The organism is Streptomyces sp. NBC_00289, assembly GCF_041435115.1.
Lineage (GTDB): Bacteria > Actinomycetota > Actinomycetes > Streptomycetales > Streptomycetaceae > Streptomyces.
In genome coordinates this window covers 7116436-7174106 of record NZ_CP108046.1, presented here as the reverse complement: position 1 = coordinate 7174106, position 57671 = coordinate 7116436, and the positions used below count along the sequence as shown (strand labels likewise).

Here is a 57671-nt window from a genome sequence, read left to right as displayed (position 1 = left end):
TCTCGCCGTCACCGGTGGTCTACGGCCAGAACGCCCAGGTGAACTGGGGCGCCGACGGCGTGGGCTGCGGCCCGGACGACGCGCTGCGGATCACCGGGCCCGGCTTCGACCCGGCGACCGACCTCTTCCCGGTCGGCGGCGGTTCCCGGCCGGTGTTCATCACGTCCACCGGCACGGTCACCTGGAACCTGACGGTGATTGACCTGTCGTCGGACACCGGCTTCAGCAGGAACCTGGCCTCCGTGACGATCCCGGTCACCGGCGTCACCGTCGTACCGAACGTGCTGGGCGACTCGCAGACCCAGGCGTCCCAGGCACTCTCGGCCGCCGGGTACGTGGTCGGCCAGGTGAACACCGTGGTCGACTGCGACAACGTAGGCCGGGTGAGCCGCCAGTCCCCGAGCGCGGGAACGCCGCTTGTGCACGGCTCCCCGGTCGCGCTCACCATCGGAACCAGGCCGCCACGCCCTCGGGTCTGCCAGTGAAGCTCTGCCGATAGGAATGCTGTTCGCACCTACATGCGCGCCAGGGCCGCGGTATCGCCGGTCCTGGCGGGCGTGTGCGCACTCGGCTGTTGCGCAGTCTCGGCTGTTGCGCAGTCGGCGTCCGCGCCCAAGGCAGAGGAGACGGCGGGCCAACGGCCGACCAGGTCGTAGGGGAGGGCAGAGCCGCGGGTGGGGGCAGACGAGTCGGGCTGTACGCCGGGGACAGACTCAACTCATATCGCGTCGTCTGGTCTGCCGGTGTCCTTCAGAGGTTCAGGTGAGGTCCTCCAGAAGCAGGTCGAGCGCCGCCTCTTCGTGCAGGGCGATGCCCAGGGCGTCCATGGTCGGTGCCAGTTCCTTATCCCATACGGCTTCCACGCGCGGACCGGTGAGGAGAAGCTGCGGGGTGCCGTGTACCTGGGTGCGGGTCGCGAGGTACTCGTAGTCCTTTGCGCTCATGTGCCATGCCTGCGCGCTGTACCGCTCCACGACGCGGTTGGCCAGTGTGATCCCCGGCCAGTCGAAGTCACCGTGGTATGTGAAGGCGCATCCGGCGGCGGCCAGCGCGTCGAGCAGGGTGCGGACGACCGTCGTCGCGCTGCCGGAAGTGCAGATCAGGGTTGCGGTGCAGCCAGCGTCGGCAGCGGCTTCGACCACGCGTGGGTTCTCGCATACGTGGATCTGGGTGCGGGGTGGCATCTCGAGGTGCAGGGTGCGCAGTTCGCGCAGGGTGAGGTGGGTCTCCAGGTTGTGGTCCGCGCGTTCTTGCAGGGTTTTCTCGCCCCAGCTCGCGCCTGTTGGTCGCAGGCCGTAGCTGAGGACTGTGCTGGACACCTCGTCCGGGGTGACCGAGGCCTGGCGCCACAGGGTCCGGCGGCCCGGTGCGTCGGCGGGGACGTGGGTGTCGGATGCCAGGGCGATGCCGCGCAGGACCAGGCGGGAGAGCAGGGTGCCGTCGTCCAGGCCGTGGGCCGAGCCGGTGGTGCGGGTGGCGAGTTCGCCGCGGCCCCAGACGGCCGGGGTGGGTTCCGCGTGCGGGCCGGGGAAGAGCGTGGCCAGGGTTCGGATCGCCTGGTGGAGGATGGTGGTCGCGGTGTGCTGGTCTTGGCGGGCGAGCGTCCCTGCGCGTCGTATCTCCTCCAGCCACCGGGCCGTCCACGGGTGGGGGGCCAGTGGGGTGGCGGCGAGGGCCGCTTCGGCCGCGGACCACAGGCCGGCGCGTTGCGCCGCCGCTGCGTCCCGGGCCGCCCGGCGGTCGGTCAGGGCCGGGCCCAGTGCTGTCAAGGTCTCGGCCAGACCGCGGCCGACCGCGCTGGTGCGCAGGCGGGTGTCCAGGTCCAGCAGATGGATCGTGGCGGTGGAGGTGGTGATTGGTTTCGCAAGGAGCAGGGAGAGGTCCTCGCGTTCCTGTGCGGTTAGACGCTGAAGCCTGATCGTGCCGTTCGGCTGCAGACCGTTGCGTTCGAGACGGGTTCGGGCGGCCGTCCGGAGGCGGGCGAGGCCGGGCCGGGTCAGAAAGGCAAGCGTCTCGGCGTCCAGAGGAGTCGCCGCTTCCCGCGCACGAGGGTCGCTCATACCGACACCAGCCGACGCTGTCGCCCGTTCCAGGTGTAGTGGAGGGTCGCCACTCCCCTGACGTGCGGGTCGCGCAGGCACTCGTAAATGTGCAGCGACGGCACGTCGGGCCAGTTACCGATCAGGCGTTCGCTGGTGAGGACGAAGTCCAGGTCCAAGTCGACCAGGATGCGGCCGAGGCGGGCGTGGGTGGGTTCGTCGACCTTGGCGAAGGCATCGTCGAGCAGGATCAGCCTGGGTGCGTGCGGGGTCGTGTCGGCGAGACTGGTGAAGTGGGCGGCCGCGGCGGCGAACAGGACCAGGTAGGACAGCACGCGCTGCTCGCCCTGGCTCAGGCCGGTGCGGCCGGACAGCTTGCGGCGGCTGGTCGGGGCGGCGTCATTGACCACCCAGGGCGTGAAGGTGAACCAGTCGCGGTAGTCGAGGGCGGTGCGCAGATGGGCCGCGTAGCCCGCGCCCGGATCGGCGCGGCGGGCGTCCTCGATACGGCGCTGGAGCACATCGCGCAGCTGCTCGGACTGGTCGCGGGTGCGCAGGCCGGACGGGCTGCGGAGGAGGTCGACCGCCGCTTTGACATCGGCTTCCACGCCGTCGGCCAGCTTCCAATCGAGTGTGACGCCCAGGCCGTGTGACGTGCGGACCGTGGACAGGGTGCCGTTCAGGGCGGCAACCAGGGCGCCCGCGGCCAGCACCTGGGAGGAGAGGTGGTCGCCGAGTTCGCCCGTCAGGAACCGCTGGAAGACCTCCCGCTCGCGTTCCGTCAGCCGTTCACGCGCCTCGGCCGCCTGGGCGGCGATGCGCTCGCCGACCGTGGCGATGTCCTGCGGTCCGTGGTCGTCGACGAGACGGCAGACCTTGATGCCGTCGTGCTCCTCCAGCGTGGCGTCGTACCCTCCGGAGAGCTGGTCGCGCAGGTCGGTGTGGCGGTTGAGAAGGGCGGTGTCGGAGAGGTCGCGCCGCTCGGCGTCCAGGCGTTCTCGTACGGCCGTCACGAGTCGGCGCAGGGCCTTGGCGCGGTCGTGTACCTCGATTTCCTCGTCGGAGGCAACCGTGGAGGTAGTCTCGGCTGTTTCGGTCACCGGCATGTCGAGGCCCGCGCCTCTGGTCACGCCTGGCAGTGACAGTGCCGCACGCAGTCGCCCGCCGCTTTCGACCGCCGCGCTCTCCTGCTGGGCCAGCGCCTCCCGCCGTACCCGCTCGTCCTCCTCCGCGCGCACGCGTTCGTCGTGTACGGCATTCACGTCCCGCTCTGCTCGGGGAAGTTGACGCCCCACCGCGTCCAGCCGCCGCTTCGCCGCGTCCTCGCGGGCGAGGATCTCTTGTTCCGGCGCGTCCAGTGCCTCCTCCAGGCCCCGGACCGTGCGACGGGCGGCCTCCAGGCGGGCGAGCGGTCCGGCATAGTCGGACTCCGCTTCCCGGGTGGACGTCAGGGCGCGCTCATAGCCTTCGCGATTCTGGCGGTGAGCGTCGGCAGAGGAGACCACCGCGCGCAGTCGCCCGCGCAGCCGCTCGGTGCCTGTGTCAAGACGGTCCAGGCACAGGCGTACAGAGTCGAGGGCCGTCGGGTCGACGGGGAGGTCGTGCGCGCCCGCGGTCGCCTCGGCCTCCCGCCGGGCGGCGACCGCGCGGGCACGTGCCTGCTCGGCCTCGCGGGCGGCCGTGGACGCCTTGCCGGCCAGGACCTGTGCAGCGCGCTCGGCCTCGGTGGTGCGTGCCCATGCGTCGGTCAGCGTGCGTCCCGTGGGAGGGTGGCTCAGGGTGTCGGCCGCCTGCGTGCGGTGTGCCGTGAGGATGTGCAGCTGCCGTTGCTGATCGTCCAGCTCCTGCTGTTTACCGGCGAGTTGGAGGTCAAGTTCGGCCAGTGCCCGGCGGCGGGTCTCGGCGCGCACCTCCGCGCCGACGTACTCGGCGGTCTGCTTGATGTGACGGCCCCGGGCGACGCCGAGTTTCCAGAAGCCGTCCATGCCGAGCGCGGATTCCGCAGTCCCAGCCGCGGCCGCGTCCGTGACCAGCGCCACCGCGCGGAGCACGCGCTCGACCTGTCCTGCCGTCACCCCGCTGTCCGGCGCCACCACCGGATGTAGCACTTCAGCGAGCGTGGGTCCGGCGGGTGGAGCGCCAGGGGCGAGGAGGATGTCCCTGGTGGCCCCCTCCAGGACGGTGCCGTCGGCGCACACCCAGGCGTCGAGCAGCCCGCTCGCTTCGAGGGCCGCCTCCAGGTTCGCCTGGTCCGGCGGCTCCAGACCGTCGGCGAAGTCCACGAGCCGGTACAGGGGTGCTCCGGTGTCGGGTGCGCGAGGTGCCGAGCGGTGGGGCGGAGGCGTGGGCTCGGGGTCGGTGCGGACCTCCCAATCGTCGCGCTGGTTCCGCAGGCGGTCGCGTTCGGCGGTCAGTTCGCGGATTGCCACGGCCCGCGCGTCACGCTGCTCGGCCAGTTCCGCCAGCCATGACTCGACGACCGACCGGGCGGTGTCGGCCACCTCGTCGGGGGCATGGGCGGGCAACGGGCCCTCCGCCGGGTCGTGGGCGGTCAGGGCGTCTATGGCGTCGAGGGCCACGCCGGTGAGACTGTGAAGCCGCTCGGTCCAGGTCCGTACAGCGTCCGCGTACGCCACCCCTGCGCGTGCCGTCTCCGCCCGTCGGCGCCCGGCCCGCTCATGCGCGTCGTCCGCCTGTTCCTCCAGTCGTTCCCGGGCGGCATCGGCCTGCTGCGCCTCTCGTTGGGCCCGGTGCGTCGTGTGGATAAGGGCGGTCAGTTCGGTCACGGTCCGGGTGCGGTTCCTGATCACTGGCCCGGCGGCGCCTAGTTGGGCCTCCCAGGTGTGTAGTGCCTCGGCGCAGGCCCGCGTGTCGAGGGAGAGTACTTCGCTGTGCCGCACGAGGTGCAAGTCGCCTTCTGGGGAGGTCAGTTGGGCTGCCGCCGCCTCCGTGACCGGGATGGCGGTGGCCTGCGCGGGCTCGCCCAGGTGGGCGGGGTCGAGCCCGGCGCGCTCGGCCTCGCGCAGCATCTCGCCGTGTGCCGTACTGAGGTCGACCAGGTCCGCGCCGAGCCTGTCGGCTTCCTCGGTCAGCCGCCGTCCTGTCTCCTCCTGACTGCCGTGGGCCTGGCGCAGGGCTTTGAAGGCGGTCGCCGCGGCACTGTGCAGAGCGGTCACCGTGGCTCGTTTGTCGCCGAGTTCCCGCAGGCTGCGATAGGCGGCGCTGGCATACAGGGCGGCCAGGTCCGTCTCAGCTGCCTCCTCCTCCGCCTTGAGGGCGTCGAGGCGGGCTGCGAGTTCCTCCTCGTGGGCGCGAAGCCGCGCCGCACTCTTCACCGCCTCGCCGGCCGAACGCCGGTGCTCCGCCAGCTGTTCCAGTTCGTCATGCACCTCTTGGGCCCGGCGGCGCAAAGCGCCGTGCAGGTAGCCGCGGTAACCGGTCAGGAAGGTCCGCAGCGCCTCGTCGGTCCGCTCCAGGCGTCCGAGGTCGGTCCGTACGGCGTCCAGGTCGTCGAGGCCCCGGGCCACCTTCTCCACGACCTCGTCGTCGAGCGCGGGCAACGTCTCCGCGAGGACGGACACCAGGCCACCGGAGTCGATGCGGTCGCCGATGGTGGGGCGGCGCAGCCGGTGCAGCAGGTGGAGCAGGTTGCGGTAGCGGGCCGGGTCGCCGAGGCCGAACAAACGGCGGGCGGCCCTGGCCCGGTGCTCCACGGCACGTTCGGTGACGTTTTCTGGGCCGACGAGCGACTTGAGCCGGTCGACGGGCAGGGGCTGGCCGGCGGGGGCCAGGTCCAGGTCGTGTCCCACCCGTAGCGGGGTGACGAAGAAGAACGGCTTGGCCGTCCGGGTCGACTGGGAGGCACGGATGGCCACGCCGAGGGTGAGGTGCTGCTCGCTGCCTTCCTCGTCGGTGCGCGCGAACTCCACCCACAGATAGCCCAGCCGGTTGGTCTGCTCGAAGCCGTCGAGCATCAGCCACAAGAGCGTGGTCCGGCCGGTGCCGGTGGCGTCCAGAGCTCGGGCGTCCCCGTCGAGGAGGTAGGGCAGCAGCATTTCCAGCGCCTTGGACTTGCCCGCGCCGTTCTTGCCGCGCAGCAGCAGGCGACCGTCGCCGAAGGAGAACTCCTGCTCGTCGTACTGCCAGACGTTGCGGATGCCGGCGCGGTGCAGGCGGTAACGGTGCGGCGAAGGGGAGCGGTTCACCGGGTCGGCTCCTGGGGCTGCTGGGAGGTGTCGTTCACAGAGGACGGTTGGGTACGGGAGGCGACGGCCACGGTGGTGGCGAAGCGGGCGGCCGCGGCGAGCAGCACCCAGCCACCCGGACCGTGCCGGCTACGCGCACCCGAGACGTCCGTGACGGACCGGCCGTCCAGCGCCGCGTCCTCATATCCCTCGGGCAGATTGTGGCCGTCGGCACGCACCGGTCCGGCGGGCGCCATCAGGCGCATGCGGACCAGCAGGTCGAGAACGGCGGCGAGCAACGCGTCCCGGTCCTCCACCAGGCCACGCTGCCAGTTGCTGCGCCCGCCGTACTCCTCGACGAGTTCATCGAGCAGTTGGGGCAGCAGTCTGTCCGGGACGGGTACGCCGATGACCAGCCGCCCGCCCACCGCCGGGTGGCCGGGGCCCTCGGGGCGTAGCCGATCGACGAGCCGTCCCACGAGCAGCAGCGCCGCTTGAGCGACAGTGCCGGTGCCAGGGAGATGCAGGTCGGTCAGATCACCGTCCGGGTCGACGAGGGCGATGCCCTCGGCGCGGATCTCGGCTTCCAGGCCCAGCAGTTCGGAGAAAGCCTGGGACTCACGTCGCTGTCGGGTCCGCAGCCATTCGCGCTCTGCGCTGGTGAGGTCGTCGAGGTGGACGGCAGGTGTCTCGACGAGACGTCTGCGGACGTACGTACGCGGACCCCCGAAGCCGGGGTCGGCGGCCCGGCGTACGAGATCCGCTCCGTCGCGGCTCTGTGTTAGCGGTCCGGCGACGATCGCGCGGGCGATCTCACGGTCCACGGTCAGCAGGGCCTCGCCACCCCGCTCCTCGGCGAGGGCCGCGACCTGGCCCTCGGTCTCCACCAGCACGCCCCAGTCGACGAGTTGGCGCAGCGCGGCGGCGAGCGTACGCCGCTCCGCCTGCCGACCGATGTCGCCGACCTCGATCCCGGCGTCCACGGCGGCAGCCCTGAGGTCGGCGACGAGCTGGGAGAGCAGCAGCTGCTCCGGTGCGGTGACTAGGACCGAGAGGGTGAGGGTCAGGTAGGCGTACGTCCGTGGCGTGAACGGCGTTCCGGTGGACGGCCGCTCCAGACGGTGGCCGGAGCCGGGTCCCAGGCCCGCCTTGAACAGACGGGCGTACGACGCCTCGACGAGGAGCCGGTAGCCGAACACCTGCTGGAAACGCTGGGCGAGCCAGTCGGCATGGCGTCGGATCAGTGGGAAGGTGTCGCTGTGTGGCCCGTTGCTCGTGACCAGCGGGTGGGCCAGCAACAGACGGGCGGCGGCACGGCGTTCGGCGGCCAGTGCCACGTCGTGGGCGGAGGGCAAAGGCATCAGGCGCTCGCCTCCTCGGCGGCGGTTGGTGTGGAGGCGCTCTCGACCGCCAGGGTGAGATCGTCCACCAGCAGCTCGCCGTCGACGGATCGCAGGAGTGTGTGCCGACCCGGGGTACGCCACGCCACCAGCCTGATGCCCAGATCCGCATCGCCCGCTTGCGCGCCGTCGAGCCGGAAATCACCCTCCTCCTTGCGTAGTTGGCTGTTGCCGAGAGCGGCAGCGAGGAGTTCCAGCAGCAGTCTCAGCGCCGCGGAGCCCAACCTCACCTGGTCGAATCTGCCTGACGCGCTGCGCAGTTCTGCGGCCGCCGCCTGTCGGGCGGCGGCCTGTTCGCGCGCTTGCTCCATGAGACGGCGTTTCTGCTCGCTGTGGTCCTCGACCATCGCGGCCCGTCCGCGCGGGGCGCGGCTCCCGCGCTCCCGCAGTGCCACGGGCACGTCCACGACCGGCCCGGTCCACCAGCTCACGTATGCCGGCACGGACGCGTCGGGATCGGGCGCCACCCCCAGATGCCGTGCTCCGTACAGCCCGAAGGCTGCGACCGCGATGTCGTGGGCCTCGTCGGGCTGCGCCGCGTCGAACCAGGCGGCGAGCCTGAGCAGGTCCTTGCGCCGGGACATCTCCCCGGACGCCGAACGCAGCATCCGCTTGGCGTTGGCGAGCAGTGACTGCAGGGCGCGCAGGGTGGCGTCCCGCAGCTGGTCTACCTGGCTGCCGTGCCCGTCGGTGTCGGCGAACCAGTCACGCAGCCCCTCCCAGTCGGCGAGTTGCCGCCCCCGGCTGCGCTGTACCCGCGTCTCTGGCAGCGCCTCGGAGAGGGCTCCGAGACCCGCCGCGTGTGCGTCGATACTGCTCAGCAGGGCAGGCAAGTGGGGCCAGATCTTCTGCAGATGCGCGGCGATACGGGGCGCGCGGAAGGACACGTCCTCGGTGATCGCCTGCACGTAGTCGAGCAGCAGTTCCTTGAATCCCTGGTACTCGGCTCCGTCGAGGTCGTAGCGGGCGAGCACCTGACCCAGATACGCGTAGAAATCCCTCACGGACTCGGCGAACTCGGCGAACTGCACGAAGAGTGTGCTGATCTTCTCCAGTGCCTGCCGCGGGTCTGCACCGCCTGGTGCGGCGACCATGACGGCGATGTCGCCCAGCCCCCGGTCGACGAGCGTGAGCAGTTCACTGCTGACCTCGCGCGCGGCATCCGCATCGGCGAGCACCTCGTCCGCGTCACGTTGCACCCGCTCGCCCAGCTTGGAGAGCTGATAGCGCGACCGGGAGCGCTGGTACTCGGCAATGCTGGTGGCCGTGACGGTGTGCGTACTGCGCAGCAGATTGCCCCACCGCACGAGCTGCTCCAGCCTGGCAGTCAGTGTCTCCGCTTCCAGCACCGCCCCCGGCCCGCCGGTCTGCGCCAGCTTCGCCAACACATCCGGTGCGGCGAGATCTGCGAGCAACGTGCCGCAGAACAGCCGCATCACGGCGACGTACTCCAGCCGCTCGGGTGCGCTCAGATAGGCATACGCACTCAGCCGCTGCCAGGCTTCGCTGCCACTTTCTCGACTGTCCCGACCTGTTTCTTCATCGCTCGGCGACCCGTGTAGTTCGTCCCCCTCCATGCCATCGAGCGTACGGACCGCCACTGACACTCCGGCGAATGTCGGCAAAATCAGCCTCGTTTCGGCTGTTACCTGCCGTCCCGTTCCTCGTCCGCGCAGCTTCTTGCGGCGCGGACGAGCGCGGAGGCGACCGCCGACGCGCAACATGAGAAGCACCCGGCCCGATCCCCCGGCGGCACGCGCCCACCCGTTCGCCCGCCGTCCCCTTCACTTCTTTTCTGTTCGGGGCGAGCGTGGGGGTGTGCAGAGGGGGATGTCGGGCTGCCGACCATGCCGACGCGGGCGTGGTGACCTGCGTATATGCCAGTTGCGGCCCGGGAGGGGTCGGGCAGTTGTCGGCGGGGATATCAGGCGGGATATCAGCCCGGTTGAGAGCAGTGTTGTCGCATCGTGACCGTGGTCGGGGCGTCGTGGTCGCGGGTGTGGTCGCAGTCGGCTGTTGGTGTGGCCGGTACGCGTGGCGCCGGGCAGACGACGCCACCTGTTCCCGGGAAGGGGGTCCGGCGATGACGGACTTGGATGGCGGCCGTGGCGACCGGCTTGCGCTGGCAGTACTGGTGCAGTATCGAATGGCCACCACCGACCAGATGCACCGGGTGATCGCTCCCGAGGCACGCATCGAGCAGACTCGGCGCCGTATGGCCAAGCTGCGCGCGGAGGGGCTGGTGGATCGCATCACCCTGCCCCAGGCCGGGCGGCTACGGGTGTGGTTTCCCACCTCCTATGGTGTGCGGATCGCTTGCGAGTGGCCGGAGTTGCGCGGGCGACGGCCGCCGAATTCAATCGCCGATCCGACTGCGGCGCGGCTGCGGGCGGGACACACGCTGGCGGTGACAGAGACCGCGCTCGTCTTCCTCGAGGAGGCCCGCCGCCGCGGCGAGCTGTGCCGCCCCCTGGACTGGATCCCGGAGGTATATCACCCCGTCGGGGGCGGCGAGGGCGTCATCCCCGACGCCCTGATGTACTACAAGAGAGGTCGTGAGGGCGAGGTTGGGGCGATGCTGCGGGCGTTCGTCGAGGTCGACCGGGCCACGATGGGGCCGGAGCGTCTGGCCGCGAAGCTCACCTCCTACGGTCGCCTGCACGCTTACGTGCCGATGCCTGTGGGGCGCCGGCGCCGCTATGCGACCACCCAGCAGCAACCGGTGCAGGAAGAATGGCGGCGGCACTATCCGCTCTTCCCACGGCTGTTGTTTGTCCTGGACGGCACCGGTCCCGCCGGCGTCACCACCCGCATCGAAGCCCTGAACGCGGCTGCTACGACTACTCCGACGCTGGCCGGTTTCCTGCGCGAGGTGCCCGTCCTGGCAGCTGCGCTGACGGACCTGCGCAGCAAGGGCCCTACCGAGCGCGTGTGGCACCCCGTACAAGACCCCGACAGGATGGTCGCGTGGAGTCAGTAGCGGCCTGGCTAGACGGGCTGCGCAGCCGCTGCGCAGTGCGCTGTGGGGTGGCTGCGCAAGTCCGACCACAGGCGGCCGACCATAGCTGCGCAAGCCCAACCATGAGGCCGACCGCGTTTGCGCATCCCCAACCAGGAGCCTGACCAAGGCTGCGCAACCCCCGACCACGAGCCCGACCAAGGCTGCGCAGCGAACTACGCAGGGATCAGGCTGCGGCTGCGCATACGGATGGACCCGGTTGCCGACCCGTGGCCCATCGGCGCCTGCTGAGCCGCAGGGCGGCTGTGTATGCGCAAGCCTCCCGCGATTGCGCATACACAGCGATGCGCGCTCCGCCCTGCGCGACGGGCGATCCGCATTGTTGCGCACGAGACGTCCGTCTGGAAGGAACAGTTCGTGCCGACAGCCTCATCCACTGGGCTATGCAGTTATCTCGCCCCGCTGCTCCAGAAGCTCGTCCAGGTCGACGACGCGGAAGGGGCTCAGTGGCGGACGAGTCGGGAGGCGAGCGTCGTGGACAGGTTGGGCTGCCGGAATGGTGCGCGGACGTGAGGCTTCAACGGTCCTTGGCCAGGGCGACGAGTTCTGCGAACAGTCCTCCGGCGTTTACAAGGTCCTCGTACGTCCCATGTTCGATAACTCGGCCCTTGTCCATGACGAGGATGCGGTCGGCGAGCCGTGTGTTCTCGAGTTGGTGGGTGACGACGATCGTCATGCGCTCGGCGGCGATCCGTTTGATCTCCAGGAAGATGGCGTGCTCACCGCGGGCGTCCATCTGTGAGGTCGGCTCATCCAAGATCAGCAGTGGCGTTTGCCTGTAAAGCGCGCGGCCGCACACGAGTCGCTGCCACTGCCCTCCGGACAGCTCGGCGCCGCCAAACAGCTCCTTGGCTAGGAGGGTGTCGAGCTGGTGGCGCAGCTTTTCGATCGCTTCCCGCATACCGACGGCGTCGACGACGTCCCACACCGGCCCGTCGTCGTACGTTTTGGGCTGACCGAGGGTGATGTTCTCGCGGGCGCGTAGGGGCCAGCATGCGAACCCCTGGGGGACGAGCGCGGTGCGTTTCCACACGGAGTCGGGGGTGGCCTGGGCAAGGTTGATGCTGTCCCACAGGACGCGCCCCTTGTCGGCGAGGAGGATGCCGGTGAGGAGCTTGGCCAGGGTTGACTTGCCCGAGCCGTTCTCGCCGACGATGGCCAGGATCTCGCCGCGGCGGAGCGTGAGTGAGACCCCCGCGACGGCCGGCTCCTCTTTGCCGGGGTACTGGTACACGACCTCGTCGAGGCGGATCTCGTCCACGCGTTGCGGGATAATCAATTCCCCGCGCTTGGGGGCGCGTTCGGTGGCCATGTCGAGGAAGGACCTCATGTCGGCCAGGTAGAGCGAGGTGTGGAACATCGCGGCGCCGTGGATGACGAACTGGGAGAGCGAGGCCAGTGTGGTCTGGACGGCGACCAGGGCGGTGGCAGCGATGGGCAGGGCGACCCGGCCGGTGGTGGCCAGCCAGGCGAGGGTGGCCCAGGTACCCAGCTGGAAGATCCCGCCCAGGGCGCTGGTGGCCAGGACGATGCGGAGCATCCGCGGGGCTGCGGTCACGGTGCGCTGGTCGATCCGGTCGGACAGGGCGCGGTACCAGTAGATGAGGTAGTCGGTCATGCCGTTGGCGCGGACCTCGTCGCCGTAGCGGGAGTAGGTGGCCCACCAGCGCATCATGGAGCGCACGTTGCGGTCGCCGACGTTGAGGTAGTGGGTCTCGTAGTCAACGCGCGCGGACAGCACTGCGCCGGCGCCGGCCGGGAGCACGGCCAGCAGGAGCAGAGGCAGCATCAGCGGGTGCAGCGCGGTGATGACCCCGCTCGCGGCGATCATGCGGATCAGGGCGGACATGAACCGCTGGGCATCCTGGACCATCATCCGGGTCCGGGTGACGCCGACTTCGGCGGCCTCCTGCCGGTCGGCGAATCCGTCCTCGCCGTACGCGGCTGCCTCCACGCGGCATACGGCGGCGACGAGGGCAACGTCCGCCTCGGTCATCAGCAGAGGTGTGATCCGTCCGTCGGCGTACGAGGAGAGGGCTCCGCTGATGCGGCCGATGCCCGCAGCTGTCGTCACCACTACCAGAGCGGGCAGTGCGGCGTGCAGACGTCCGGAAACGGTCCCGGTGGCGAGGAGGTGGGTCATCGCCTGGGCGGTGAAGGCGAGGACGACGGCGGCCGCGATGCCGGTGAACAACTGGCAGACCAGGAGCAGCACGACGCCGGTCCTGTCGACGGCCCACGCCATCCGCGCGGTGTGCCCGAGCACGGAGGGAAGGCGTCGGCACATCGCTCCGAAACTGGCATCTGCCAGCGGGTTCTTGCCGTACTTGCCCTCGAAGGTGATGCTGGCCGGGGGTGGAGGGGGCGGCGTCTCCTCGTTTGCAGTCGAGGCGTCAGTCACAGTCACCTGTATCCCTTCTTGGGGGGGGTGCCGCACCTGGATGGCTCGGCGTGCACGGCATAACGACATGCGGCGGGATTCGAACGCGCTCGCTTTCGGACGTGCAGGGGCCCTTGTACCGCAAGGGGTGAACCTGTGACCGCCGTGCCGGGGCGGCCCGGGGCCGGTGCAGATATGACCGAATCGCCGATGCCTGTGACGCATGGGGTTTCGGGCGGTGATCGGCTCGCGATGGCACCAAGGGACTCGGCAAATCGAGATCATTCTTGCCCAATTGGGCAAGAATGATCTCGTTGGGTAACGCTTTCCCGGATTGTGTGATCGCTGGTACGCACCGCATGGTCCAGTTGGTCACGCAACTCATCGGGGATGGTTCCTGCTCCGAGTGCGCAGGATGTGAGGAGAGTTCGGCATTCCTGTGCCTCTCGATCGGTAGCGAGGGCGGCACACAGGGGGTGTGCCAGGATCTCTCGGGCGGCATAGCCGTCGGAGGTCTTGATCGCCCTTCGGTGCAACTCCTCGACCGCGAGGCGTGCTTCAGACCTTTCGGGCAAGGTGAACAGGTCCAGCGTGGCGAGCCCGAGCCGCGTGTTGAACATGGTCAGGTCGTCCCCGTTTAGAGCCCCGAGGTGCTTGGTCACCAGGTTCTGCAGGGTGTGTTGCCAAGGCAGTCCTGCGGTTCGGTGGCACACGATGCTCAGGCAGTCGGTCACGGCGACCTCCCAAGGTTCACCAGGCTTCGTGTCGGCCAGCAGGCTGTTGGCGCGGACGGTGTCTCCGACGGTGAGAGCGGCGAGGACGGCGACCTGGCGGCCGTCGAGCATGCGCTGTCCGACTCCGTGGTGTGCTTCGACGTGGGCGAGTGCTTCAGTCCAGCGGCCGGCAGTGGTCAGGGCGCGCGTTCCGTCAGCGAGTAGAACTCGCCATAGCCAGGCGCGGACCTCTTGGCGGTCTCTGGCTGTTGAGGTGAGGCCGGATGGCACGGCCACATCCTCGAACAAGGTGGTAGGGGTGTTAGTGCTGACCGCATCGAACAGCTGGAGGAGCGTGCTGCGGCCGTCGTCGTATTGCCCGGCGCGGATGGCGAGGCGGGCGAGGTTGATGATGGGTTCTAGTAGAGCTTGGTCAGCTTCACTCGTGGGTGGCGTGTCCGCTGGTCCGTGAGGGTCGTTGAGGTGGTGTGACACCTGAGGAGATGGCCTCGGTCCGGGAGGACCTGGAGGCGTTCGCGGCGGAGTTGTTCGACGGGTTCTTCCGTGCGGATCAGCGGCGGTGGGGGCAGGCGTACGTGCGCGGATTGTTGCTGGACGGGCGGCGTAAGTCGGTGGAGCCGATGGCGGCCCGACTGGGTGAGGACGGTAATCGTCAGGCGCTGGCGCATTTCATCACCTCCAGTCCGTGGGATCCGGCGCATGTGCGGGCCCGGCTGGCCTGGCGGATGCACGAGGCGATCGGTCCAGAGGCATTGATCGTCGATGACACCGGCTTTTTGAAGGACGGGGATGCCTCGGCGTGTGTGTCACGGCAGTACACCGGCACCGCGGGCAAGGTCACCAAGTGCCAGGTGGGGGTTTCGCTGCATCTGGCGCGCGAGAGGGCCTCGGCGGCGGTGAACTGGCGGCTGTTCCTGCCCGCGTCCTGGGATCCCGACTCGCCGGAGGCGGACCCGGACAAGGTCGCCCGCCGCAGTCGCTGCGGCATCCCCGACCGGGTGGGGCATGTCGAGAAGTGGCAGCTGGCCCTGGACATGATCGACGAGAGCCGGTCGTGGGGCATCGACATCCCCCTGGTCGTCGCGGACGCCGGATACGGGGACGCCGCCGCCTTCCGCCACGGTCTGGAAGAACGCAACCTGCCCTACGCGGTGGGCATTTCCTCCCGCCACACCGCCCATCCGGCCGACGCCCGGCCCGTCCAGCCCACCTACGCGGGAACCGGCCGGCCACCGCGAATGCAGTATCCCGAGCCTGCGCAGACCGTGAAAGACCTGGTCATCGCGGCCGGGAGGACGGCCACGAGGCCGGTGTCCTGGCGGGAAGGCTCCCGCCCGGGCAAAGGAATCAGCGGCTTCAAACGCATCTACTCGCGGTTCGTGGCTCTGCGCATCCGCCCGGCCGGACGCGGCGTCCGCCAGGCCACCGACGGCCCTGAACTGCCCGAACGCTGGCTGCTGGCCGAATGGCCCGCCACCGAACCCGAACCCGTGCAGTTCTGGCTCTCCAGCCTGCCCTCCGGCATGCCACTGGCGACCCTGGTGCGGCTGGCCAAGCTGCGCTGGCGCATCGAACACGACTACCGCGAGATGAAACAGGCCCTGGGACTGGCCCACTTCGAAGGCCGCACCTGGGGCGGCTGGCACCACCACGTCACCCTCGTCTCCGCCGCCCACGCCTTCTGCACCCTGCAACGACTGGCACGAGACCCAAAAGACGCGGCGCAGGTCTGAGCCTCTACCAAGTCGTCCGAGAACTCCAGACACTTCTCGCCGCCTGGACCGGTGCTTGCCCCACCTGCCACCGCGACATACCCACACCGATACGGACCTGACCAAGCCCTACTAGGGCTCGGATCGCGGCCGTGCCGGGCAAGGGAGCGGCATCTAGGTAGGCGGCTGCGTGCTGGTGGCACAGCGTGTGGGCCATGTCCGGCACACCGGTGTCGGAGGCGATCAGCGCGGCCTGGTTGTAGACCGTGGAGGCCATGCTCGGGTCGCCCGTCTTTGCCGCGCTATCGGCGAGTTCGGCTAGCGCACGAACACGCTGGGGCAGGGGGAGGCAGGCCGGGCGGGGGCGAGCGATGAGGGGGAAGCGCCGGGCCAGGGCGTCAGGGATTATCCACACGGTCCGCGACGCTCCTTTCCGTGGTGGGGTCCGGGCCGAAGACAACGGTTTTCGCGGCGGCGGCGAGGGCGGCCTGGGTGGCGTAGGGCAGGCCGATGCGGTTGAAGGCGAACAGCGCGTGATGGGCGAGCACGTCGCGCAGCCCGCGGTGAAGCAACCCCAGCTCCATGAGGTGGGCCAGATCCCGCCCGGCGTCGCGATAGGCGCGGCCCCAGTCCGCAAGGTGGGCCAGCGGCCCGCCGGTACGCATCAACTCCTCCCCGTTCACGGAGATCAACCGGTGTACGGCAGCTTGGAGTTGCTCGCGGCTCTCCGGTGTGGCACCTGGGGGCGTCTCGCGGTGGGCGCCGACGCGTGCCCAGACGTCGCCTTGTTCGTACCAGTCCAGCCCGGCGGAGCGCATCAGGATGCTGCACAGCATCAGGGACGTCTCGCGCCGGTGCAGGCCGCCCTTGCTCTGAAGGTGTTCGAGCAGACTGCGGCTGTCGTGGTGGAAAAGGCGGTGTGCGCTGGCCATGGCTTCGGTGCCACCGAAGGCATGCTCTTCGGGTTCGTAGACGATCTCTGTCCACGCAGTGATGGCCCCCTCGGCAACCAGCGTGTCGAGGCCCTGGGCTATGTGCTGTGCTCCTCCGGCGGCGGGCAGGTAGCGCATCCGCCAGCACGGGTGCTTGCGGATGATGAACCACCGGGCCAGGGCGCCTTCGTCCTCGCCCACGCGCAGTATGGGGGCGAGTCGGGACACAGCGATGGTCTCGGCGTTCTCCCATTCCGGGAACACGAGATTGGCCTGGCGCCAGGCCGGCAGGGTCATCGGAGGGCCTCCGCGGTGTGTGCAGCGGCCAGAGGCAGTGTCAGCACGCGTTCGAGGCGCACCCGGTAGAAGCGCAGGATCAGCAGGGAGTGGTCGGAGGCTTCTCGGGGGTCGTCGTTGTCGACGACTTCGACGCTGTGCAGAGCGGAGGCGAGGCCGCCTGTCCCGTAGGCGCGGTCGATGCGCTGGGGACCGCCTTGGTCGGGCTTGCATTGTCCGGCGGTGGCGTTGAGGGCCTCGGGCTGGCCGAGGTGGTCGGCGGCATAGCGGGCGAGGTCGAGGTAGCCGGCGTCGGTCAGGGCGGCGTCGGGGCGGGTGTCGCTGCGGCGGTGTCCGTCGGCGTCGAGGTAGGTCCGGTGGACCATGTGTGCTCGATCGGTCACCGTGGCCCAGTCGGGCGGGGCGAGGCGTTCGGGATTGCGCGGGTAGCTGTTGGTGTCCCCGGCGGCGAGAGTGACTGCTCCCGCGTGCATGGCCGTCCAACACGCTTCCGTTAACCGCTGGTTGGCGTCGAAGCAGCACATGTGGAGGGAGATGAGGTTGAGTGGCACCGGACAGGTGCCGAGCCGTGCGACTACGTGGCAGGGGTGCAGCCACCACGGCTTGGCGCGGGGGCGTGCTTCGACGACGTCGAACATCGTGGGGCGGAGGTAGACGGCGGTCGCGATGTCGGCGTCCGCGTATGGGGTGGGCGCGGAGAGGAAGCCTCGCAGGCTCATCCGCTTCTCCGTGGCGTGCAGGAGTTCGCTGCCCCGCTGGCGGCTGAACTTGGCCTCCTGTTGGAGGAAGATGTCTGGCTCGTACTCGGTGAGGACGTCGAGTGCGAGATGCTGGTGTTCGCCGTTGCGGCCGCCGTCACCGTCGATGTTCCACACGGCAGCGGTCACGAGGTCGGTCACTTCAGACCTTTCGGTATCGGTACGGATCGGCGCGGTATCACGCCAGAGCGAGGAAGGTGTCCCAGTGCGGGGCGGGCGCACGGCCCGTGCCCACGGTGTGCAGAGCGAGTGCTGCTCCGGCTTGGCCATCGAGGAGTTCCGGGTTGAGATCGCTCTGCTCGACTGCGGTGATCAGGCGGTCGGTCAGCCGGGGCAGCTGGGCGGTGATCTCGGGGTTGTCCGTTTCGGTGGCCATCCGCCATGCCGCGTGCAGGAGTCCCGCCATGCCGTGGCACAGCCCGGTCTCGGGGAGCGTGTCCAGTTGGAGAGGGTCTTGCAGTGCGGAGAGGATGGCGGTCTCGGCCATCGCGACGCGTGCCGGGTCTCCGAGAGCGAGTCCGGCCAGTTGATGGGCACGGGCGGTGCCGCTGACGCCGTAGCACCAGGACGGCCGGGGTCGAAGCGCGGAATGGACCTGGTTGTCGGTCACCTGCTGGATCGAGAGGTGTCCGGGCCACCAAGGCGCGGTCTCGTCGCCTTGCCGCCACTGGTCCGTCCAGGAGCAGATCCTCGCGATCGCGTCGGCCGTGCCCGGCACGGTCAGTCCGCCGAGCAGGGCCTGTGAGAGGACGGCGAGGGTGGAGCCGATGCCGTGGGCGAGCCCGATGTTGCCGTGCCCTTCTGGGTAGTCGGGGTGAAGGACGCCGCTGGGGGCGACGTCTGTCCACCACGGCGGCAGACCGGCCGGGTCGGGGATGGGCTCGGTCAGGCGTACCAGGTAGGCGATGACGTCCGAGGTGATCTCGTGGTGCGGGTGGCGGCTGAGGTGGTAGGCGCCCAGCCCGGACAGGCCGCGGATCAGGTCGAACTCTTCCATGGAGGGGCGCTCTCCACGGGTGATGCGCTGGTGGGCGGCGGCCAGCCGGTTGCGGGTAAGGGTGAGGGTGGCGGTGTCTAGACAGGCAAGGACTGGCAGGTAGCCGCTCGATGTGCTGGCCGCCCGATGCATCACGTACGCGAGGGCGGGAGCGCCGAAGTACAGGTTCGCGTTGGCTGCGGCGCTGACTTCACCGTGCACGGCCGCCTTCAACCAGGCGTGTGCGGTGGACCAGTCTCCGTGCCCGGTCCGGGCGCGCTCGATGTGCAGCAGGGCGATGCCCGAAGCTCCTCCGGCCAGCGACTGGGGCCAGGACCGGCCACCGTAGGGACGTCCGCCGGGCCACGCGGTGCTCGGGTCGGCCAGCGCGGCGGCCAGACGGTCGACGGTTTCCAGTGCAGTGAGAGCGGGAGCGGTGGTGATCACGGTGTACTCCTTGCGCGGGCCGTCCAGCTGAGGGCAGCGGCTCTGGCCAGGTGAAGGTGGGTGCGTTCCTCGGGCATTCCCGGCCCGCGCATCCGGACGTGGTGGAGGTGCAGCAGGTCCGGCAGCAGTTCGTCCGGACGGAAGGCCGTGTCCGTGAGCGCGCGGCGGTAGTCGGCAAGTGCCCCACGCCGCGCGGACCAGGCAGCGGTGACGTGCTCGCTCAGGCCGGCCGAGGGCATGTTCACCAAGTCGACGGCTTGGCGGTAGACGGTGCGGGGCGGGGCGTCCGGCTCGGTGCGCGTGTGCTCGATCAGCCAATGCATCGCCGCGGTGCTGTCGCCGAGCACGCCCACGGCGATGTCCACCATGCTCGCGGCGGTCACCGCGCGAAGGTCGGGGACCTCCGTTCCGGTCTGGGCAGCGAGCTGGGCTACGGCGGCGGCGGAGTCGGCGGCGAAGTACCGTTCGGCCGCGTCGAGGGCGGTGGGGCCGCCGAATCGGGCGGTCTCCGGGTGGTAGGTCTCCACACCGGCGTGCGTGATCAGACCGCCTTGCCGCAGGCGGCGCGTCCACTCGCCGATCGACTCGAAGACGGCGCCGAGGGTCCCGGGCTGGTAGGTCAGGCGGAGGCGAAGGTGGTCGTCAGGGTCGCGATAGCGGATGAACCACCATGGAGGATCGCCCAGTTCGTCCAGCAGGGCCGCCAGGTGCCGGGTCAGGATGGGGTTCTGCCGGTCGCGATGGCCGTGGAGGTGAAGGGAGATGCGGTTCTCGCATCCGGGCAGGTGACCGTGCTCACGATTGACCGCGCGGCCCGCCACGCGGACGGGGATGATGTTCTGCTCGGTGCTCAGGGGGATGACGACTTCGTGGGCACGGCCTCCGGTCCAGCCCAGGCCCTTCGCACGTGGTGCCGGGCACAGCGTCACAGTGCCGTCGCGGTCCAGGTGGACGCGCAGCAGGGCCCGGTGGGACGGCTCCGCCAGGTCCAGGGCCATGCGCTGGTCGTCCTCGCTCAGGTACACCCGCTCAGGCAGGTGGACCTCGCGGCGCCATCGGGTCAGGGTCTCGTCCCACTGCGGCCATGGTGCGGATGCGGGAGGCAGGTCTTCTCGCGTCAGGAGCCAGCGGGCCGGGGACAGGATCGTCCGGCCGTAGCGCAACGCGGGCAGGAACGGCAGGCTGGACGCGGCCGTCCCCCACCTGAATCCGGTGCAGGGGACGGCCAATGCAGCGGGCGCCTCCGTCAGGAACCGGCACAGCGGGTGGGAGTGGTGGCCCAGGTCCACGGCGTTGAGCAGCAGCGTGTGGACGGGACGGCGGTGGGACAGCGAGACGAGGTGCAGCTGTTCGGCGTCGGCGGTGACTGCGAGGTCTGTGACGGGAACGAGGCGGGTGTCCGGGCTGTGGTAGTCGCCGAGCGAGATCACCCACTCGGTCGCCTGCGGGGCGCGGGCGACGTTCTCGGTTGGCGCCGACAGAGGGGGGGAGCTGATCTGCGCGCTGAGCGCGCCTTGATGCACTGGGGGTAAAGCGCCGTAGGTCTCGGTCATGCGGCGGCGGTCTTCGTCGTCGAGCAGATGCAGAAAGCGTCCGGTGGTCGCTCCGGCCGAGCGCGCCACCCCGACCACGTGCAGTGTGAACTCCTCCTGGTGGAGGGCGGCGACGCTCTCGGCGTCAATACGGACGGTCAGCTCCGTGCTCGGCTGGACGGGACGGCCCGGATCGACGGTGGACAGGTCCTCGATAGCCGCATCGTCGAGCTGGATTTCAAGGCGGCGCTGCATGCCGGCGGTGTGTGCGAGTTTGATGAGGCGGCCGACACGGTCGGGCAGCGGGGAAGCCGTCGGCGCGGTGGTGGCACCGAGGTAGCCGGGCGGATAGCCGAGTACGTCGATCGCGCCCAGGACGGGGACGGCCGCCCGCGGCCCGTACCGGTCCAGGAAGCGGCGATGCCACTCGGCCCAGCCGGTCAAGGACGCTTGTGGTGCGAGGCGGATGAGCGCCTTCGCTGCCGCTGCCGCCTCCTGCACGACGGCCGTAGGTAGGGTCAGGTCCCAGTCCACCCGCAGGTCGCGCGCGGACCTGGGGGTGGACCGGATCTCTGCTGCCTCCGTGGGCGGGAGGTGGGCTGCCTGTTCGACGAGGGCGGTGAGCGGGTCGGTGACCGTCATCGGCGGCCGGAGGCTCGTGAGCAGGACCCGTTGACTGACCAGGTCTGCGATAAGGCGGTCGATCACGGAGGGCGGCGCGCTCGGGAAGCTGGTCGACAACCTCTCAGCGAGGTCGTTCCACAAGACGGGAGTCTGTGCCCCGCCCAGGGCCTCGCGGACCGGTGCGGTCAAGCGGACCTGCACGTGGTCGGGGCGTCGATCGAGGGTTCCGCTCGGGCGGTGCTCGATCACCATGTACCCGTCGCGTTCGACGAGGAGGCTGGAGGCGAGCAGCATCAGGCGGGGCCGCAGCGCCGGGTGCTGCTCGAAGTAGTCGATGAGGGCCGTACTGTGTGCCGCGTCTGCTATGGCGGTGGCGCGGTGATCGGTGCCGACGCGGAGCGCGGGCAGCGTACCTATTCGTACGGCCGCAATGCCGGCGAACAGGCGGAACGGAGTTGCCCGAGTGCGAGCACGCAGCAGATAGCGCAGCACGGCGACAACCGTGCGCCGCACGGCAGGGGCCGGGATCGGCTGGCCGGCGCAGATCTGCTCTACCCGGGTCGCAAGGTCGGGGCTGGCTGCCCTGACGGCGCCCGCGAAGTCGGTGTCGGTCCAGGACTGTTGGAGCCATGCCTGCCAGGACGTCGGGTCCGCGAACGCGCCGGTAAGGTCCGGCCATACTGTCGGGCGGTCGGGATGCCATGCAGATGCCCGGACCAGTGCCGCATCAACGTGGCGATACATACGCCCCTCCTGGGACTGGGCGGTGCCCGGCCGCGCTCGTGGTGCGGCCGGGCACCGCGGTGGACGCGGTCGGTGTTGCTACGGGCAGCTCGTGCACGCGGTCGCGCACGTGGAGTTGCAGCCGTCGTCCGTCATCCTGATGAGCTGGTCCGCGGAGGGACCGCCCTCGACGATGGAGATGTCCAGGGCGAAGTCAGCGAACTCCTTCGCTTCGGCGGCCGGTTGCGTGGATATGGCCGGTCGCTCCAGTTGCACGGTCATGTGTGCCTCCTTGAGGTAATGGGGGATGGTGCAAGGTCCCGGAGCCCTCGCTGGGCCCCGGAGTCTCAGGTCCAGGACGCGGTGACGATCCCGTGCCGCCGCAGTACGGCGTCCTGCGGCAGAGGCGACGGAGCGGGGCCCGGCAGGTACCGGAACGTCGCAGCTCCCCGGCGACGGTGGTGTTCGGCCCAGCGGCGCAGCAGCTCCGCGTACTGGTCGGCGAGGGCTTCGGCCTGCGGACCGTGGGCAATGACGCCGCTCTCGAAGCCGCCGGTGGCCTCGTTGTCGCGGCGGGTGCGGTAGGCGATGCTGTCCTCGCTGACCAGGGCGGGCACCCCGAACTGGACCGCCGGTGCCACCAGCCCCCGCTCGACCACATCCTTGGCCGCGTGCAGCCGCACCGCACGCGGCAGGTTGAGGGTGAGGTACAGGTCCAGCTCGTCTGGCAGGTCCCATGCCGCACCCGACCAGCGCACCAGCTGGGGGGTGTCCAGGGCATGGTTCAGCGCCTGCGCGTTGAGGGGCACCCGCACGTCATCGGTCTGCACGACGACGCCCTCCCGCAGCAGCACCTTGCGTTCCTCGGCGGCGCCCTCGCCCTGCATCGGCACGAAGTGCGCAAGACGGTAGGAGCGGCTGAGCAGGCCCGCACCGTCACGGTCGAAGGCGATCGAGCGGGTTGTGCCGCACACCGTGAGCGGAACGACGAGCCTGCCCTTCTCCGTGAGCCCGTAGATCCACGACGGGGGGATGTCCCACGCCGCCGCGGTGACGATGATCCGGTCGTAGGGCGCTCCGTCGGGGACGCCCCTCTCGCCATCGGCGAGGACCGTCTTCACCTGCCGGTATCCGGCCTCGTCCAGGCACAGGCGGGCACGGTCGACGATGTCGCGGTCGATGTCGACCGTGGTGACCTCACCGTCGCTGCCCACGAGTTCCTGGAGGTAGGCGGCATTGACGCCGCCCGAGCCGATCTCCAGGACCTTCATCCCGGGCGCGATGTCGGCCTGCTCCAGCATCACACCCTGAAGGTGGGCGGCGGACATGACGCTGACGTTCAGGTCGCTCTCGTCTTTCTTGACCGGCACAATCCGGTGGAGATCGTAAACGACCTCCAGGGACGCCTCCGGCGCGAACCGGTGCCGGGGCACGGCGGCGAAGGCCGCAGCAACCGAGTCGGACGTGATCGCGTCCTGGTCACGGAGCGCGCGGACCATCTCCGCACGCCACGCGCCGGGATCGCGATCGGTCGAGTCATCGATAACAGGCATCCGGTTACCTATTTCTGTTGAGGGGTGGGGCTTGCGAAGGCACAGATGGGCTTGGTGGTCAGCGAGGACGCTAACCAGGACGCCGTCGCTGGGGGCGGTTACGCGCCGGTCACTCACGCACGGTCGAACCACCGTTCCCGCTCGACGTCGGTGACTTGTCTCCGGTGTTCGGCGATCTCGGCCTCGGCTGCGATGGCGTAGTGCCGCACTACCTCGGCTCCGAGCGCGCTCGTCGCGAAGTTGCTGCCGTCGAAGTACGCCAGCGCCTCGGCGAGGTCACGCAGAACAGGCACCGCCTGCCGGTCTGCGTAGGCGTCGCCCCGGCAGGGTGCGGGCGGGGTCAGCTTCTCGGTCAGGCCGTGCACGATCGCAGCGATCGAGGCAGCCAGCGCGAGGTACGGGTTGGCGTCGGCGCCAGGTAGGCGGATCTCCAGGTGGGTGCCCTCGCCGTGACCGGTGACCCGGACGGCGCACCCGCGGTTGTCGTGGCCCCAGTTCATGTACTGGGGTGCGAAGGAGTGCGCCGTCGCGTACCGCTTGTAGGAGTTGGGGTTGGGCGCGTACAGCGGGGCGAGGCGCGGCATTCCGGAGAGCAGGCCGGCGATGCTGTGGCGCATCGTCTCGGGCAGCTCCTCGCCGGGGACCGCGTCGAAGGCTGGGGCGCCGTCTTTCCAGAGGGACAGGTGCAGGTGCAGCCCGCTGCCCACGCCGGTGAACGGTGCGCTCATGAACGTGGCCGACAGAGCCTGACGTCTGGCCAGGTGCTGCACGGTCTGCTTGTAGACGGTGTAGGCGTCGCAGGCCTGAAGCGCCGGGCCGTAGGGGAACGTGATCTCCACCTGGCCGGGAGCGCCCTCTGTCTTGGTCGCCTCGATCGGTACGCCGGCCTCGGGCAGAGCGTCTTCCAGGTACCGGAAGAAGTCGCTCAGTGCCGGCGGATGGTCGAGGGCGTAGTCGAGGTTGTGCTGCACCATGGGCTGAAGGCCGTTGCAGAGAACGAACTCACTCTCCAGACCCACGCGCGCCTCGAAGCCGAGCTTGCCCAGCCGATCGAGCTGAGTGCGGAGCATGCGGCGCGGAGCGATCTCCAGGGGCGTCCCGTCAGGTTGGACGGCCTCGCAGTGAACCAGCGCCAGGCCGGGCATGTAGGGCAGGACACGCAGCGTGTTCAGGTCGGCGATCATGCCGAGGTCCTGAAAGCCTTTGTCCCAGCCCGTGAGGTCGAAGCCGCCAAGGGGGTCCATGCCCACGTTGGTGGCCAGGATGTAAGCGCAGGCTTCCGACACGTTGAGCCCGTCGGTGATCCGGTCGAGGAAAACCCGTGCGCTGAGCCGCTTGCCTTTGAGGCGCCCCATCATGTCGGGGACACAAACCATGACGGTGGTGATGTCCTCACGATCCACCGCGGTCCGGAAGTCCTCGGCGGTGATGAGACCGGCGAGCCGGGACATCTCGTAGTTCGGGTCAGTGTGCTGGCTGCTCATCAGACCACGTCCTCCGCCAGGGAGGCATGAGTGGCGGTGTTGCCCAGGGCCGGGATGCGGTAGTTGCGGCGGCCCTGAGTGATCCACAAGATCCAGGCCAGCGTAAGCACGACGATCAGGGCGACGCCCGCGTAGTTGAACGATGAGGCGGTGATCGGGGAGACCTGCGGCAGGCAGAACAGGACGGTGACGACGCCGACCCAAGTCACAGCCGTCCAGCCGATGGGCTTGCTCCACCGGCCAAGATTCCACGGCCCGGGCTTGAAGTGGTCCCCCGCGCGCAGCCGCAGATAGACGGGGATGGCGTAGGCGGGGGTGATGCCGATGACGTTGATGGCCGTGACTGCGGCGTACGCGGTCGGCGAGTACAGCGACGGTGCCGCCAGGAGGAGCGCGACTCCTACCGACAGCCACACGGCGGCAACCGGCGTCTTCGTGCGGGTGCTCACGTGGCGCCAGGTGGCAGCGAACGGAACCGCCCCGTCGCGGGAGAACGCGAACACCATGCGGGAGGCAGCGGCGGTCTCTGCGTTGCCGCAGAACAGCTGGGCCACGATCACGATCAGCAGCAGGGCCTTGGCGCCGGAATGGCCGACGACGTCAAGGAAGATCTGGGCGGGCGGCACGCCGGTGGCGCTGCTCCGCGTGCCCGCGTAGTCCTGGATGGAGAACGTGAGCCCAGCCAGCAGGATGAACCCGGCGATCCATGAGACCCAGATCGAGCGGACGATCCCCCTCGGCGCCGATATCTGGGCCTGCGTGGTCTCCTCGGACAGGTGGGAGGAGGCGTCGTAGCCGCAGAAGGTGTACTGCGCCAGCAGCAGCCCGATTGCGGTCACGTACAGGCCGTTGCTGAAGCCGGTGTCGTTGTTGAACGTGGTGAACACGAAGTTGGCGCTCTGGTGATCGGCCGAAGCGAGGATCAGGACGCCGACGATGACTGCGACGCCGACGAGGTGCCACCACACCGAGACCGAGTTCAGGAGGCTGACCAGGCGGACGCCGGCCACGTTCAGCAGGGCGTGCAGCAGCAAGATCCCGGCGAAGATCATCATGGTCTTCTCGGGTGTCGGCGTGAAGCCCCACTGGAGGTTGGAGAACGCGCCGACGAACGTGGCAGCGCCGTAGTCGATGCCGGCGATGGCACCAAGCAGCCCGAGCAGGTTCAGCCAGCCGGTTACCCAGGCCCAGCGGGGCCCGCCGAGCCGGTGCGCCATGTAGTACAGGCCGCCCGAGGTGGGGTAGGCGGAGGTCACCTCGGCTAACGACATACCGAGCAGCAAGACCATCAGACCGACGCCGACCCAGCCCCACATGATCACGGCCGGTCCGCCAGTGTTCAGGCCGAAGCTGTAGAGAGTCATGCATCCGGACAGGATGCTGATGACGGAAAACGAGATCGCGAAGTTGCCGAACGGGCCCATACGGCGCGCCAGTACGGTCTGGTAGCCGAGCCCGGTCAGGACGGCATCGTCGTCCACCAGCCGGTGGGCGGCACTTCTCGGAGACACCGAAAGAATCCTCTGGGTCGAAAGGGAAACAGGGACGGGGTGGCGCTGGGAACCGCCTCGCGGTTGGGGTGCTCGACTCATCTGCGGTACCGCTCGCGCTTCATCGCGTAGTTGCGCGCCTGCAGGAAGTCGTCCTGCCACCATCGGCTTTCGCTGACGTGCTGCCATGGCGCGGGGGTGGCGAACGGGCCGATCGTTTCGAACACTTCTGCCGCGCCGGGCAGGCCACAGGCAGTCAGCGTGTAGGCCAGATAGTTAAGATCCAGCAGGGAGCAGGTGCTCATGTCGGTGACGTAGGCGAACCATCCGTCTCTCGCCAGCTCGACGTAGTACCGGACCTGGTCGTTGGTCCAGTACCCGAGCGTGCTGGCGACCTGTCCACCTGCCGTTCGTAGCCGGTAGTCCTCGACGTAGGCGTACAAGGGCAGATTCAGCAGTACGGCTCCCGGCTTCGCCTGGGAGGCCACCCAGCGTGTGAAGTCCACGGCTCCATTGCCGCGGGCCTGGAAGCACTGGAGCATCCGGTGATACGCCTCCCTGTTGGACCAGTCCCGCCGGTCTACCTGCCACAGCAGCGGCCACGGCCCCCGCGGCAGCATGGCCTCTGTGGGATTCGCCCAGTGGTCAACGGAGTGCCAGTGCCTGTGGTCGATGTCCAACTGGGCGAGCGCCAGCAGGCACACCCACGGAACGGGGTCAGCCGGCCAGCGGCGTGCGGCGTCCCCGCATGCAGCCCGCGCGGCGCTGACCCTGGGGAGCAGGGTGTGACGGTCTGCCGTGCTGCGGTGAGCGCCCACAACCCGGTGGGTCATGACGCGGGCCCGCATCATCAGGGCGTTCGCGTCTCCGGGTTCCTCTGCGCACCAGGCCGCGATGGCGTCACCTTTGGCGGCGCCGGCCGCCAGGACCTGACTGCGGGACGTGCGCAGCGCCCAACTGCGGGTGTTGGCGAGCAGAGCCTTGGTTGAGAGCCACCGGTCGAGCAGGAGGTCTTCCAGAGCCAGGCGCAAGCCTTCGTCGTATCCCGCAGGATGAGGGGTCAGGGGCATGTCACTGCTCACCATCGGAGCACCCCGCGTTGTGGAGCTGGTGGTGAGCAGGGTGAAGAGCTGGCGTGCCTTGAGCACGTAAGAGGGACATCAACGCCTCGTGTGGGGGTTGGAAGACCGCCGGGCGACAGTCGGGCACAGACCTTGGGGAGGTAGGCGGCTGCGGCCCGGCGGCCGCTCAGGGGCCTCGACGGTCGGGAACGTCGGGCTGTGCTTGCCAGGCCGCATTCGGACCCGGATGGTCTTGCCGCTGCCGGACTCTGCGGGGAACCAGGCGACCTCGCCGCCCAGTTGTCGCACGAGCCACAACCCCGTCCTGTCTCTTCCGGCAAGGGCTTCGTCGAGGCCATCGCGCCCGGGGCACGGGTCTGTCACGTCAAGGAGCAGCACGTCGTCCTCGTCAACGTGCATGGTCAAGGTGACCATGCCTCTGCCGACGTGCTGGACAGCGTTCCGGACGATCTCCGTGATGACCCGTACGGCGGCCTCTTGTGTCCCCGACCAGCCCATCATGCCCAGGCGGGTACGGGCGTGCAGGCGAGCGAGCCGGGGGACGCAAGCCTCCATGGACCAGCTGCGCGTCCAGGTCTGCGGGCGGACAGGAGGGGGCTGCGCGTCGGAACCAACTGCTCGAAGACTCGTCGGCTCGGCGTCGAGGGACGGAGCCTCTATTGTGCGTGCGCCCGCCGGGGGAAAAGCGAGAGCGGCGCTCACCATGTGCGTCACGCGTGAGTCCCGGCCATGCAACATTGCGGCGCCTAACCGGGAGTCCTGACTCTGTCCTGCTGCCATCTGTGTCCTCGACGGTGGTGGTTGCGGTGTCCCTCTACCGTTCCAAACTGGGCAGTTGGCGTCACGGGCGCCCGTGTCCAACTTTTCTGGACACCGGCCGCTGCGCTGACCAGGAGGAACCAGCTTTTATGGACGGTTCGTTGGGCTGCGAATCCCCGGTCATCCAGGTCGCAGTCATCCGGTCGAGCTACGACCGCGGCTACCGTGAGATCACAACACCCGACTGGGAGCACGCCGATGAACGCCCCTTCGAAGCCCGGCACCAAGGCAGACCGGGATGCCCTCCGTCAAGACATGACCGCCGCTGAATGCACCATGGCTAACATCGCCATCGAGATGCGCACCCGCTTCCGGATGCGGCCCAGGGAAGCGTGGCGGCATGCACACGGCTGGACGCTTCAAGAGGCCTCTGATCGGATCACCCAGGCAAGTACCAGGCATCCGGGCGAGTCTGTCGCTGCGGACGCGTCCCTTGTGGGCAAGTGGGAGAAGTGGCCTGGTCCTTCCTCACGCCGTCCCAGCCTCCCGGTCTTGATGGCCATGGCGGAAGCCTTCGCGTGCCGCGTGGAGGACCTGCTGGATCTGGAGGACAGGCGGGCGCTACCCGAGGCAGACCTTCGCCTGCTCATCCATCGTCCGCCAACCAGCGAGCCTCCGTCCCCGCCCGCCACGCCGTCGCCCATGTTCGCTACGCCCGAGCCGACTGGAACCGATTTGGTGCGTGTCGCCGCCGACGAGTCCGCGACGTGGGCGCAATGGGTTGAGGCTTCGAACGTCGGTGACATAGCCCTTGAGCAACTAATGGCCGAGACGCGGGCACTCGCATCGGACTACCTCACTTCAGACCCAGTCACACTCTTTGTCCGCACGCGGGCATTACGCGACCGCGTCTTCGCTCTCCTGGAAGGCCATCAATACCCCGGTCAGTCGGCAGACCTGTACGTCGCGGCCGGCTACCTGTGCGGGCTCCTGGCGTGGATGTCCTCCGACTTGGGGCAGCTGCCCGATGCGGAAACCCAGGGCCGCACAGCATGGCTGTGCGCGGAACTGGCCGGGCACAACGACCTGCGCGCCTGGGTGCTGTCGACTCGTTCCAAGGTGGCCTTCTGGGACGGACGCCTTCGCGACGCGATCAACTTCGCCCGACGCGGCACCAACTACCGCACCACGGGAACGGTCGCGGTGCTACTCGCCTGCCAGGAAGCCGACGCATGGTCCGAACTGGGAGCTCCAAACGAGGCCTTGGCGGCGCTGACCCGGGCCAATGACGCACGCACCGCGATGAGCGGCGAGGACGCTGTCGGGGGCATCTTCGCCTGTCAGCCCGCTCGGCAGGAGAATTACGCGGCGGCAGTGCAGCTGCGTCTCGGCCGCCCTGCCGACGCCTTGCGATCTGCGGATAACGCCCTCACGCTTCTGACTGTGCAGCCGGTCAGGGCATACGGCACGGAAGCTCAGATCCATATCAGCCAGGCCTCAGCACATCTCGCAGCTGGCGAAGCAGAGGGCGCCCTCGAAGCTCTCACGCCCGTCCTGGCGCTTCCACCCGATCAGCGCCTGGCACCCGTCACCCGCCGACTCGGCGAATTGTGCTCCGGCATCACCCGATCTCAAGCTGGCGGCACTGCGGCAATCGGGCTACGGCAAGCCATCGAAGAGTTCTGCGTAGACTCCGTGCCACGACACCTTGCGCTCTCGCCAAGGAACGGCTCCTCCTGATTTGATCCGGACTATGACGACTCAGACCGAGACCATGCGGAACCATTGGTGGTGGCGGCCCGGTTGGAATGTGGGGCGCCGCTTTTATACATGGCATCTGACGTTCGACGGCCAGGACGATGTACACCGGCTTGCTGCCGAGTACCGCTCCGCGCTCGCACCTCTGGGAGATGCCCTCACCCCAATCCCCGACCGATGGCTGCACCTAACCATGCAGGGCATCGGCTTCGTGGGTGAGACCAAGGAGCAGGACCTAAACGCCATCGTGGATGCAGCCCATGCACGACTGGCAGCCATTCCCGCCTTCGACGTCCAGATCGGACCAGAGGTGCTGGACCCCGAGGCGGTGCTCCTGCATGTCCACCCGGATGGCCCTGTTCGGACCGTCCGAAACACCATCCGGGAAGCCATCGGGGACGTTCTTGACGAGGTCCCGGAGAACGCCGAGGGTTTCACCCCGCACGTCTCCGTGGCCTACAGCGCCGCGGACGGTCCAGCCGAGCCGATCGCGCAGGTCCTCGCTGGCCTTGCCCTCACGCCGGCGCGGGCGCGGATTTCCACCGCGGAGCTCATCGTGATCCACCGGGACAACAAGATGTACGAGTGGAAACCCTTCGCGACGGTTACCCTCGGTTGAGCGTCTTCCGCCACCCGGTGTCTCGCCACCGCAGGTTGGAGACACCGCGTGGCCCAACGTTCCATGACGGGCAAGGCTGGCATCCCTGCGACTCGGCGAACTCCAACTGGGCGTTATGGCGATCTGGTCGGCGCGCAAGCGTTGGACCTCCCGGCCAACTAAGGAACAACGGCATCGTCGTCTCTGCCCTGCGCGTCCGCCAGGCCCTGACGACGAGCGGCGCGCGCACCGCTCTCACGGCCCGTGACCTGCGGGAAGAGCTGACGGTTTACCCGCCCCGCCGACCATCACTCCCCGGCGGGACACAGCGGTAGGGTGCCTGGCATGTACCCGGTCCAGCGTTCCAGCCAGCGTCTCGGCCTCCGCGAACTCACCGTCGATGATGTGGACGGAGTCTTCGCGATCTACGGCAATCAGGAAGCGACGGAGCACCTGTTGTTCGAGCCGCGGACCCGCGAGCAGGTTGGCCACATCGTGGCTCGGTCCATCGGTGCCGCAACCGAGGAGCCGCGCGGCGAGTACGCGCTCGCCGTAGTCGCGCGAGACGCGAACGAACTGATCGGGTTCGGCAGGATCGCAACAGACCGCACCAGCAACGCGCAGCCACCATGGGCCTCGCGCTGCGCCCGGATGCCCTGGCGCACCAGGTGCTCGCGGCGCTCCCTCATGTGCACACCTGGCGGGAACGCCGGGGGTGTCCAACGCGTACCGGGTGCTCGCCTCCGAGGGCAGGGTCTCCGAGCGATTCCGCTGGACATCTGAGGACGAGGGCGGTAACGTCCGTTCCCGGCTGACGGCCGACGGCATCCGGTTCACGGTGACCGGATCCGCTGATTCGGTCCAGCGCCTCACCGCCGACGACCTCGCGCTGTTGGTCACTGAGGACGACGACCGTCCTGGACACGGGGTCACTGGACTGGCTACGAGCGGCGCTCGGCGAGCGAAACTCCACCTGACCGACCCCTCCCCCGCCCCCTCCCCGTGATCGACTCGCTCACCTAGGATGGCGAGCAACATCTCAGCGGCCCGACGGGCTTCCTGATCCGCCTACGCGGCGGACAGCACAGGACATGCCCCCACCCGCACGAGTCTTCTTCGTGCTGCATGGGGGCTTTTTCTTGCTGTTCCGTGTCCGCGGCGTCCGTGGCCGCCCGCATCCTCGAAGGGGCGCTGGCGCTGCATCTGACCCAGAACTTCCGTCACCAGCACGGCCGGAGGCCTGCACAAGCGGAGATACGGTCCTGGGAGCGCAGCCTCCCCGCCCTCGTCAACGCGCTCATCGAGGCCGGGCTCGACGAGGTGGAGGTCCTCGTCGAGTACAGCCTGCCCCTGACCAGCAAGCGCGCGGACGCCGTACTCGCCGGTGTGCACCCGACCACCGGCGAGCCGTCGTACGTCGTAGTCGAACTCAAGCAGTGGAGCGCGGCCTACCCGGAGGAGGACGAGCCGCTGCTGTGCCGGATCGACGCGTACGCGCAGCCCGTCCTCAACCCGATCGAGCAGGTACGGGGCTACTGCGAGTATCTCCAGTCGTTCAACGGTGCGCTGGAGCGAATGCCCAACTCCCTGGCTGGCGTGGCGTTCCTGCACAACGCGACCGAGTTCCAAATCGCGGGGCTGAGGAACGTCGAGGAGAACCAGTACGGACGGATGTACACCGGGGAACAGCGCGGCGCCTTCCTCGACTTCCTGCGCTCGCGGCTTGCCGCGAAGCCCGGCGCACACGTGGCCGACGTACTGCTCGACGCCAAGGTACGGCCGTCGAAGCAGCTGATGTCGGTAGCGGCAGCCGAGATCCGCGACCGAGAGCAGTTCGTGCTCATCGCCGAGCAGCGGGTCGCGTACGAGAAGGTGATGTCCGCCGTCCGCAAGGCCAAGCGCGGCAACCACAAGCAGGTGATCCTGGTGACCGGCGGTCCCGGATCCGGCAAGAGCGTCATCGCTCTGTCGGTCCTGGGTGAGCTGTACCGCCGCGGAGTACCCGCGCTACACGCGACTGGATCCGCGTCGTTCACCAAGACGATGCGCAGGGTCGCAGGTCACAAGAAGCGTGAAGTGCAGCAGCTGTTCATGTACTTCAACAGCTTCATGGACGCCGAGCCCAACGACCTCGACGTGCTGATCTGCGACGAGGCCCACCGGCTGCGGAAGACCTCCGCCAACCGCTACACGAAGGCGGCGCTCCGTACTGGACGACCCCAGGTGGCGGAACTGATCGACGCGGCCCGGGTCCCCGTGTTCCTGCTCGACCAGCACCAGGTGGTGCGCCCCGGCGAGATGGGAACCAGGCAGGAGATCGAACGGGCCGCCGCCGCGCAGGGCCTCGACTGCACGGTGGTGGAACTGGACGGCCAGTTCCGGTGCGGCGGCAGCGACGCGTACGAGAAGTGGGTCATCGACCTGCTCGGCCTGGACGACGGCACGCCCAGCTTGTGGGGGCCCGACGGCAAACTGCAACTACTGACCGCCGAGACCCCACAGGAGCTTGAGGACTTCCTCGTCGCCCGCCGGGAGGAGGGCTACGGCGCCCGCATGTCGGCCGGCTACTGCTGGAAATGGACCACGAAGATCACGCCCGACATGACGACACTCCCCGAAGACGTCGTGGTCGGCCAATGGTCCCGCCCCTGGAACCTCTACGGCGACCGATCCGCCCTCGGGGCACCACCTGCGCCCCTCTGGGCCACCGACCCGGCCGGCTTCGGCCAGGTCGGCTGCGTCTACACCGCGCAGGGTTTCGAGTACGACTGGTCGGGCGTGATCATCGGCCCCGATCTGGTCTGGCGAACGGACCGCTGGGTCGTGGACCGCTCGGCGTCGAAGGACCCGTCTTTCACGAAGGCCACTCCGGACGACGACGTCGACCGCCTCATCCGCAACACGTACAAGGTGCTCCTGACCCGGGGAATGGTGGGGACAATCCTCTACTCGACGGACGCGGAGACCCGCGAGAAGCTGCGGTCGCTTATTCATCCGGCATCCCGGGCCGAGGTGCCGGAACTCGTGTAGTTCGGTGGACGCGAAGGTGCTCAGCCGGTGGCGCCGGGATGGCGTGATCACTGGCTGCCCTCTGGGCTGTTTGGTGGCCGCCCCAACCGGGCTGCTACGGCGGGTACTGCTGCTGATTCATGGTCCCCCTTGAGGCAAAGGTCGTGTGATGCGAGGTGTGTGACTCGCTCAGATCTCGCACGGTTTCCTCAAGCGGGGAATTCACCTGATCGTGGTGTGCACTCAGGGCGCCGCGCCGGTGCCGGGGCGATGGGGCCCAGGGGGGCCGTAAGACAAAGCCGCAGCCATCAGCAGAACCCTCATCGTCGTGAGCAGTTCGCGCGCCACGACACCGCGTTGAGCACGGGCGAGTTCATACAGGCCGCCGTGCTAGGGATGCAACGTCATGTCCGTGTGCATCCCCGCACTGAGCCACAACCGCCCCTACCTCAGCCGAGATCCTCCAAGAGCAGGTCGAGTGCCGCCTCCTCGTGCAGGGCGATTCCCAATGCCTCCATGGTCGGGGCCAGTTCCGCGTCCAACACCGCCTCCGCACGCGGTCCGCTGAGCAGTAACTGCGGCGTGCCGTGGGCCTGGCCCCACGCGGCAAGCGGAAGGTGTTCAGCACGGGTTATCCACAACCCGAGTTATCCACCAAGATCAATACGCCGTATCGAAGGGATGTTTCGCTATGCGCATGACAGAAAGCTCGCAACACCTCTGAGAAAACGATCCACTGTCCGCCGTCCCTAACCGCCGCCTTCGGGGGCCCATAATGCAACGGACGCCGCTTCCCACCTCACGCCACCATCGCAGAGACCCACACCAAGATCGACGGAACTATGATCTGGCCCAGGTCAGAGGTGTCCCCCGCGTCTCTGCGCCAGGGACTTTCAGCCCTGTCTGAGGGACTTCCAAGGGACTTTCCTCCGCGTAACGCAGCAAGCCCCCAAAAGATCGGAAAGGCCCTTCGACGTAGGTCAGAGACTCTTTCCAAGGCGAAGCCGCAGGCAGCGGCAGACGAGTCGGGCTGTACGCCGGGTTCTGTCGCCCGGTCGCCTCGCGGCGGCCGGGGAGACGGCCATCCATCTAGGGCCGGCGTTGCCGCCGGCCTCGTGCGGTCTACCCGCGGACTCGGGCGGGCAGCCCTCGAACGTCCGCGCAGAGCACCTTTTGCAGCGCTCCTTTTGACCTTGCTCCGGGTGGGGTTTACCTAGCTGCCCAGGTCACCCTGGGCACTGGTGGTCTCTTACACCACCGTTTCACCCTTACCGAGGACCGAGGTCTCCGGCGGTCTGTTTTCTGTGGCACTGTCCCGCGGGTCACCCCGGGTGGCCGTTAGCCACCACCCTGCCCTGTGGAGCCCGGACGTTCCTCGGGAAGCCCCTGGGGGCTCCACGCGGCCGTCCGCCCGGCTCGTCTGCCGTGTCGGCCATGTTACCCGGCGTGGACCTCGCCTCGTTCCGGCCGGGGGTCCGGGCCGCCGCGGCGGAGCCGGACTCGTACGCCGCGTGGCTCGGAGCGCCCCGGGCCATGCGGCGGTGTCGGCATCCCACCGGGGGAGTCTGCACGGTCCGCCCGGCCCGCCGTCGCCAGGACCGAGCCCGCCAGGATCAGAGTGAAGGCGACCGTGATGCCGGTGGTGAACGGTTCGTCCAGGAACACCGCGCCTGCTGCCACCGCGACCGCCGGATTGACGTACGTGATCACTGTCGCCCGGGTCGGGCCCGCTTCCTTGATCAGCTCCAGGAAGGCCACGAAGGCGACCGCCGTGCAGATGACGCCCAGCGCGGCGAGGGCCGCCAGGACCTCGGTCGACGGCAGCTCGGAGGGTCGGGTCACGGCTGCCGCGGGGGCGTAGACCAGGGCCGCCAGCAGGAGGCAGGGGGCCGTGAGCTGGAGGGTCGGGACGTCCTTCAGGTGGCGGGCCGCGATCAGCGGGGCCGTGGCGTAGCCCACGACCGTCAGCAGCACCTCCGCCATCGAGCGGGCGTCGCCGCCCGTCAGGTGCGGGACCGTGAGGACGCCGACGCCCGCCAGGCCGAGGGCGAGGCCCGTCAGCCGCCGTACGCCCAGGCGTTCGGTGTCGCCGAAGAAGCGGGCCAGGGCCACGCCGACGATCGGCACGCCCGCGATCAGCAGGCCGGCCGTCGAGCTGGACAGGTGGCGTTCGGCGTCCGTGAGCGTGAACCAGGGGCCGATGATCTCGATGCACGCGAAGGCCAGCATGGGCGCCCAGTGCGCCCGTACGGTCCGGATCAGGCCGCCCTGTCGGAGGGCGAAGGGGAGCAATAGCGCGGCACCCAGCGCACAGCGCGTGAACACCACCACGGAGGGGGACAGCGGGGCGTCCACCGCCACCTTGATCAGCAGGTAGGGGATGCCCCAGACCACTCCCATCAGGGAGAACAGGAACCAGCCGCGTGCAGTCATGTGAGCAGTGTCGGCCGCCGTGTCAGCCGGCGTCTTGAACGCTGTTGCGGTACGCCGCCGGGGTCACGCCCAGGACGCGGCGGAACCAGCGGGTGAGGTGTGCCTGGTCGGCGAAGCCCACGAGGGAGGCGACCTCGGCGGGGCGCAGGCCGGCCTCGAGCAGACCGCGGGCCCGGTTGACGCGGTACTGGGCGAGCCAGGCGTACGGCGGGACACCCATCGTCGTACGGAAGGCGCGCAGGAGTTGGTAGCGGGACAGGCCCAGGTCCGCGGCCAGGTCGGAGAGGGAGGGCGGGGCGAGGAGTTCGTCGGCGAGGCGGTCGCGGACGGCGTGGGCCAGCCGGTCCGCGCCCGGGATCGTGTCGGGAGTCGCGCGGGCCGTGGAGTGGCGGCGGGCGAGGGCCGTGAGCAGCCACGGGAGGCGGGACTCGGTCTCCAACGGGTCCGGGCAGGCGCTGAGTTCGGCGTGCGTGCGGCGCAGGGCGGCGGCGAGTTCGGGGTCGTCGAGGAGCGGCTCGCGGAAGTGCGGGAGGCCGTCGAGGACGCCCTCGGTGAGCAGGCCGGGGGCCGCGTACACGGCGCGGTAGGCGTAGCCGTCGGTGGTGGTGCCGGGGCCACCGGTGTGCATCTCGCCGGGGGCCAGTACGACGATGGAGCCCGGGCCGGTGCGGATGTGGCCGCCCCGGTAGTCGATGATCTCGGAGCCGCCGACGCAGACCCCGATCGTGAACTCCTCGTGGGCGTGCGGGGCGTAGACGTGCCGGTCGAAGCGGGCGGTCAGGAGATCGAGCGGGGGCCCGCAGCGGCCGAGCCGCGCCCTCGTCCACAGTGCCTGTTCGCCCACGTGACTCCCCCTTGTGTGTCCCTGGGGAGGTAACGCGGACGAGCTCAGCAAAAGTCCGACGTGTCCAGGTCGAACGCGAACGGCTCGGGGAGGGGGAGGGCCTTGCCGAAGGGGAGGGTGCAGTGCTGGCGGTAGTCGTCCTCCTCCGGGGTGCCGAACAGCGTGATCTGGGATGCCTCCCGGTCCACGAGGAGGTAGAGCGGAATCCCGCCGCGGGCGTAGCAGCGGCGTTTGGCCTCGCGGTCGGCCTGGGGTTTCGTGGAGGTCACCTCCAGCAGGTGATTCTTCGGGCAGCCGCCCCCGCTCCGCAGCTTCAACCCTTTGTTTCCGGAGAAATCCATGTCGGTCCGGGAGTGCCTGATCACCTGCTTCATGATCAGGTTGATGTAGTCCTCGTGGTCCCCGTCCGGCGGCGGTGTCACAACGATCTCTCCGTCGATCAGCTCGGCCCGGAAACCCTCTGGGGTGTCGAGCGCGAGGAAGCCCTCCAGCAGGACTTCCGCCTGGGTGAGCGGCTCGTGGGCCATGGCAGTCATGTCACGCCCCTCCTTCGGTCGCTCGCCAGAGTGGGACATCGGGAGATCACCTGTCCGAGAGATCGGATTCGTTCCCTCGATCGTGGCACACGGGCACGGCCGAGAGCGCGCGCGGAAGCGAAGCGCACCTCGTGGTTCCGGGGGCGGTCCGGGTGCGCCGTACGCTGTTCCGGAGTTCGAACCGAAGGAGATCCTCCGTGCTTGTCCTGCTGCCGCCCTCCGAGGGCAAGGCATCCTCCGGCCGCGGCGCCCCGCTGAAGCTGGAGTCGCTGTCGCTGCCGGGGCTCCACGAGGCCCGCGAGGCCGTGGTCGAGGAACTGGTCGAGCTGTGCGCCGGTGACGAGGACAAGGCGTGCGAGGTGCTCGGGCTGAGCGAGGGGCTGCGCGGTGAGGTCGCGAAGAACACCGCGCTGCGGACGGCGGGCACCCGGCCGGCCGGGGAGATCTACACGGGGGTGCTGTACGACGCCCTCGACCTGGCCTCGCTGGACACGGCCGCGAAGCGGCGGGCGGCCCGGTCGCTGCTCGTGTTCTCGGGGTTGTGGGGCGCGGTCCGGGTGACCGACCGGATCCCCTCCTACCGCTGCTCGATGGGCGTACGGCTGCCCGGTCTCGGGGCGCTGGGTACGCACTGGCGGGCGCCGATGGCGGAGGCGCTGCCGGAGGTGGCGGGGCGCGGGCTGGTGCTGGACCTGCGGTCGTCCGCGTACGCGGCAGCGTGGAAGCCGAAGGGCGAGGTGGCCGGGCGGACGGCGACCGTTCGGGTGCTGCACGCGCCGACCCGCAAGGTCGTCAGCCACTTCAACAAGGCGACGAAGGGAAGGATCGTGCGCAGCCTGCTGTCGGCGCCGGCCGTGCCCCAGAACCCGGCCGAGCTGGTGGAGGCGCTGCGCGGTCTCGGACATGTCGTGGAGGCCCAGGCGCCCGCGCGGTCGGGGCAGGCGTGGTCGCTCGACGTGCTGGTGACGGAGATCCACTGAGGCGCCCCTGACCGCCTGTTGCAGCATGCGCAACGCTCATTGCGTGTGCTGCACACCCCGGGCACGATGAGGTCATGACCTCACCCCTGCCCTCCGCTCCGCGTGCCCGGAACGTCTCGGTGCTGGACCTCGCGCCCGTCGTGCCCGTGGTCGTGGTCGAGGACGCCTCCGACGCCGTACCGCTCGCCCGGGCCCTGGTCGCCGGCGGGCTGCCCGCGATCGAGGTGACGTTGCGGACGCCCGCCGCGCTCGACGCGATCCGGGCGATCGCCGGTGAGGTGCCGGAGGCGATGGTCGGCGCGGGGACCCTGCTCACGCCCTCACAGGTCACCGAGGTGGTGGCCGCCGGGGCGCGGTTCCTGGTCAGCCCGGGCTGGACGGACGTACTTCTGACGGCGATGCGGGCGTCGGGGGTGCCGTTCCTGCCGGGGGTGTCGACCGCTTCCGAGGTGGTGGCGCTCCTTGAGCGCGGGGTGCGGGAGATGAAGTTCTTCCCGGCCGAGGCCGCGGGCGGGACGGCGTATCTGAGGTCCCTGTCCGGACCGCTCCCCCAGGCCCGCTTCTGCCCCACCGGCGGCATCGGGCCCGCCAACGCTCCGGACTACCTGGCACTGCCCAACGTCGGATGCGTCGGCGGCACCTGGATGCTCCCCGACGACGCGATCGCGGCCGGGGACTGGGCCCGCGTCGAACGACTGGCCCGCGCGGCGGCGGCACTGGGGCGGTCCGACGCGTAGGTGCGGGCGCGGCTCCGCGTCGAACGGCCGGCCCGCGCGGCGGCGGCACTCGGGGAGGCGTGACGCGTAATCGCGGGCCCGACTCCGCGTCGAACGGCCGGCCCGCGCGGCAGCGGCACTCGGGGAGACGTGACGCGTAGTCGCGGGGCGCGGCCCAAGGGGCACCGCCGTCAGCGCAGGTGTGACGTGTCGTTGAGGAGGCGGACGCTCGCGTTGCCGTCCGAGTAGTAGGCCACGGCCGACAGGGCGGCGGCCGAGAGTTCCATGCGGAACAGGGACTCGGGCGGGGCGCCGAGGGCGAGCCGTACGAACGTCTTGATCGGCGTCACGTGCGTGACGAGCAGGACCGTGCGGCCCGCGTACGCGGCCACCAGCCTGTCGCGCGTGGCGGCGATCCGGGTGGCGGTGGCGGCGAAGCTCTCGCCGCCGCCTGTCGGTTCGGCCTCCGGGTCGGCCAGCCAGGCGTTCAGGTCCTCCGGGTAGCGGTCGCGCACCTCTCCGAAGGTGAGCCCTTCCCAGGCCCCGAAGTCGGTTTCGCGCAGGCCGTCCTCGACGACCACCTCGAGACCGAGTCGGTCGGCGACCGCGGCCGCCGTCTCCCGGGTCCTGGCGAGGGGCGACGACACGATGGCCTGGATCGTGCCACGCCGGGCCAGCGCCGCCGCGACCCGCTCGGCCTGCTCCCGGCCGACGGCCGACAGGGAGGGATCGGAGCCGCCGCTGCCGGAGAACCGCTTCTGGGGTGTCAGGGGTGTCTCACCGTGCCGGAGCAGGACGAAGGTCGCGGGTGCGCCCAGGTCGGCCGGAGCCCAGCCCGCACTGGGCGCGGCGACGGCGCGTGCGGCACGTACATCGGCCTGTGACTGGGTATCCGCCTCGGAGCGCGACGCGGCCTCCGCGCCGGGAGCCGCTACGAGTGGCTCACCAGGGGATACGGCATCAGCATCGGCTTCGGCCCCGGACCCGGCCCGCAGGGCTGCGTCGCCCGCGGTCCGCGCCGGTTCGTCGCGCTCGGCGGAAGCGGTCGGGGAAGTGTCGGGCTCCGCCGGAACGTCGGCAGGGGTGGACGCGGCCGAGGGTTCCGGGGCACTGGACGCGGCCGAGGTCCCCGGGGAGCCGAGGCGGCCGGCGGTGGTATCCGGGAGCCTCGTCGAGCGCCCCTCCGCCAGTGCCGCACGTGCCCGCGCCGCACCCGCGGCCGCGTCCCCGGGCGGGCCGGAGGGCTCGGTGACGGCCGTCGGCTTCGCCGTGACCGCCGCCCTCCCCGCCGCCGTGTCCAGTTCCGCCGTCGATGTCGAGGCCGACCACTGTTCGCCGCGCCTGCCCGCGTCCATCGCCTCGTTGGCCAGGCGGTCCGCGTGCTTGTTGCGCTCGCGGGGGATCCACTCGTAGGTCACCCGGGACGGCGGGAAGACCCGGCTCGCCTCGGTCGCCAGGGGCTTCATGGCGGGGTGTTTGATCTTCCAGCGGCCCGACATCTGCTCGACGACGAGCTTGGAGTCCATCCGGACGTGGACCTGGGCGGAGGGGTCCAGGTCGTGGGCGGCGCGGAGGCCGGCCAGCAGGCCCCGGTACTCGGCCACGTTGTTCGTGGTGACGCCGATGTACTCGGCGGCCTCCGCGAGGGTCTCCCCCGTCGCCGCGTCGAGCACCACGGAACCGTAGCCCGCGGGCCCCGGGTTGCCCCGTGACCCGCCGTCGGCCTCGACGATGAACTCCCGCACCGCGTATGTCCCTTACAGGCCGGACTCGGAGGTGCGCACCAGGATGCGGCCGCAGTTCTCGCAGCGGACGACCTTGTCACGCGGGGCCGAGCGGATCTCGTTGAAGTCGGTGATCGCCAGCTCCTGGCGGCAGCCCTGGCAGCTGCGCTGGTACAGCTTGGCCGCGCCGACGCCACCCTGCTGCGCGCGCAGCTTCTCGTACAGCTTCAGCAGGTCCGCGGGGATGACGGCGGCGATGACCTCGCGCTCCTTCGTCACCGAGGCCGCCTCGCCGTCCAGCGACTCGAAGGCCGCGTCCCGGCGGGCGGTCGCGTCGTCGATCCTGCCCTGGACGGAGCCGACCCGCTCGGTCAGCTCGGCGGCCCGCTCCTGCGCGGACTCGCGGCGCTCCATGACCTCCAGGACGACGTCCTCGAGGTCGCCCTGCCGCTTGGCGAGGGAGGCGATCTCGCGCTGGAGGTTTTCCAGGTCCTTCGGGGAGGAGACGGCACCGGAGTCCAGGCGCTGCTGGTCGCGGGCGGCGCGCTGGCGCACCTGGTCCACGTCCTGCTCGGCCTTGGTCTGCTCGCGGGCGGTGTCGCTCTCCTCGGTCTGGGCGGCCACCAGGAGGTCGCGCAGCTGGGTCAGATCCTTGGTCAGCGAGTCGATCTCGGCGTGCTCGGGCAGCGACCTGCGCTTGTGCGCGAGCTGCTGGAGGCGGACGTCGAGTGCCTGGACGTCGAGGAGGCGGATCTGGTCGGCGGGCTCGGCGTTCAGTTGGGGGCTCCCGTTGCGCTAGGAATCGGATTGGACGCCGCGTGGGCGGTCCAGGGGTCGGTGACCGTCTTGGAGACGTGGACGCGAAGGCCCCATCCGCTCCGGTCGGAGATCTCGTCGAGCTGGGCGGCGGCCAGCTCGCACCAGGGCCACTCGGTGGCCCAGTGCGCCGCGTCGAGCAGCGCGAGAGGAGTGCGTCCGCCGGCCGCCGTGAACTCGGACACGGGGTGGTGGCGCAGGTCGGCGGTCAGGAAGGCGTCGACGCCGGCCGCCCGTACGTGGTCGAAGAGACTGTCGCCGGAGCCGCCGCTCACGGCGACCGTGCGGACGACCGCCTCGGGGTCGCCGGCGACGCGGATGCCCTGCGCGGTGGCGGGCAGCCGCTCGGCGACGCGCGCGGTGAACTCCCGCACGGTCAGCGGGTGATCGAGTTCGCAGATCCGGCCGAGGCCCCGGCGGCCCTGGGGGTCGGTGGCGTCCGGCACCAGCGGCCGTACGACGCGCAGGTCCAGGGCACCGGCGAGCGCGTCGGAGACACCCGGGTCGGCCGAGTCGGCGTTGGTGTGGGCGACGTGCAGCGCGATGTCGTGCTTGATCAGGGTGTGGACCACGCGGCCCTTGAAGGTGGAGGCCGCGACCGTGGTCGTACCGCGCAGGTACAGCGGGTGGTGGGTGACGAGCAGGTCGGCGCCCAGTTTCACCGCCTCGTCGACGATCTCCTGGACCGGGTCGACGGCGAACAGGACCCGGGAGACCTCCTGACCGGGGTCGCCCACGACGGTGCCGACCGCGTCCCAGGACTCGGCCCGCTCGGCGGGCCACAGGTTCTCCAGCGCGGTGATGACTTCAGACAGACGGGGCACGGGTGAAAGGCTACCTGGCCGTTCTCCGCGACCGCACCGCCGCTGCACCGTCTCCCGCCGGTCGGCCCCGGCCAGCACAGCCGCCCCGGTTTCCTCAGGCGAATCGTTCCTGGGCCATCCTTATGTGTGAAGTGGCCGCCTGCCGGTCCCCCGCCTGTGCGTGCGAAAACTACCTTCGTCGCCGGAGGTGACCGGACGATGACGGCCTGTGCGAGGGAATCTGCGGCGGACCACGGGCAGGACGCCGTGCGGGCGGGGTGCACCATCACGGCGGACGGCGCGTTCGCGGCCCGCCTCGCGCTGGACGGCGACTCTTGGTTCCCGGAGCGCTGGACGCTGGACGGGCCCGAGCCGTACGCCGTGCCGTTACCCGGCAACCAGCCGGAGGAGCCCGGCACCGAGGTGCAGCCGATGGGCGACGGACGTGTCCTCATCCGCCGCCTGGCCGACGGACGGCACCTCTTCGCCCTGCTGTACCCGACCGGTCCCGACACCGGCGAGCTGCCGTTGGGCGCGGTCGAGTGCCCTGACCCGGGCAGCCGGCTGCGGCTGCTGCCGCCGGCGCCGTGCGGGGAGAAGGCGTACGCCCTCGCCGTGGGCCGGCGCTCCAGCGCCGTGTGGCTGGTGGCGGGCGGCGCCTTCGGTCCGGAGCACGTCGCCGAGATCCCGGGTCGCTGCTCGGGCGGGGTGTGGCTGGACCGGACGGGACGGATGCTGGCCCTGGACCGGGAGGTGGACGGCCGGACCAAGGCGGTCGTGGTGGACCTGTACCGGGGCGGCGAGGTGTCCCCGCTGCTCCAGATCGCCGCCGACAGCGACGACCGGCTGCTCCTCGCCGACGCGGACAGCGGGCTGCTGCTGATCCGCTCGGACGCGCCCTCGCCGGGCCAGGACCGGCTGGGCTGGGGTGTCCTGGGCAGCACGCTCCCGGTGCGCTTCCCGGAGTGCCTGAAGGTGGCCGGTTGCGCGGTGACGCCGTTCGCGATCCAGCCGGGGCAGGTGCTGACGCCGGAGGGCTGCGCGGTGGCGCTGCGCGTCGACGGCCCGGCCGGCAGCTGGCTGGGGGTGTGGCGGCCCGCCGAGCGCCGGATGCATCAACTCGCGGCGCCCGAGGGGTGGTTGGCGGGGGCCGGGGTGTGGACCACGGACGGGGTGCTCCAACTGCCCTACGCCACGGCCGAGACCCCGTGCGCGGTGGCGCGGCTGTCCGGGCCCTTCGGGGCGCCGGGAGACACGGGGGAAGCGGGGGAGGCAGGGGCCACGGGGGAGGCCGGGGAGACGGGGGACGCGGGCCCGGGGGGTCCGGTCCGGGACCGTACGGCCGCGGGGGCGGGACCGGGGACGGGGACCTCGTCTCCCCCGTGGCCCGGCGAGCCGTCGGAGCCGGGCCCCCCGGTGCCTGTCGCACCGCGTCCCGTGCCCTTGCAACAGGCGCCGCTGGGACGTCTTGTAACGAAGTAGTGCCGGTTGGCGTGGCCGCCTGGATTCGCCCCGTGGGCGCCTGGATAAAATCGCCCGGCTGTTTGAAAGATCATGTTGACGGGGTGAAATCTTCCGATGAGCGACACAAGCACCATGCACAGGCAGCCGCTGTCCGCCGAGTCCCAGGACGACGCCGGCCACGGCCGGCACCGGGGACCGGTATCGGTCCACGACGGGGAGTCGGCCACACACGGCCGTCACCGCAAGCCGAACGAGGACGCCGAGGCGGCTGCCTGACCGTACACAGGAAATCGGTCCACAGGAAGGGGCCCGCGTGTCGACCGACACGCGGGCCCCTTCCGTACACCCGCCCCTGCCTGCCTCAGTCGGCCTCTGCCCCGCCTTCGCGGCCGCTGTCCTCAGCCGCGCCGGAGTCCCAGCACCTCCACCGCTCCGAAGGTCTCGCCCGCCGGCCGATCCGCGTAGTGCGGGGTGAGCAGGGCGTCGAGTTCGTCGTACGTGAAGGTGTCCTGCTTGCTGTCGAACTTGGCCTGCACCCGCGGCCGTTCGACGATCGCGACCATGCCGCCGTGGACGACCAGCAGCTGACCGTTGACGCGTCCGGCGGCCGGTGCGGCCAAGTAGCCCACGAGCGGGGCCACATGCTCCGGAGCGAGCGGGTCGAGTCCCTCCCCGCCCTCGTCGCCCTGTTCCGGCCGCCCGATGCCCTCGAAGACGTCCTCGGTCATACGGGTGCGGGCGCGCGGGCAGATCGCGTTCGCCGTCACGCCGTACCTGGCCAGGGCGAGGGCGGTGGAGGTGGTCAGCCCGACGACTCCGCCTTTCGCGGCCGCGTAGTTGGGCTGTCCGGCGGAACCCGCGAGGAACGCCTCCGAGGAGGTGTTCACGATCCGTCCGTACACCGGCCCGCCGACCGCCTTGGAGCGCTCGCGCCAGTGGGCGGCGGCGAAGCGGGTCGTGTTGAAGTGGCCCTTGAGGTGGACCCGGATCACCGAGTCCCACTCGTCCTCGGTCATCGAGAAGACCATGCGGTCGCGCAGGATGCCCGCGTTGTTGACCAGGATGTCCAGCCTGCCGAACTCCGCGACCGCCAACGCGACGAGTTCCTCCGCTTGTTGGTGGTCGGCCACGTCTCCGGTGTGGGCGAGGGCCTTCCCGCCCGCGGCGCGGATCTCGTCGGCGACCTGTTCGGCGGGCGCGGCGGAGGCCTCGCCGGAGCCGTCCCGGCCGGACTGCCCGTAGTCGTTGACGACGACGGCCGCGCCGAGCCGGGCCAGCTCAAGCGCCTCGGCCCGGCCGAGGCCCCGGCCCGCGCCGGTGACGATCGCGGACAGCCCTTCAAGTGGCAGTGACATGCGCGTCCCCAGGTCTCGGCGGTCAGATCTCGATGCAGGTACGGAGGGCCGCGCCCGTCCGCATCTGGTCCAGGGCCTCGTTGATCTCGGTCAGCGGCACCCGGTGCGTGATCAGGCCCGCGAGGTCGATGCGGCCCGCCCGCCACAGCGCGATGGTCCGCTCGTAGGAGCGCAGGACGTCACCGCCGCCGTACATGGACGGCAGGATGCGCTTCTCGTCGAAGAACAGCTCGAACATGCTGAGCTGGAGGAAGTCGTCCACGGCGCCGGCGCCGACGACGACCAGGGTGCCGCCGCGCCGGGTGTTCTCGTACGCCGTGCGGGCGGTGGCGGAGCGGCCCACGACCTCGAAGACGTAGTCGAAGCCCTCGCCGCCGGTGACCTGCTGCTTGGCGTCGGCCAGTTCGTCCGGCGACACGGCCTGCGTCGCGCCGAACTCGAGAGCGGACTCGCGGCGTGAGGCGACGGGGTCGACGGCGACGATCTCGGCGGCCCCCTTCAGCCGCGCACCCTGGATCGCGGAGATGCCGACGCCACCGCAGCCGATGACGGCGACCGAGGAACCGGCCTCCAGATCGGCGGTGTTGAGGGCGGCGCCGAGTCCGGTGGTCACCCCGCAGCCGATGAGGGCCGCGATGTCGAACGGCACGTCGTCCGGTATCGGCACCGCGCAGCCCGCGTCGACGACCACCTCCTCGGCGAAGGTGCCCGTGCCGGCGAAGCCGAAGAGATCCCCGCCGGGGCGCTTGAAGTTGGGGGTGCCGGCGTTCATGAACCCGGCCAGGCACAGTTCGGTCTGCCCCCGCCTGCAGGCGGGACACGCCCCGCAGGCGGGCAGCCAGCACACCACGACCCGGTCCCCGGCCTTCAGGTTCCGTACGCCCTCGCCGACCTCGATGATCTCGCCCGCGCCCTCGTGCCCCGGCACGAAGGGGGCCGGCTGTGGCAGCACCCCGCCCATCGCGGACAGGTCCGAGTGGCACAGCCCGGTGGCCCGCACCCGGATCCTCACCTTCCCGGGCCCGAAGCCCACCGCCTCGACGTCGTCGAGAACCTCGAGCTTGTCCTGACCGATCTCGTGCAGTACGGCTGCGCGCATGGTGCGGCTCCCCTCAGCAGTGGGCTCAACGCGGGCGGTCTCGGGTGACGCGGACGGCTCGGGCGGTCTCGGGTGGCACGGGCGGCTCGGGTGGCACGGGCGGTCTCGGGCGGTCTCGGGCGGTCTCGGGCTGGTCAGGTGCTCTCGGGCCGCCACAGCCGGTGTCGGCGGCGTCGGCGGCGTCGGCGGCGTCGGCGGTCTCAGGCGTGTTCGACGAGGGTGTCGGCGAGGACGGGCGCGTCGTCCCGTTCGACGGCGCTCACCGCCACCCGGACCGTGCCGTCCCCCCGCCACATGCGGATGCGCAGGGTCTCCCCCGGGTAGACGACCCCGGCGAAGCGCGTGACATACCCGCGCACCCGGTTCACGTCCCCGCCGAGCAGCGTGTCGACGACGGTCTTGAGCGTCATCCCGTACGTGCACAGCCCGTGCAGGATGGGCCGGTCGAACCCGGCGACCTTGGCGAACTCCGGGTCGGCGTGCAGCGGGTTCCAGTCGCCGGACAGCCGGTAGAGGAGGGCCTGGTCCTCGCGGATCGGCCGCTCGACGACCCGGTCGGGCTCGCCGACCGGTGCCTCCAGACGGGCGGACGGTCCCCGGTCCCCGCCCCAGCCGCCCTCTCCCCGTACGAAGATCTGCGCGTCGTTGGTCCAGAGCGGGCCGTCGGCGTCGGCGACCTCGGTGCGCATGACCAGGACAGCCGCCTTGCCCTTGTCGTGGACGGCGGCGATGCGCGAGGTCGCGGTGGCCGTGCCCCGCACCGGGATCGGGCGGTGGACGGCCAGACTCTGGCCGCCGTGCAGGACATGCGCGAGGTCGACCTCGATGCCGGGCATGGACAGGCTGCCGATCACTCCGGGCGAACCGGCGCCCGCGACGGTGGCGAAGCTCGGCAGGACGTGCAGCCGGGACTCCAGGGTGTAGCGCAGCTCGTCGGGGTCGGTGGCGGGGGTGCCGGCGCCGATGCCGAGGTGGTAGAGCTGGACGTCCTTGGTGGTCCAGGAGATCTCGCCGGACCGGGGTTCGGCGGCGACGGCCTTGGCTGCGTCGATGGGCATGGGGCTCCTGAGGGCTCAGAGACCTCGGCGCGGCCGTCCGCACCGTCGGTCGCACCGAGGTCGTCACGGGCCGATCTAGAACGCGTTCCAGTCCGGCGCCCTCTGTATAGCCCAGCACCCGGCAGTTGTGAAGACTCCTGACGGGGTGTCAGGTCGGCTCGGCGAGGGGCGGGGCCCCCGTGACATTTGTCCTGCCGGAGTCCGTACAAGCGCCTCTGCCGCGTCCCGCCGCCGGTCCGTACCGTCGTACTCATGACCACGGGGAGGGAAAGATGAACCTGATGCGAGGGACCGTCTGCCAGGTGCGCGAGCTGCGGGTGGCGCGGGCGCGCTGGAAGGCGGACATGGAGCGGTTCAAGGCCGGGCAGAAGGCCGCGCGTGGGAGCGGCAGGGTTCCCGAGGACCCGGGCCCGCCGCCCACCGGCTTCGCGCTGCTGCCCTGGCTGCTCATGGGCATGGGCGCCTTCTCCAACCTCTTCCAGGGCGAGGCCGCCAATCCGTGGATCGGCGGCCTCGGGCTGCTGACCTTCAACTCCCTCTACATCTACGTGACCTTCCGCGCCTTCGTGAAGGAGACGCGGCAGGCCAGGTCGACCCGGGTGGCACTCGTCCTGATGGGCCTGGTGACCTGCGGGCTGGCCCTCGGGTACGGCGGCAGCTGGCTGTACTTCTTCCCGCTGCTGGGCCTCGCGACCGGCGCGGTCATACGGGGTCCGTGGCTCGGCCGGACCGGGCTCGCCCTGACCGCCCTCGCCGCCGCGGTCTCCACGTACCGGGCCGGCTGGGACGCGTTGAACGTCGCCTACGGCACGTTCCTGTCGACCATGGTGACCGCGGCGATCCTGTCCCTCGCCGAGGCGGTACGGGAGCTGCGGGCGGCCCGTGAGGAACTGGCCCGGCGCGCGGTCGAGAAGGAACGCCTGCGCTTCTCCCGGGACCTGCACGACCTGCTCGGGCACACCCTCTCGGTGATCGTGGTCAAGTCGGAGGCGGCCCGGCGGCTGGCCGGCCGCGACCTCGACGCGGCGCTGGTCCAGATCGGCGACATCGAGTCGGTCGGCCGCCAGGCCCTCACGGAGATCCGCGAGGCGGTGACCGGCTACCGCGAGGGCAGCCTCACCACCGAGCTCGACCAGGCCCGCTCGGCCCTGTCGGCGGCGGGCGTCGCCCCGGTGGTACGGCAGGCGGGGCCGCCGCTCGCCCCGCAGACCGCGGCCCTGCTCGGCTGGGTGGTGCGGGAGGCGGTCACCAACGTCGTACGGCACAGCGGCGCCACCCACTGCGAGATCACGGTGTACGGCGAGGCGGAACGCGTGCGGCTGACGGTGACCGACGACGGCACCGGGACCGTCCCGACGTGCGCGCCGGGCGAGGGTGTCGGCGGCACCGGTCTGAAGGGGCTCACGGAACGGCTCGCGGCAGCGGGCGGCAGCCTCACGGCGGGGCCGGGACCGCGGGACGGCTTCGTGGTCACGGCAGAGCTTCCGACAGACCCGACCCACCTGCCGGAGCCGCCCGAACCGACGGCGGGGACGGCCGAGACCGCGGGGACGGCCGAGACGGCCGAGACCGCCGAGGGGACGGCGCCTGAGACAGTCACGGCGGAGACGCCGGAGAGGACGCAGCCCGGGACGTCGGAATTCAGGCAGCCGGCGTGAGCGGGGCAGGACTTCCCGCCTCGTCAGCCGCGGCTTCCCGGGAGCCCGCGGACCCCGAAGACCCCGGCTTCTCCGTCCCCCCGGCGGGCGGCGATTCCGCGGCCTACCCTTGCGCCGTGAACGACGAGATGCCCCGGGACCACCGGCCCGCCAAGTCCATCAGGGTGCTGCTCGCGGAGGACCAGGGGATGATGCGGGGCGCGCTGGCCCTGCTGCTCGGCATGGAGCCGGACATCGAGGTCGTGGCGCAGGTGGCGGCGGGGGACGCGATCGTGGACGCGGCGCTGCTCCACCGCCCGGACGTCGCTCTCCTCGACATCGAACTGCCGGGCAGAAGCGGCCTGGACGCGGCCGCCGAACTGCGCGAGGAGGTACCCGACTGCCGGGTGCTGATCCTGACGACCTTCGGGCGGCCCGGCTATCTGCGCCGGGCGATGGAGGCGGGTGCCGCCGGTTTCCTCGTCAAGGACGGGCCCGTGGAGGAGTTGGCCGCCTGCGTCCGGCGGGTGCTGGCCGGGGAGACCGTGATCGACCCGGTGCTCGCGGCGGCCGCGCTCAGCGCCGGTCCGAGTCCCCTGACCGTCCGCGAGTGCGATGTCCTCAAGGCCTCGGCGGACGGGGCGACCGTCGCCGACATCGCCGCCCGGGTCCACCTCTCGGAGTCCACCGTCCGCAACTACCTCTCCTCCGCCATCGGCAAGACGGGCACCCGCAACCGCATGGAGGCGATGCGGGAGGCGCGTCAGCAGGGGTGGCTGTAGGCGCCCTCCGTCCGGTCACGAAACAGGCGGCCGGCCCCGCGCGCGCCTCCCCTCCGCCCACCTCTCCACCGCCGCCGACGCGCAGCCGGTGTCCTCCGGCGCCGGGCACACGAAGCGGGTCCACGGTCGCCCGGACCGTTGCCTCAGTCCGTGGACATCTTCCGGGGCAGCCACACCAGCATCAGCACGACCCCGCCCAGCAGGACACCCGTCCCCGTCCGGAACGCCAGCGCGTACCCCTCCGTCAGGGCCTCGGGTGTGTCGACGCCCCCGGAGCGCGCCGCCGCGATCGTCGACATGACGGCCAGCCCGAGCGAACCGCCCATCGTGCGTGAGGTGTTGACCAGCCCGGACACCAGCCCGGCCTCTCCCGGTGCCGCCCCCGAGGTGGCCAGCGCGGCCAGTGGTGTCGCCGCCAGGCCCGCGCCCAGCATCATCAGGATCCCCGGGAACATGATCGAGGTCAGGTAGTTCCCGTCCGCGGTCATCGTCGACTGCCAGCCGAACCCGACGGCCGCGACCAACGTGCCCAGCGCCGCCACCACGCGTGCCCCGGCGACCGGCAGGAACCGCGGCGCGAGCTTCGAGCCCAGCACCACGGCCAGGGAGCTCGGCACGAGCGCGAGTCCGGCGTCGAACGGTGAGTAGCCGAGGACGTTCTGGGCGTAGAGCGTCATGAGGAACCACATGCAGAACATCGCCGAGCCGCACAGGAACATCGACACGTTCGCCGACGCCACCGCCCGCACCCGCAGCACTCCGAGCGGCATCAGCGGAGCCGCCGTACGGGCCTCGACGAGGAGGAAGAGGCCGATCAGCGCGAGCCCGGCGCACAGCGGTACCAGGGTGGCCGCGGCTGTCCACCCCGCGGCCTCGGTCTGCGAGATGCCGTAGGCGAGGGTGGCCAGTCCCGCCGTGACCAGCAGCGCGCCCGGCAGGTCGAGCCGCCGCCGGTCCCCCGCCCGGCTCTCCCGCAGCCACTTCGCCGAGCCGGCCAGGACCACCGCGCCGACGGGCACGTTGATCAGCAGCACCCACCGCCAGGACAGGCCTTCGACCAGCGCCCCGCCGACGAGTCCGCCCGCCGCGCCGCCGCCCGCGCCGACCGCCGTCCAGGTCGCGATGGCCCGAGCCCGGGCCGCGCCCTCCGGTACGGCCGAGGTGAGGATGGTCAGCGTCGAGGGCGCGAGGACCGCCGCTCCGAGCCCCTGCACGGCACGGGCCAGCAGCAGTTGCCAGCCCTCCTGGGCGAGCCCGCCGCCGAGCGAGGCCAGGGTGAACAGGCCGAGGCCGACCAGGAACATGCGCTTGCGGCCGTAGAGGTCTCCGGCCCGGCCGCCGAGCAGCATGAACCCGGCGAAGGCGATCGCGTACGCGTTCACCACCCACTGCAGCCCGGACGCGCTCATGTCCAGGGCGGTCCGCATCGAGGGCAGCGCCACGTTCACGACGGAGATGTCGAGCACGACGAGGAACTGTCCGGCGCAGGCGAGCGCCACCACCAGCCAGGTGGGGGGCGTCACACGGCGGGATGTACGGGTCACGTCAGCGGCTTCGAGCATGGGTGTCATGCTCTCAACCCCGGTACGCCCCTTGCATCGGGATTTCGCCCTAGGCCCGGGGGCCGGGGAGGGTGCCTCTTTCCCAAGAGAAGATAAAGAAATCGTTAGTACGCCAAAGCATCGGAATAGTTGCCCGGGCGCACGGGTTCAGATGCCACGTATCCCCGCACGGATGCTCGTCGCTTCGCCCACCGCTTCTCCGAACACCCGGCCTGGAGGCCTCACCCCATGACGCACACGCCGACCGAACGGCCCACCGGCAGGGCGAGCGGGACCGTCGTCCCGGTGCTCGCCTTCGCGGGCATCGTCGTCGCGGTGATGCAGACCCTGCTCGTCCCGGTGATCAAGGACCTGCCGCAGCTGCTGGACACCTCGCCGAGCAACGCCACCTGGGTCCTGACCTCGACGCTGCTCTCCGGCGCCGTGGCCACGCCGATCATGGGCCGCCTCGGTGACCTTTACGGCAAGCGGCGGATGCTGATAGCCAGCCTCTCGGTGATGGTGGCCGGCGCGCTGGTCAGCGCGTTCACCAGCACGCTGCTCCCGATGATCGCCGGCCGTACCCTCCAGGGCTTCGCGATGGGCGCCATCCCGCTCGGCATCGGCCTGATGCGCGACATGCTGCCCCGCGAGAAGCTCGGCTCGGCGATGGCCCTGATGAGCTCCTCCATCGGTGTCGGCGGCGGCCTCGCCCTGCCGCTCGCGGCTCTGATCGCGCAGCACGCCGACTGGCACGCCCTGTTCTACGGTGCCGCCGGCCTCGGCGTCCTCTCCATCGTCCTCACCCTGCTCGTCGTACCGGAGTCCCCGGCGCGCGCCGAGGGCACCTTCGACGTGCTGGGCGCGATCGGCCTCTCCGCCGGGCTCGTCCTCTTCCTCCTCCCGATCACCAAGGGCAGCGACTGGGGCTGGAGCTCCGGCACCACGCTCGGACTGTTCGCCGCCGCCGCGGTCGTCCTCGTCCTGTGGGGTGTGATGGAGCTGCGGATCAAGGCCCCGCTGGTGGATCTGCGCACCACGGCCCGGCCCGCGGTGCTCTTCACCAACCTCGCCTCGATCATGGTCGGCGTCTCGTTCTACGTCGTCTCGCTCGTCCTGCCGCAGCTGCTCCAGCTGCCGAAGGCCACCGGCTACGGTCTCGGCCAGTCGATGGTCTCCGCGGGCCTGCTGGTGGCACCGCTCGGTCTGACGATGATGGTCACGGCGCCCGTCTACGCCCGGCTGTCGGCGAAGTACGGCCCCAAGGTCACCCTGATCCTCGGCATGCTGATCATCGCGATCGGCTACGGCGCCGGCCTGGGCCTGATGAGCGCCGCCTGGCAGAGCCTGGTCATCGCGGTGATCCTCGGCGCGGGCATCGGCCTCGCCTACTCCTCGCTGCCCGCGCTGATCGTCGGCGCGGTCCCGGCCTCGGAGACCGGCGCGGCCAACGGCCTCAACACCCTGATGCGTTCCATCGGTACGTCGGTCTCCAGTGCCGTCATCGGCATGGTCCTGGCCAACACCGCGAACCACGTGAACGGCGTCGCGATCCCGACCATGCACGGCTTCCGGGTCTCCTTCCTGATCGCGACGGGCGCGGTCGCCGTCGGCCTGCTGATGGCGCTCTTCCTGCCCCGCAACCGTCCGGCGACCAAGCCGCAACTGCGCGCCAGCAGCGAGGAGGACGCGGCCCTGGAGCGCGCGGCCGAGGTGCTCGGCCGTTTCCGCGGCCGTGTCCTGGACGCCGACGGCACCCCGGTCGCCCGCGCCAACGTCACCCTGATCGACCGCCGCGGACGCCGGGCGGACGCGACACTCTCCGCCGAGGACGGCAGCTACACCCTCGCCGTCCCCGCCCAGGGCCCGTACGTCCTGGCCGCCAAGGCCACCGGCCACGCCCCGCTCGCCTCGGCGGCCACCCACGCGGGCGACGACAGGACGGTCGACCTGGACCTGTCACTGCCGGGAGCGACGGTCTCCGCCGCGCCGAAGGGCTGAGAGCGCCCGCCGCCTCGGGATCGCGATCCCGTCCGGGATTCGCACCACCCGCACCCCCTGTCGCCTCGCCGACCGGGGGTGCGGCAGCATGGGCGCGGATACCTGACCACGCCGTCGCACCCACACGTTCGTACGACCGAGAGGACCCCCATGCCCGCGGCACCCAAGCCGGAGATCCTGGCCGCGTTCGAGGCGGCGAAGGGGTTCATGCCCGTCGGTGAAGGGCTCGCGCTGTACGAGGCCGCCGTCGAGGCGGGCGCGCTCGGGCTGCCGCTTCTCGAGGTGGGCACGTACTGCGGGCGCTCCACCATCCTGCTCGCCGACGCGGCCCGCGAGGCCGGAGTCACCGCGCTCACCGTGGACCACCACCGCGGCAGCGAGGAGCAGCAGCCGGGCTGGGAGTACCACGACCCGGAGACGGTCGACCCCGAACTCGGCCTGATGGACACCCTGCCCACGTTCCGCCGCACGCTGCACGCGGCGGGACTGGAGGAGCACGTGGTCGCGCTGGTCGGGCGCTCGCCGCAGGTGGCGAAGGTCTGGGGCGGCCCGCTCGGTCTCGTGTTCATCGACGGCGGCCACACCGACGAGCACGCCACCGCCGACTACGAGGGCTGGGCGCCGCACGTGGCCGCCGGCGGCCTGCTCGCCATCCACGACGTCTTCCCGGACCCGGTGGACGAGTTCACCGGACAGGCCCCGTACCGCGTCTACCTCCGGGCCCTGGAGTCGGGCGCGTTCACCGAGGTCTCGGTGACCGACTCCCTGCGTGTACTGCGGCGAACGGGGCCGGGGATCCGAGGGCGCGGTTAGAGTCGCTGACGTGTCGTACGTAGGCCCGGACTTCGATCCTCCCCAGCCCCGCCGTTCCCGGCGCGGCCCGTTGACCGTCGCGCTCGCCGCCCTCGTGCCGGGGGCGTTGCTCGGGTGGGTGGTGTACGAGGCGGTGGGCGGCTCGGGCGGGGATCCCGGCACCACGGCCGGAGCGTCGAGCACGTCGGCCGGCGCTTCCGTCTCCCCCACCGACGACGCCAAGGGCGACGGCGGCACCGGGCAGCCGAGTCCGTCCGCCACTTCCGCCGCTCCCCCGAAGCCGACCCCCGGCGCGTCGAAGTCCTCCGCTCCGGCCGGCTCGGGCCCGCTCAAGGGCATGGTCGTCGTCATCGACCCGGGGCACAACCCCGACAACTTCCGGCACACGGCCGAGATCAACCGCAAGGTGGACATCGGCACCAACTGGAAGGAGTGCGACACCACCGGCACCTCCACCAACTCCGGTTACACCGAGGCCAGGTTCACACTGGACGTGGCCCACCGGATGCGGACGCTGCTGGAGCGGCAGGGGGCCACGGTGAAGCTGACGCAGGACGGCGACCGTACGTACGGACCGTGCGTGGACGAGCGGGCGCGGATCGGCAACAAGGCGCACGCGGACGCCGTCGTGTCGGTGCACGCGGACGGGTCGGCGACCGGCAACCGCGGCTTCCACGTGATCCTTCCCGGCTCGCTGGACGCGGGCGGTGCCGACACCCGCTCGATCGTCGCCCCCTCCCGCGACCTCGGCGAGCGCGTCGCCGGCAACTTCGTCCGCGTCACCGGGAGCGCGCCCTCCAACTACGTGGGCGACGGCACCGGTCTCGTCACGCGTAAGGACCTGGGCGGTCTCAATCTGTCAACGGTTCCCAAGGTGTTCATCGAATGCGGCAACATGCGCGATAGCAAGGACGCGGCACTGCTGACCAGCGGTGCCTGGCGGCAGAAGGCGGCGCAGGGCATCTCTGAGGGAATCGTGAGTTTCCTGCGCGGGTAGTGGTTCACGCACTGATCCCGACTTACGGCGTGATCGTGCGGACGATAGTGTCGTCCCCGCGATAAGGGGCCACTCCCGCGCTTCACATGAGGGCCTCACGGCGACATGGTGACAGCGACGCCTCCAGCGATGCCGACGACGAGACGACTGACGAAGGACCTGAAGTGAATATCCGCTCCCTCACTCGAGGCGACGGCGTGGTGATCGGAGCAGCGGTTTTGCTCCTCATCGCCTCGTTCCTCGACATCTACTCGGCCGACGGGGTCCCGGACGGCCTCGACTTCCCCAGCGCTTGGGCGAGCGGTCCGATCCTCCTGGGCGTGGTTCTCGCGGGCCTCATCGGTGGCGCGCTCGTCGTCGTCTCCCGCGGCCTTCCGCAGGTGCCGAAGGTGGCCGGGCTCGACATCGGCCAGTTCGGCGTCGCGTTCACGGTCTTCGCGGCGTGGAGCGCGCTCGGGAACATCTTCGACCCGGCCAGCGCGACGAACAACTTCGACGGCGCGAGCGACACCCTGGACGCCGGGGTCGGCCTGATCCTCCTGCTGATCGCCACGCTCGTCATGGCCGGCGCCGCGGTCGCCACCCCCCTCGTCCCCGCCCTCCAGGCCCCCCTCCTCCCGGCCCCCAAGCCCCCGACCCCGCAGCCCTACGGCGGTCAGCCGCAGGGCGGTTACGGCTACCCGGGCGCCCCGCAGCCGGGGCAGGCCGGTCAGCCGGGACAGCCGTACGCCGGGCAGCCGCCGGCCGGCCAGGCCTACGGCGCTCAGCCGCAGCAGCCGCAGCCGCCGGCCCCGGAGTTCTCGCCGTTCTGGTTCGCCGTGCCGGTGCCTCGCACGCTGGTCGCGGAGGACGGCTCGTCGTCGCCGATCGCCGAACTCGCCCCGGGCACCTGGTACCTCGCGGTCGAGCAGCGCGGTCAGGCCCTCGTCGCGCAGACCCAGGACGGCCGTCGTGGCGTCCTGCAGGACACGACGGGGATCCAGCGCGGCTGAAGCAGCCCCCGCTCCGTACGGCCACGACAGCGGCCCCTCTCCCTTCCGGGCGAGGGGCCGTTGTCGTACAGTCGCAGCCCCGCAACCCGTAACTGACATACCGTCAGACCACTGGAGGCATCATGCGGCTCGGGCTCGCACTCGGCTACTGGGGGCGCGGCCCCTCCGCGGACCACGTGCCGCTGGCGCAGGAGGCGGAGCGACTCGGCTACGACTCCGTGTGGACCGCGGAGTCATGGGGCTCCGACGCCTTCACGCCGCTCACCTGGATCGCCGCGCGGACCTCGCGGATCAGGCTGGGTACGGCCGTCGCGCAGATGGCGGCCCGCTCGCCGACCACGACGGCGATGCACGCGCTCACCCTGGACCATCTCTCCGGCGGACGGGTGATGCTGGGCCTGGGTCTGTCGGGGCCGCAGGTCGTCGAGGGCTGGTACGGCCGGCCGTTCCCGAGGTCGCCGCTGACCGCGACCCGGGAGTACGTCGACGTCGTACGGCAGGTCCTGCGGCGGGAGGCGCCCGTCGCGCTGGACGGCCGTTTCCACTCCCACCCGTATCGCGGCGAGGACGGCACCGGTCTCGGCAAGGCGCTGAAGCCGATCACGCACCCCCTGCGGGCCACACTGCCGATCCTGCTCGGCGCCGAGGGACCGAAGAACGTCGCCCAGACGGCCCGGATCGCGGACGGCTGGCTGCCGTTGTACTGGTCGCCGAGCCGGCCCGAGGTGTACACCGCGTCTCTCGGCAGCCTGCCGGAGGGTTTCCTCGTCGCCCCGATGGCCCGCGTGAAGGTCTGCGACGACGTCGCCGAGGGGCTCCTTCCCGTCAAGGCCATGCTCGGCTTCTACATCGGCGGGATGGGGCACGCGGCCCGCAACTTCCACGCCGACCTGATGGCGCGCATGGGGTACGAGGAGGAGGCGCGCCGGGTGCAGCGGCTGTTCCTGGAGGGCCGCCGGGAGGAGGCCGTGCTCGCGGTGCCGGACGCGTTCGCCGACGAGATATCGCTCGTCGGCCCGCGTGAACGCATCGCGGAGCGGCTGGAGTTGTGGCGCAAGGGGCCGGTGACCGACCTGCTCGCCCTGTCCCCCGACCCGCACAGCCTGCGGGTGCTGGCCGAGCTCAACTCCTGAGCGGTCGGCACCGGGAAGCCCGTCGCCGGACAGGCGTCACCGGAAGAGCGCCGGCGCCTCCATGGTCGCCGCACGGTGTCCTCCCGCCGGCCGGTCATCCTGCCGAGGCGGCGGGCCGTGAAGGCACCCCTCCCGTTTCCCTTCCGGTTTCAAACAGGAATTCGGGGCCATCCGAAAGGCATGTCCCCTTATCGCAGCGGCTCCAACTCCGCAGGGACGGTCATCGCGGTCGTCGCGGACATCATGGCCGTCATCCTCGGACTGTGGATTCTGATGTACCTGCTGGACGCCAACCGGGCCAACGACCTGGTGCAGTTCGTCCACGACGCGGCAGCCTGGCTGGCCGGCTGGTCGCGTGACCTGTTCACCTTCGACGAGGCCTGGGCACGGGTCGTGGCGGGTTACGGTCTGGCGGCCGTGGTCTACCTGTTCGTGGGCCACGCCATCGCCAACCGGA

At 70.4% G+C, this 57671-nt stretch carries 45 protein-coding genes, 1 other RNA gene and 1 pseudogene (2 of these 47 only partly in view); 19 read left to right on the top strand and 28 right to left on the bottom strand.

Features of this window, described 5'->3' with window-relative positions; genetic code table 11:
• On the top strand, positions 1-485 hold the 3' portion of the coding sequence (locus OG985_RS32440) for a PASTA domain-containing protein (RefSeq protein WP_371671895.1). The gene continues 130 nt to the left of window position 1, outside the view; only the last 485 of its 615 coding nucleotides appear in the window; its start codon lies beyond the left edge, outside the window; it ends in the stop codon at positions 483-485.
• 273 nt (positions 486-758) lie between these two features.
• On the opposite strand, the gene OG985_RS32435 is transcribed toward OG985_RS32440, so the two are convergent.
• Genes OG985_RS32435 through OG985_RS32420 form a run of 4 tightly spaced genes read right to left on the bottom strand, consistent with a single transcriptional unit; the run spans position 759 to position 9200 of the window.
• On the bottom strand, positions 759-2060 hold the full coding sequence (locus tag OG985_RS32435; protein ID WP_371671894.1) for a TIGR02679 family protein: 1302 nt from the start codon (positions 2058-2060) through the stop codon (positions 759-761).
• Positions 2057-6244 carry a TIGR02680 family protein gene (locus OG985_RS32430; protein WP_371671893.1) on the bottom strand — a complete coding sequence of 1396 codons (4188 nt, stop codon included), beginning with the start codon at positions 6242-6244 and terminating at the stop codon, positions 2057-2059. Before OG985_RS32430 ends, OG985_RS32435 begins: the two co-directional genes overlap by 4 nt.
• Positions 6241-7584, bottom strand: coding sequence for a TIGR02678 family protein (locus OG985_RS32425; RefSeq protein ID WP_371671892.1), 1344 nt, complete (start codon positions 7582-7584; stop codon positions 6241-6243). Before OG985_RS32425 ends, OG985_RS32430 begins: the two co-directional genes overlap by 4 nt.
• On the bottom strand, positions 7584-9200 hold the full coding sequence (locus tag OG985_RS32420; protein WP_371671891.1) for a TIGR02677 family protein: 1617 nt from the start codon (positions 9198-9200) through the stop codon (positions 7584-7586). The genes OG985_RS32425 and OG985_RS32420 overlap by 1 nt, the downstream gene beginning before the upstream one ends.
• Positions 9201-9706: 506 nt before the next feature.
• On the opposite strand from OG985_RS32420, the gene OG985_RS32415 reads away from it, so the two are divergent.
• A complete protein-coding gene (locus tag OG985_RS32415) occupies positions 9707-10603 on the top strand; it encodes a replication-relaxation family protein (protein ID WP_371671890.1) in 897 nt (298 codons plus the stop codon).
• A gap of 556 nt (positions 10604-11159) precedes the next feature.
• On the opposite strand, the gene OG985_RS32410 is transcribed toward OG985_RS32415, so the two are convergent.
• Positions 11160-13043 (bottom strand): ATP-binding cassette domain-containing protein, encoded by a 1884-nt coding sequence (locus tag OG985_RS32410; RefSeq protein ID WP_371674566.1) that lies wholly within the window; start codon positions 13041-13043, stop codon positions 11160-11162.
• A gap of 260 nt (positions 13044-13303) precedes the next feature.
• Complete coding sequence (locus OG985_RS32405; RefSeq protein ID WP_371671889.1) at positions 13304-13867, bottom strand: hypothetical protein; 564 nt, start codon at positions 13865-13867, stop codon at positions 13304-13306.
• A 371-nt stretch (positions 13868-14238) separates the two neighbouring features.
• On the opposite strand from OG985_RS32405, the gene OG985_RS32400 reads away from it, so the two are divergent.
• On the top strand, positions 14239-15489 hold the full coding sequence (locus OG985_RS32400; RefSeq protein WP_371674565.1) for an IS701 family transposase: 1251 nt from the start codon (positions 14239-14241) through the stop codon (positions 15487-15489).
• Positions 15490-15568: 79 nt separating this feature from the next.
• On the opposite strand, the pseudogene OG985_RS32395 reads toward OG985_RS32400, so the two are convergent.
• From OG985_RS32395 to OG985_RS32350, 10 genes and pseudogenes are all read right to left on the bottom strand, one after another.
• Positions 15569-15883, bottom strand: a pseudogene (locus OG985_RS32395) (hypothetical protein); the annotation flags it as partial.
• Positions 15867-16697 (bottom strand): thiopeptide-type bacteriocin biosynthesis protein, encoded by an 831-nt coding sequence (locus OG985_RS32390; RefSeq protein ID WP_371671888.1) that lies wholly within the window; start codon positions 16695-16697, stop codon positions 15867-15869. The pseudogene OG985_RS32395 and the gene OG985_RS32390, both read right to left, overlap by 17 nt.
• Entirely contained in the window at positions 16694-17596 is a 903-nt protein-coding gene (locus OG985_RS32385) for an endonuclease/exonuclease/phosphatase family protein (protein WP_371671887.1), read from the bottom strand. The genes OG985_RS32390 and OG985_RS32385 overlap by 4 nt, the downstream gene beginning before the upstream one ends.
• Before the next feature lie 37 nt (positions 17597-17633).
• Entirely contained in the window at positions 17634-18878 is a 1245-nt protein-coding gene (locus OG985_RS32380; protein ID WP_371671886.1) for a lanthionine synthetase C family protein, read from the bottom strand.
• The gene (locus OG985_RS32375) at positions 18875-21778 is read right to left on the bottom strand and encodes a lantibiotic dehydratase (RefSeq protein ID WP_371671885.1); all 2904 of its coding nucleotides are present in this window, start codon (positions 21776-21778) and stop codon (positions 18875-18877) included. The genes OG985_RS32380 and OG985_RS32375 overlap by 4 nt, the downstream gene beginning before the upstream one ends.
• A 78-nt stretch (positions 21779-21856) precedes the next feature.
• Entirely contained in the window at positions 21857-22039 is a 183-nt protein-coding gene (locus OG985_RS32370; RefSeq protein WP_371671884.1) for an FxLD family lanthipeptide, read from the bottom strand.
• 65 nt (positions 22040-22104) lie between these two features.
• Complete coding sequence (fxlM, locus tag OG985_RS32365; RefSeq protein WP_371671883.1) at positions 22105-23310, bottom strand: methyltransferase, FxLD system; 1206 nt, start codon at positions 23308-23310, stop codon at positions 22105-22107.
• A gap of 113 nt (positions 23311-23423) precedes the next feature.
• Positions 23424-24794, bottom strand: coding sequence for a glutamine synthetase family protein (locus tag OG985_RS32360; protein ID WP_371671882.1), 1371 nt, complete (start codon positions 24792-24794; stop codon positions 23424-23426).
• Positions 24794-26386, bottom strand: coding sequence for an amino acid permease (locus tag OG985_RS32355; protein WP_371671881.1), 1593 nt, complete (start codon positions 26384-26386; stop codon positions 24794-24796). The genes OG985_RS32360 and OG985_RS32355 overlap by 1 nt, the downstream gene beginning before the upstream one ends.
• Positions 26383-27315, bottom strand: coding sequence for a hypothetical protein (locus OG985_RS32350; RefSeq protein ID WP_371671880.1), 933 nt, complete (start codon positions 27313-27315; stop codon positions 26383-26385). Before OG985_RS32350 ends, OG985_RS32355 begins: the two co-directional genes overlap by 4 nt.
• A 1125-nt stretch (positions 27316-28440) precedes the next feature.
• On the opposite strand from OG985_RS32350, the gene OG985_RS32345 reads away from it, so the two are divergent.
• From OG985_RS32345 to OG985_RS32330, 4 genes are all read left to right on the top strand, one after another.
• On the top strand, positions 28441-29865 hold the full coding sequence (locus OG985_RS32345) for a helix-turn-helix transcriptional regulator (RefSeq protein ID WP_371671879.1): 1425 nt from the start codon (positions 28441-28443) through the stop codon (positions 29863-29865).
• 13 nt (positions 29866-29878) lie between these two features.
• Entirely contained in the window at positions 29879-30502 is a 624-nt protein-coding gene (locus tag OG985_RS32340) for a 2'-5' RNA ligase family protein (protein ID WP_371671878.1), read from the top strand.
• A gap of 324 nt (positions 30503-30826) precedes the next feature.
• The gene (locus tag OG985_RS32335; protein ID WP_371671877.1) at positions 30827-31264 is read left to right on the top strand and encodes a GNAT family N-acetyltransferase; all 438 of its coding nucleotides are present in this window, start codon (positions 30827-30829) and stop codon (positions 31262-31264) included.
• A gap of 366 nt (positions 31265-31630) precedes the next feature.
• On the top strand, positions 31631-33511 hold the full coding sequence (locus tag OG985_RS32330; protein WP_371671876.1) for a DNA/RNA helicase domain-containing protein: 1881 nt from the start codon (positions 31631-31633) through the stop codon (positions 33509-33511).
• A gap of 428 nt (positions 33512-33939) precedes the next feature.
• Here OG985_RS32330 and OG985_RS32325 read toward each other — a convergent pair whose 3' ends face one another.
• From OG985_RS32325 to OG985_RS32305, 5 genes are all read right to left on the bottom strand, one after another.
• Entirely contained in the window at positions 33940-34131 is a 192-nt protein-coding gene (locus OG985_RS32325; protein ID WP_371671875.1) for a DUF2399 domain-containing protein, read from the bottom strand.
• A 376-nt stretch (positions 34132-34507) separates the two neighbouring features.
• Positions 34508-34909: RNase P RNA component class A (gene rnpB / locus OG985_RS32320), an RNA gene on the bottom strand.
• Between the two features lie 18 nt (positions 34910-34927).
• On the bottom strand, positions 34928-35923 hold the full coding sequence (locus OG985_RS32315) for a DMT family transporter (protein ID WP_371671874.1): 996 nt from the start codon (positions 35921-35923) through the stop codon (positions 34928-34930).
• Positions 35924-35945: 22 nt separating this feature from the next.
• Positions 35946-36767 (bottom strand): helix-turn-helix domain-containing protein, encoded by an 822-nt coding sequence (locus tag OG985_RS32310; protein ID WP_371671873.1) that lies wholly within the window; start codon positions 36765-36767, stop codon positions 35946-35948.
• A gap of 44 nt (positions 36768-36811) precedes the next feature.
• Positions 36812-37294, bottom strand: a complete 483-nt coding sequence (locus OG985_RS32305) for a Uma2 family endonuclease (protein ID WP_371674564.1) — start codon at positions 37292-37294, stop codon at positions 36812-36814.
• A 206-nt stretch (positions 37295-37500) separates the two neighbouring features.
• Between OG985_RS32305 and yaaA the strand changes: the two genes are divergently transcribed.
• Complete coding sequence (gene yaaA, locus OG985_RS32300) at positions 37501-38283, top strand: peroxide stress protein YaaA (RefSeq protein WP_371671872.1); 783 nt, start codon at positions 37501-37503, stop codon at positions 38281-38283.
• Positions 38284-38357: 74 nt separating this feature from the next.
• Positions 38358-39020: a bifunctional 4-hydroxy-2-oxoglutarate aldolase/2-dehydro-3-deoxy-phosphogluconate aldolase gene (gene eda, locus OG985_RS32295; RefSeq protein WP_371671871.1), complete on the top strand. Its 663-nt coding sequence runs from the start codon at positions 38358-38360 to the stop codon at positions 39018-39020.
• A gap of 170 nt (positions 39021-39190) precedes the next feature.
• Here eda and OG985_RS32290 read toward each other — a convergent pair whose 3' ends face one another.
• The 3 genes from OG985_RS32290 to OG985_RS32280 are packed head-to-tail and all read right to left on the bottom strand — an operon-like array spanning position 39191 to position 42363.
• Positions 39191-40744, bottom strand: a complete 1554-nt coding sequence (locus tag OG985_RS32290; RefSeq protein ID WP_371671870.1) for a bifunctional RNase H/acid phosphatase — start codon at positions 40742-40744, stop codon at positions 39191-39193.
• A 12-nt stretch (positions 40745-40756) separates the two neighbouring features.
• Positions 40757-41500, bottom strand: a complete 744-nt coding sequence (locus tag OG985_RS32285; RefSeq protein ID WP_371674562.1) for a zinc ribbon domain-containing protein — start codon at positions 41498-41500, stop codon at positions 40757-40759.
• Positions 41497-42363 carry a Nif3-like dinuclear metal center hexameric protein gene (locus OG985_RS32280; protein WP_371671869.1) on the bottom strand — a complete coding sequence of 289 codons (867 nt, stop codon included), beginning with the start codon at positions 42361-42363 and terminating at the stop codon, positions 41497-41499. Before OG985_RS32280 ends, OG985_RS32285 begins: the two co-directional genes overlap by 4 nt.
• Positions 42364-42561: 198 nt before the next feature.
• Here OG985_RS32280 and OG985_RS32275 point away from each other — a divergent pair, with 198 nt between their 5' ends.
• Positions 42562-43824 carry a hypothetical protein gene (locus OG985_RS32275; RefSeq protein ID WP_371671868.1) on the top strand — a complete coding sequence of 421 codons (1263 nt, stop codon included), beginning with the start codon at positions 42562-42564 and terminating at the stop codon, positions 43822-43824.
• Between the two features lie 96 nt (positions 43825-43920).
• Entirely contained in the window at positions 43921-44082 is a 162-nt protein-coding gene (locus OG985_RS32270) for a hypothetical protein (protein ID WP_371671867.1), read from the top strand.
• Between the two features lie 122 nt (positions 44083-44204).
• On the opposite strand, the gene OG985_RS32265 is transcribed toward OG985_RS32270, so the two are convergent.
• The 3 genes from OG985_RS32265 to OG985_RS32255 all read right to left on the bottom strand — a co-directional run bounded on the left by OG985_RS32265 (position 44205) and on the right by OG985_RS32255 (position 47318).
• On the bottom strand, positions 44205-45161 hold the full coding sequence (locus OG985_RS32265) for a 3-oxoacyl-ACP reductase (protein WP_371671866.1): 957 nt from the start codon (positions 45159-45161) through the stop codon (positions 44205-44207).
• A gap of 22 nt (positions 45162-45183) precedes the next feature.
• The gene (locus OG985_RS32260; RefSeq protein WP_371671865.1) at positions 45184-46260 is read right to left on the bottom strand and encodes a Zn-dependent alcohol dehydrogenase; all 1077 of its coding nucleotides are present in this window, start codon (positions 46258-46260) and stop codon (positions 45184-45186) included.
• Positions 46261-46460: 200 nt separating this feature from the next.
• Positions 46461-47318 (bottom strand): MaoC/PaaZ C-terminal domain-containing protein, encoded by an 858-nt coding sequence (locus OG985_RS32255; RefSeq protein ID WP_371671864.1) that lies wholly within the window; start codon positions 47316-47318, stop codon positions 46461-46463.
• Between the two features lie 272 nt (positions 47319-47590).
• Here OG985_RS32255 and OG985_RS32250 point away from each other — a divergent pair, with 272 nt between their 5' ends.
• Together OG985_RS32250 and OG985_RS32245 are read left to right on the top strand one after the other, a co-directional pair.
• Entirely contained in the window at positions 47591-48976 is a 1386-nt protein-coding gene (locus OG985_RS32250) for a sensor histidine kinase (RefSeq protein WP_371671863.1), read from the top strand.
• Between the two features lie 128 nt (positions 48977-49104).
• Positions 49105-49737, top strand: coding sequence for a response regulator (locus tag OG985_RS32245; RefSeq protein ID WP_371674561.1), 633 nt, complete (start codon positions 49105-49107; stop codon positions 49735-49737).
• A 143-nt stretch (positions 49738-49880) separates the two neighbouring features.
• On the opposite strand, the gene OG985_RS32240 is transcribed toward OG985_RS32245, so the two are convergent.
• Complete coding sequence (locus OG985_RS32240; protein ID WP_371671862.1) at positions 49881-51308, bottom strand: MFS transporter; 1428 nt, start codon at positions 51306-51308, stop codon at positions 49881-49883.
• Positions 51309-51527: 219 nt separating this feature from the next.
• Between OG985_RS32240 and OG985_RS32235 the strand changes: the two genes are divergently transcribed.
• The 6 genes from OG985_RS32235 to OG985_RS32210 all read left to right on the top strand — a co-directional run.
• The gene (locus tag OG985_RS32235) at positions 51528-53279 is read left to right on the top strand and encodes an MFS transporter (protein ID WP_371671861.1); all 1752 of its coding nucleotides are present in this window, start codon (positions 51528-51530) and stop codon (positions 53277-53279) included.
• 150 nt (positions 53280-53429) lie between these two features.
• Complete coding sequence (locus OG985_RS32230; protein ID WP_371671860.1) at positions 53430-54092, top strand: class I SAM-dependent methyltransferase; 663 nt, start codon at positions 53430-53432, stop codon at positions 54090-54092.
• A 10-nt stretch (positions 54093-54102) separates the two neighbouring features.
• On the top strand, positions 54103-55089 hold the full coding sequence (locus OG985_RS32225; protein WP_371671859.1) for an N-acetylmuramoyl-L-alanine amidase: 987 nt from the start codon (positions 54103-54105) through the stop codon (positions 55087-55089).
• A gap of 164 nt (positions 55090-55253) precedes the next feature.
• Positions 55254-56081 carry a hypothetical protein gene (locus OG985_RS32220; protein ID WP_371671858.1) on the top strand — a complete coding sequence of 276 codons (828 nt, stop codon included), beginning with the start codon at positions 55254-55256 and terminating at the stop codon, positions 56079-56081.
• A gap of 122 nt (positions 56082-56203) precedes the next feature.
• A complete protein-coding gene (locus OG985_RS32215; RefSeq protein WP_371671857.1) occupies positions 56204-57214 on the top strand; it encodes an LLM class F420-dependent oxidoreductase in 1011 nt (336 codons plus the stop codon).
• A gap of 180 nt (positions 57215-57394) precedes the next feature.
• Positions 57395-57671 carry the 5' portion of a hypothetical protein gene (locus tag OG985_RS32210; protein WP_371671856.1) on the top strand. It continues 14 nt past the right edge of the window, so 277 of the gene's 291 nt are visible here — the first part of the coding sequence; the start codon lies at positions 57395-57397; its stop codon lies beyond the right edge, outside the window.

Coding starts and splice junctions, on each gene's coding strand:
- OG985_RS32405 (WP_371671889.1), bottom strand. CDS start 13,867: ATGCTCGACGGCCGCCAGGTCGCCGTCCTCGCCGCTCTCACCGTCGGA.
- OG985_RS32390 (WP_371671888.1), bottom strand. CDS start 16,697: ATGACCCTGCCGGCCTGGCGCCAGGCCAATCTCGTGTTCCCGGAATGG.
- OG985_RS32265 (WP_371671866.1), bottom strand. CDS start 45,161: ATGTCACTGCCACTTGAAGGGCTGTCCGCGATCGTCACCGGCGCGGGC.
- OG985_RS32415 (WP_371671890.1), top strand. CDS start 9,707: ATGACGGACTTGGATGGCGGCCGTGGCGACCGGCTTGCGCTGGCAGTA.
- OG985_RS32305 (WP_371674564.1), bottom strand. CDS start 37,294: ATGGCCCACGAGCCGCTCACCCAGGCGGAAGTCCTGCTGGAGGGCTTC.
- OG985_RS32240 (WP_371671862.1), bottom strand. CDS start 51,308: ATGACACCCATGCTCGAAGCCGCTGACGTGACCCGTACATCCCGCCGT.
- OG985_RS32245 (WP_371674561.1), top strand. CDS start 49,105: ATGCCCCGGGACCACCGGCCCGCCAAGTCCATCAGGGTGCTGCTCGCG.
- OG985_RS32375 (WP_371671885.1), bottom strand. CDS start 21,778: ATGTATCGCCACGTTGATGCGGCACTGGTCCGGGCATCTGCATGGCAT.
- OG985_RS32315 (WP_371671874.1), bottom strand. CDS start 35,923: ATGACTGCACGCGGCTGGTTCCTGTTCTCCCTGATGGGAGTGGTCTGG.
- OG985_RS32370 (WP_371671884.1), bottom strand. CDS start 22,039: ATGACCGTGCAACTGGAGCGACCGGCCATATCCACGCAACCGGCCGCC.
- OG985_RS32340 (WP_371671878.1), top strand. CDS start 29,879: ATGACGACTCAGACCGAGACCATGCGGAACCATTGGTGGTGGCGGCCC.
- OG985_RS32250 (WP_371671863.1), top strand. CDS start 47,591: ATGAACCTGATGCGAGGGACCGTCTGCCAGGTGCGCGAGCTGCGGGTG.
- OG985_RS32260 (WP_371671865.1), bottom strand. CDS start 46,260: ATGCGCGCAGCCGTACTGCACGAGATCGGTCAGGACAAGCTCGAGGTT.
- OG985_RS32345 (WP_371671879.1), top strand. CDS start 28,441: ATGACCGCCGCTGAATGCACCATGGCTAACATCGCCATCGAGATGCGC.
- OG985_RS32275 (WP_371671868.1), top strand. CDS start 42,562: ATGACGGCCTGTGCGAGGGAATCTGCGGCGGACCACGGGCAGGACGCC.
- OG985_RS32230 (WP_371671860.1), top strand. CDS start 53,430: ATGCCCGCGGCACCCAAGCCGGAGATCCTGGCCGCGTTCGAGGCGGCG.
- OG985_RS32335 (WP_371671877.1), top strand. CDS start 30,827: ATGTACCCGGTCCAGCGTTCCAGCCAGCGTCTCGGCCTCCGCGAACTC.
- OG985_RS32425 (WP_371671892.1), bottom strand. CDS start 7,584: ATGCCTTTGCCCTCCGCCCACGACGTGGCACTGGCCGCCGAACGCCGT.
- OG985_RS32270 (WP_371671867.1), top strand. CDS start 43,921: ATGAGCGACACAAGCACCATGCACAGGCAGCCGCTGTCCGCCGAGTCC.
- fxlM (WP_371671883.1), bottom strand. CDS start 23,310: ATGCCTGTTATCGATGACTCGACCGATCGCGATCCCGGCGCGTGGCGT.
- OG985_RS32420 (WP_371671891.1), bottom strand. CDS start 9,200: ATGGAGGGGGACGAACTACACGGGTCGCCGAGCGATGAAGAAACAGGT.
- OG985_RS32360 (WP_371671882.1), bottom strand. CDS start 24,794: ATGAGCAGCCAGCACACTGACCCGAACTACGAGATGTCCCGGCTCGCC.
- OG985_RS32215 (WP_371671857.1), top strand. CDS start 56,204: ATGCGGCTCGGGCTCGCACTCGGCTACTGGGGGCGCGGCCCCTCCGCG.
- eda (WP_371671871.1), top strand. CDS start 38,358: ATGACCTCACCCCTGCCCTCCGCTCCGCGTGCCCGGAACGTCTCGGTG.
- OG985_RS32400 (WP_371674565.1), top strand. CDS start 14,239: ATGGCCTCGGTCCGGGAGGACCTGGAGGCGTTCGCGGCGGAGTTGTTC.
- OG985_RS32435 (WP_371671894.1), bottom strand. CDS start 2,060: ATGAGCGACCCTCGTGCGCGGGAAGCGGCGACTCCTCTGGACGCCGAG.
- OG985_RS32235 (WP_371671861.1), top strand. CDS start 51,528: ATGACGCACACGCCGACCGAACGGCCCACCGGCAGGGCGAGCGGGACC.
- OG985_RS32255 (WP_371671864.1), bottom strand. CDS start 47,318: ATGCCCATCGACGCAGCCAAGGCCGTCGCCGCCGAACCCCGGTCCGGC.
- OG985_RS32355 (WP_371671881.1), bottom strand. CDS start 26,386: ATGAGTCGAGCACCCCAACCGCGAGGCGGTTCCCAGCGCCACCCCGTC.